Below are 43,528 nucleotides of genomic sequence, written 5' to 3' on the forward strand. Positions count from 1 at the left end.
GGCAGCGGCAGCAGCGCCGCACGGCTGACGATTCTCGACGGCGTGGACTTGCGCATTGGCGCCGGTGAGCGCGTCGCCATCGTCGGCAGCAGCGGCTCGGGCAAGACCACGCTGCTGTCGCTGCTCGCTGGCCTCGACCGTCCCAGCAGCGGCGACATCCTGCTCGACGGCCAGTCTCTGTCGGGCTTGGATGAGGACGCACGCGCGGCGTTGCGCGCCGGCCGCGTCGGCTTCGTGTTCCAGTCGTTCCAGCTGCTCGGCGGCTTCACCGCGCTGGAAAACGTGATGCTGCCGGCCGAGCTGGCCGGCTTGCCCGATGCCGCCGACCGGGCCCGCGCTGCGCTGGATCGCGTCGGCTTGGCGGCGCGTCTACACCACTATCCGCAACAGCTGTCCGGCGGCGAGCAGCAGCGCGTCGCGATCGCCCGCGCTTACAGCGGCGAGCCGCAGTTGCTGTTTGCCGACGAGCCCACTGGCAACCTCGACAGCGAAACCGGCGAGCGCATCGTCGAGTTGTTGTTCGAGCTCAACCGCGTCAGCGGTACGACGCTGGTGCTGGTCACGCACGACGCGGCACTGGCAGCGCGCTGCGACCGCGTGCTGCGGCTGCGCAGCGGGCGGATCGTCTGATGGCGCGCCCTGCATCGTCGGCGGGCGTGATGACCGCGCTGCGCTTTGCTTGGCGCCGGCTGCGGCGCGGCTGGCGCAGCGGCGAGCTGCTGATCCTGGCGCTGGCGCTGGTGGTATCGGTTGCCGCCGCGTCGGCTGTCGGCTTGTTCGGCGATCGCGTGCGCCGCGCAGTGCAGACGCAGAGCGGCGATGCAATCGGCGCCGATGCGCTGATCAGCAGCCGCGAAGCACTGCCCGCTGCGCTGCTGGAACAACTCGCAGCGCTGCCGCTGCGGCGCGCGGCCGTCAGCGAGCTGGCCAGCGTCGTGCTGTCGGGCGAGGACACGCTGCTGGTGTCGGTCAAGGCCGCCGAGTCGGGTTATCCGCTGCGCGGCGCGCTGCGCGTTGCCGACCAGCCCTACGGCACGGCCCGCGAGCGCCGCGATCGACCGCCGTCCGGCGAAGCCTGGGCCGACCTGCGCGTCTGGCAGGAGCTGCGGCTGCAACCCGGCGCGACGATCCAGCTCGGGCAGTCGAGCTTTCGCGTCAGCGGCGTGATCGAGTACGAACCCGACCGCGGCTCGGGCTTCACCGACTTGGCGCCGCGCGTGCTGATCGGCGCCGAAGACCTGCCGGCGACCGGCTTGGTCAGCGTCGGCTCGCGCGTGCAGTACACGCAGCTGCTGGCCGGCGAGCCGGGCGACCTGGCCAAGGCCGAAGCGCTCCCGCTGCCGCAGGGTGCGCGCTACTTGAAGCCCGACACCGCGCGGCCCGAAGTCGGCCGCGCGCTGAGCCGCGCCGGGCAGTTTCTCGACATCGCGGTGCTGGCGGCGATCCTGCTCGCAGCGGCGGCGGTCGCACTGTCGGCGCGCCAGCATGGGCAGGCGCAGCGCGACGAAGTGGCGCTGCTCAAATGTCTGGGCGCCAGCAGCCGCCTGATCGGCATCACGCTGCTGTTGCAACTGCTGCTGCTCGGCTTGATCGCCGGCATCGTCGGCGCGGCGATCGGCTACGCCGGCCAAGCGGTGCTGGCGGTGCTGATCGGCCAGCTGGTCGATACGCCGCTGCCGCCGCCGTCGATCCAGCCGCTGCTGACCGCTGGCGCGTTGGAGCTGATGCTGCTGCTCGGCTTTGCGCTGCCGCCGGTGCTGCAGGCGCGCAAAGTCGCGCCAATCCGCGTGTTCCAGCGCGACGACGGCAACACCGGCGGTGCGCTGATCGCCGGGGTCGCCGTCGCAGCGACCGTGGGCTTGCTGTGGTGGCAGGCGGGCGATGCGCGCCTGGCGCTGTGGGTGCTCGGCGGCACACTGGCCACCTGCGCAGTGCTGGCGCTGTTTGCGCTGCTGCTGGTGGCCGTGCTGACGCCGCTGCGCCGCGCCGGGCATACCGCGCTGCGCTTCGGCCTGGGCAATGTCGCGCGGCGGCGCGGCGCCAGCGTTGCGCAAGTGGTGGCGCTGGGTGTGGCACTGCTCGCGCTGCTGTTGCTGGCCGTGGTGCAGAACGACTTGCTCGACGCCTGGAAGCAGCGCATCCCGAAAGATGCGCCGAATCAGTTCCTGATCAACATCCAGCCGGCGCAAGTGGCGCCGCTGCAGGCGTTCTTCGCCCGCAACGGCATCGCGGCGCCGCCGACCTGGCCGATGGCGCGCGGCCGGCTGATCGCCGTCGACGGCAAGGCGGTTACGGCCGAATCATTCGACGACCCGGAGACGCGGCGCTGGATCAACCGCGAATTCAACATGTCGTGGATCGATCGCTTCGGTGACGACAACGAGCTGATCGAAGGCCGCTACTGGGCGCCGGAGTCCAAGGGCGTGCCCGAGTTGTCGGTCGACGACTACGTGGTCGAGCGGCTCAAGGTCGGCATCGGCAGCAAGCTGACGCTGGCGATCGCCGACCGCGAGGTGGAGATGACGATCACCAGCATCCGCAAGGTGAAGTGGGAAAGCTTCAAGCCCAACTTCTTTCTGGTGACGCAGCCCGGCGTGCTCGACGACGCCAGCGGCACCGTGCAGTACTTGACCGCGTTCCATTTGCCGCGCGAGCGGCGCGCCGTGCTGCGTGAGCTGATCGGCGAGTTCCCGAACGTCACGGCGATCGACATCGAAGCGACGATGAACCAGGTGCGCGGCATCGTCGACCGCATCGTCGGCGCGGTGCAGTTCCTGTTCGCGTTCGCGCTGGCCGCTGGCGCTTGCGTGCTGCTGGCCGCGATCGAGAGCACGCGTGCCGAGCGCGTTCGCGAAACCGCGCTGCTGCGCACGCTCGGCGCGCGCCGTCGCACGATCGCGCTGGGGCTGGTCACCGAATACGCGGTGCTCGGCCTGTTGGCGGGGCTGGTGGCGGCGGCCGCTGCGCAGATCACCGCGCTGGTGCTGGCGCGGCAGGTGTTCGACCTGCCGTATCAAGCGAGCCCGCTGCTGTGGCTGCTCGGTGGCGGCGGCGGTGCGCTGCTGGTGGTCGCGCTGGGCTGGTGGTCGCTGCGCCGCGTGCTCGACACGCCGCCGCGCGTGGTGCTGGCCGGTGGCCGCTGATCGCGGCCCTGGCCGTCACAGCACCGTGTAGACCATCAGGAATCCGGCCAGCACCAGGCCGGTCAGCGAGGCCAGGAACAGCAGGTCGATGATCCGGATCAGCACGTGGGCGTAGCGCCGCAGCCGCGTGCGCAGCGCCCAGACGTTCAGATACGTGCAGACCAGAAAGCCGAGCGCGCAGACCGCCAGCAGGTCGTCGACCAGCGTGGCCGCGCGCGATTCGGTTTGCACGGTGTGGAACAGCGTCACGCCGCCGATGCAGATGCCGGACAAGGTGCCGGAGATCGACAGCAGGTGCAGCAGTTCGTCGCGATCGGGATTCGGTGGCATCAGGGCATCGATGGGTGAAGCGCGGTTGGGCGCGGCGCATTGTCGACCGGCCTGACCGCTTTTTGTTCAGATCGACTAAAATCGCGGCCCCCGGGCCGTCGCGTCGATCAGCGGCAGCCGGTATCGCCCGCTCATCGAACCACCGAAGGAAGGTCCCGTCTCATGAAGAAGCCCGTCAAGGTCGCCATCACCGGCGCCGCCGGCCAGATTGCCTACTCGCTCATCTTCCGCATCGCCAGCGGTTCCATGCTGGGCCCCGATCAGCCGGTGATCCTGCAGCTGCTGGACATCCCGGACTCGCTGGAAAAGCTCAAGGGCACCGTGATGGAGATCGACGACTGCGCGTTCCCGCTGGTGTCGGGCGTGGTCGCCACCGCCGACCCGATGGAAGCCTTCGACGGCACCGACTACGCGCTGCTGGTCGGCGCGCGTCCGCGCGGCCCCGGCATGGAGCGCAAGGACCTGCTGACCGCCAATGGCGCGATCTTCGTGCCGCAGGGCAAGGCGCTCGCCGCCAAGGCCAGCCGTGACGTCAAGGTGCTGGTCGTCGGCAACCCGGCCAACACCAACGCGCTGATCGCCGCTTCGGCCGCCAAGAGCCTGGATCCGAAGCAGTTCACCGCGATGGTCCGCCTCGACCACAACCGCGCGATCAGCCAGCTCGCCACCAAGACCGGCGTCAGCGGCAACGACATCGACAAGATCATCATCTGGGGCAACCACAGCTCCACGCAGTACCCGGACATCACCAGCACCACGGTCGCTGGCAAGCCGGCCAAGAGCCTGGTCGACCAGCAGTGGATCGAGTCCGACTTCATCCCGACCGTGCAGCAGCGCGGCGCGGCGATCATCAAGGCGCGCGGCCTGTCGTCGGCAGCTTCGGCCGCGTCGGCTGCGGTTGACCACATGCGCGACTGGGCGCTGGGCACCAACGGCAAGTGGGTGTCGATGGGCATTCCGTCCGACGGCAGCTACGGCATCAAGCCGGGCGTGGTCTACGGCTACCCGGTGACCTGCAAGGACGGCAAGTACGAGATCGTGCAGGGCCTGCCGATCGACGCGTTCAGCCGCGCCCGCATGGACGCCACCGACGCCGAACTGCGCGAAGAGCGCGCGGCGATCGAAGACCTGCTGGCGTAATCGCAGGCGGCTGAAGCTGCGGCTTCGGCCGACAAGCCCAGCGTCAACCAGACCGGCAGGGGTTTCCCTGCCGGTCTTTCTTTGGCCTTCAGTGCCGCGCGGCCCGCAACGGGCGCGGTCAGCGGCGGCTGTCCGTGGCCTGCGGCGGCTGCAAGCTGCGTTGACGTTGCAGCTGCATCAGCGCCGGCCAGAACGCACTCGACGGCGTGCCGTAGTTGCGGTGCTCGCCGTTGCGCGACCGGGCGTAGCGCGGGTCGGGGCCGTCGCTGTGCAGGCCGATCAGCGACCAGCCGCCGTCGCCGTCACGGATCAGGATCGGCGAGCCCGATGCGCCGGCGGTGGAATCGCAGTCGTGCTCGATCAAGCTCACCGGCGCGGCAACGAAGCCCAGCGTGCAGGCGACATCGGCGACCGGGTTGCCGTCGCGGTAATAGCGATCGGCCGAATAGCCGGGCATCGCCAGCGCCGTGCCGCCGATCGTGGCGTAGTCGGGCACCGCGACGCGCAGCGGCGGATGGCGCTGCACGGCCAGCGGCTCGGCCAACTGCAGCAGCGCCCAGTCGTTGTGCCGCTGCTGCCGGTAGTCGGCGCTGGCAGCGCCGTGCGCGACCACGCGGTCGATACGCCGGCTGTGCGCGAACTTGTCGGCCGGCGCGATCTGGTGATCGTCGGCCGGCACGAAGCGTAAGTCGCGCAAGCTCAGCGCGCCGGGCTCGCGGCAGTCACTGCGTGTGCGGGGCCAGGCGCAATCGGCGTCGGTAGCGGCGCGCAGCGCACAGTGCGCCGGTGTCAGCAGCAGGTCGTCGGCGACGATGCTGGCGGTGCATAGCGCGCCGCTGTCGAGGTCGAGCAGCGACCCGATCGACGCCAGCGGCAGGGCCTCGCGATCGGCGGTCTGGCGGCCGTCGTCGCCGATCACGCTGGCCTGCGCCATCAATGCCAGTAGCGCCGCGCTCAGCGCCGCGACGGTGGCCAGTGGCATCATGCGAGCCTTGCTGCCGCTGTGCTGCCGTCTCGCCGAGTTCCCGCGCCCCATGTCCGTCACCTCCGTTGCCCCTGTTGCCTGTGTCGTCTACCGCTGCAGCCAGCAGCCGGAAATGTATCTGTATCTGCGACCCGACTTGCCGACGACGGACCTGCCGCCGCCGCTGCTGGCCAAGGTCGGCCGCCTGACGCCAGTGATGAATCTGGAACTGAGCCCCGATCGCCGGCTGGCGCGGGTCGATGTGCTGCGCGTGATCGAGGCGATCGGCAGCAGCGGCTACTTCCTGCAGCTGCCGCCCAACGGCGCCGTCAACGCGCGGCTGAACTTCGGCGGCGGCTAGAGCGCCGGGCTTCGCAAGCCCCGACTTATACTCCGCGCCCATGGAAATCCTGCATTTGATGCCCGGCCAGCCGCCCGTTCCGCTGGAGCGGATCGACACGCTGCCCGACGAGGGCTTGCTGTGGATCGACTTCATCCGCAGCGAATGCCACGACTGGCCGGCGATCATCGAGCCGCTGCTCGGCGTGCAGATCGATGTCGAGCATGTCGCCGACAGCCTCAACGCGCGCCATCCTCCGTTCTTCGACGGCACCGGCGATTACGACATGCTGGTGTTCGAAGGCCTGGGCCCGCGCGATGAAATCACGCCGCTGGAAACCCGCGTCGGCACGCTGTTTCTGTTCGACCGCGTGCTGGTATCGATCCGCGAGAGCGACGCGCCGAGCTATGCCACGGTCAAGCAGCGGCTGCACACCGGACGGCTGCGCTGCAGCCCGTCGTCGGTGCAGATCGCGCAATTCATCCTCGACTGCATGGTCGACCGCTGGCTGCGCTTCCGCGAAGTGCTCGACGAGCGGCTGACGCAGATGCAGGACGAGTTGCTCGACCCAGCCAACCAGAACAATGACTGGCGCCGCTTGCTCGAAGGGCGGCGCATCGTGCGCCGGCTTGAGTCGCTCAGCGAATCGCAGCACGAGGCGCTCGATGCCTGGCGGCGCGGCACGCGCTTCGAATGGTCGCAGGCCGAGGAAGTGCGGCTGCGCGACATCAGCGAGCACATCGGGCGCATTCATCAGCACGCCAGCAATCTCGAACGCGACGTCGAAGCAGCCGTCGAGTTGTACTTCGCCACGGTCAGCCACCGTACCAACCGAATCATGCGCACGCTGACGGTGATATCGGCGGTGTTCTTCCCGCTGAACTTCGTCACCAGCTTGTACGGCATGAACTTCGACCACATGCCCGAACTGCACTGGCACTACGGCTATTACGCGGTGCTGGCCACGTTGACGCTGATCGCTGGCGGCCTGCTGCTGCTGTTCAAGCGGCGCGGCTACTTCTAGCGCGTGCTGGCCGTTCTCTCATGACCGTGTTGTCGTTGCCGCGGATGTTGCGCGCCGGTCAGGCGATGCCCGATCACGTCCTCGCTTGCCTGTCGTTCGGCAACGCGGCCGCGCCACAGCTGGCCGCCGGCTATGCGCTGCCGCTGCCGCCCTGGGCGAGCGATGCTGCGTCCACGATCGAAGTCTGGCCGGCATCGGGGCCGGTGCATCGCTACGAATCGCATGGCTATGCCTGCGCTGACGATGGCCAGCATTTGTTCTTTTGGCGCATCGACGCCAGCAGCGCCGATATCGAACGCGCTGCGCACGATGCCTACCGCGACTTGCGCGCGTTGTGCGCCGACAGCGGTTATCCGCAGCTGCTGCGCATCTGGAACTACTTCGACGGCGTCACCGACGGCGACGGCGATGACGAGCGCTACCGCCGCTTCTGCGTCGGCCGGCATCGTGCGCTGGCCGAGCCGGGTTTCGAGCGGCGCTTGCCGGCCGCAACGCTGATCGGCACGCGCAAGCCAGGCTTGCAGCTGTATGGCGTGGCGTCGCGCAACGCGGGTATTCAAGTCGAAAACCCGCGCCAGACCAGCGCGTTCCGCTATCCCCGCGAGTACGGGCCGAGCAGCCCGAGCTTTTCGCGCGCGACGCGCTACGGCGACGCGCTGCTGCTGTCGGGCACCGCGGCGATCGTCGGCCACCAGACCCAGCATCCGCATCAGCTGATGCCACAGGTCGATGCGATGCTCGACAACGTGCGCACGCTGCTGTCGCATGCCGAAGGCGGGCCGTGGCACGCGCAGTCCTTGAAGCTGTACCTGCGCGATCCGGCCGAAGCGCCACAAGTCGTTGCCGCCGTGCGCGACGTGCTCGGCAATGCGGCGCCGCTGCTGGTGCTGCAGGGCGAGGTTTGCCGCCGCGATCTGTGCGTGGAGATCGAAGGCGTGTTCGAGCGCGCCGTTACGCTGCCGGTATCGGCTTAGCGACTCGCGACCGGCTGCGTGCGGATGCGCAGGGTCGCAATCGCCGCTGCGATCAGCAGCGCGCCGGCCAGATGCACCACATTGCGCGGATCGCTGGCCAGCAACCGGTGGTAGTACTGCGGCAGCGTCGCGATCTGGATCAGCATCGGAATCACGATGAACATGTTGAAGATGCCCATGTAGACGCCGGTGCGATGCGCCGGCACGCAACCGGCCAGCATCACGTACGGATTGCCCATGATGCTGGCCCACGCCAGGCCCATGCCGACCATCGGCAACAGCAGCAGCCACGGGTCGGTGATCAGCGGCAGCGCCAGCAGGCCGACGCCGGCGGCGATCAGACAGGTGGCGTGCACGGCTTTGGGCCCGTGGCGATGCGTGAAACGCACCAGCACAAACGCGCTGATGAACGCGATGAAGTTGTAGAACGCGCCGATGCGCCCGAACACCAGGCCGGCATCGCGAAACGCCTGCGAGCTGGCTTCGGTGGTGCCGTACAGCGACTGGCTCAGCGACACGACGATGTACTGCCAGAAGCAGAACAGCGCGTACCACTGGAACAGCATCATCGGCGCCATCTGCCGCATCGTCGGCGGCATCTCGCGGATCGCCGCGGCGATCTCGCGCAGCGTTGCGATCGCACCGACCGGTCGCGCGCGCATTTCGCTGATCTCGCTATCGGTCAGCGGAATCTCCGGCGTGCTGATCACGGTCCACAGGATCGATCCGATCGAGATGAACGCCCCGATGATGAACGCTGCGTACGTGATATGCGGAATGTTCGTCGCGCTGACCGCATCCTTGTTCATGCCGGCGATCACCAGCAGGCTCGGCGTCAGGTAGGCCAACGTCTGCCCCAGGCCGGTGAATGCGCTCTGCGTCAGAAAGCCTTGCGAATGCTGCGAGGCCGGCAGCTTGTCGCTGACAAACGCGCGATACGGCTCCATCGTGATGTTGTTGCCGGCGTCGAGCATCCACAGCAGGCTGGCCGCGATCCACAGCACCGGGCTGAACGGCATCGCCAGCAGGCACAAGCTGCAGATGATCGCGCCGATCATGAAGTACGGCACTCGACGGCCGTAGCGGCTGACCGTGCGATCGCTGATCGCACCGACCAGCGGCTGGATCAGCAGGCCGGTCATCGGCCCGGCCAGCCACAAGTACGGCAACGAGCCTTCGTCCGCGCCCAGGTATTTGTAGATCGGGCTCATGCTGCTTTGCTGCAAGCCGAAGCTGTACTGGATGCCGAGAAAGCCCAGATTCATGCTCAGGATCTGCCGCAGCGACAGCCGCTGCTTCGGGGGTGCGACCGGGTCGGCAATCATCGACAGTTTCTCGGCGTCAGGGCGTCGCCGCTCGCGGCGGCAGGGCCCAAGCCGCGCGCCAGGGCGTGTAGAAGTCCAGTGTCGCGGGGACAGCCCCGCGCAGTCCACAAACCGCGCTGGCGAATTCGGCCGCGCGCTGCAGCGTCAGCGATAGCGGCCAGTCGAGCGCGATGCCGGCCAGCGTGATTGCGCTGAACGCGTCGCCGGCGCCGACGGTGTCCACCAACTGCGACTGCGGCGATGCGCGCCCGGCGCTGACGCAGACACCATCGCGGTCGAAGCGGGCATAGCCTTCAGCGCCATAGGTGACGATCAGTTGCCGGGCTGCGATCCGCGACATCAGCGCGTTGACGGCCGACAGGCGCGTGCCCGATAGCGGCGGACGCATCGGCAGGTCGCCGATCACGCCGAACCAGCTACCGACACGCAGCAGTTCCTGCTCGTTGAGCTTGAGCGTGTCGGCGCGCGCACTCAAACCGGCGGCGGTGGCCACGTCGATCTGTCCGTCGCGCCAGTTCAGGTCGACGAACACACGGGCCTGCGGACAGGCGTCGATGCAGGCTTGCAGTGCGGCACGCGACGGCGCGGCGCGAGCCGCCAGCGTGCCGTGATACAGCAGCAGCCCGGGGGACTGCGATATCCCGGCGAGCGCCGTCAGCGCGTCGCTCGCATCGATGGCGTCATACGCTTGGTCGCGCAGGATTTCGAAGCGATGGCCTTGTCCGGCGACTTCGTGAACGCGCACCTGGCCGGTTGGCAGGTGATCGTCGATCTGCAAGCCGGCGCGTGGCAATGCATAGGCCTGGAAGTCGTGCTCGATCAGCGCGCCATAGCGGTCGCGCCCGATTCGCGTCAGCACGCGCGGCGACAGGCCGAGGCCGGCCAGATGACGCGCGACGTTGAACGGCGCGCCGCCGACCACGGGGCCGTCGGCGAAGTCGTCGACCAGTGCTTCACCGAAGACCAACAGCGGCAGCGCGGACCGGGTCATCACCGATGCTCAGCCGATGCGTTGCAGCCAGCGCTGCGACCAGGCGTCGAGTGTCAACGATGTCGTCGACACTGACGCGTTCGCAAGTCGGTCGTGCCAGGTCGCGCCCGCATCCAGGCCGAGTGACGACAGATCGATCTGCAGCGCTTCGCTGCTGAAGTTGGCCAGCATTACGAAGTCGCCGCCGCGTTGGTAGGCCAGCAGCGCCGGCTGTGCCGACGGCAGCAGCGTCAACGGCGCGTCGGCCGACAGCGACGCGAGGTGCCCACGCAACTGGATCATGTTTCGCAGGCGCTGATACAGCCGTCCGGCTTCGGTGTCGGGATCGTGGCGCTGCTGCAGTCGTGTCAAATCCAGCGGTGGCCGTTGCAGCCAGCGGCCGTCGATCTTTTGCGCCGCTCGCGAGTCGTCGCTGTCGTCATTGGTCATGCCCAGTTCGTCGCCCATGTACAGCAGCGGCAGGCCGCCGAGCGTCAGGGCCACGCCATGCAGCAGGTGCAAGCGGCGCTCGGCTTGTTCGCGTTCCAACGTGCTGCGGGCCCGATTGCGACCGAGCAGCGACGCCGACATGCCGTTGCTGCCGTGGATGCCATCGGCGTCGTCGGCCTGAAAGCTGGTGCCTTCGGCAAAGCTGTCAGCGTCGACACCGCTGTAGAAGCGCGCCACTTTCGATAAGCGCTGCAAGCCGCCATTGGCTTCGGCGTCGGGGCGCAGCACGTTCCAGCCGATATCGTCGTGGCAGCGGATGTACGTGATCCACGAACCCCGCGCCGGCAGCGGCGGCATGCTGGCGATCACCGACTGCAGCAGATCGGTGCGCTGCTCGGCGACCGCGGCCCAGCAAGCGGCCATCGCGCTGCTGTGATATGCCAGATCGCATTCGCGGCCGTGTGCATCGCCCGTGCCGAAGTAGGGCGCCAACTCCGGCGTCGGCACGATGGCCTCCGCTTTCAGCAGCACGCCCGGCGCCACCAGCTTGGCGACGGCACGCAGCGCTTGCAGTACCCAGTGTGCTTCAGGTTGGTTGCGGCAATCGGTACCGGGGCGCTTCCAGATGTACGGCGCCGAGTCGAGCCGGAACACATCCACGCCGCGATTGGCGAGACGCAGCATCGCTTGCGCGATCTCGGCGAACACCGCCGGGTTGGCGTAGTTCAGATCCCACTGATACGGAAAGAACGTCGTCCAGACCCAGGCATTCAAGGCCTCGACGTAGGTGAAGTTGCCCGGTGCCGTGCGCGGAAAGATCTGCACCAGCGTCTGCTCGTAGGCATCGGGCTCGGTGCGGTCGGCAAAGCAATGGAAGAACGCGCGGTGGTGGGCGTCTCCTGCCGCTGCGGCGTGCGCCCACGGGTGATCGTCGGCGACATGGTTCAGTACCAGATCCGAGCACAGGCTGATGCCGGCTGCGCGCAGGTCGGCGGTCAGCGCTTCGAGGTCTTCCATGCTGCCGAGCCGCGGTTCGATTTCATCGAAACTGGCCACGGCAAAGCCCCCGTCGCTGTCGCCTGCACGAGCCCGTAGAAACGGCAGCAAATGCAGATAACGAACACCGAGTTCACGCAAGTAATCAATGCGGCTGCGCACACCTTGCAAGTCGCCGCCGAAGCGATCGACGTAGCTGCAGTAGCCGAGCATCGTCTGATGCTGGAACCAGCCGGGGTCGGCCTCACGCGCGGCGTCGAGGGCCTGCAGTGCGGCGCTGCGTTCGCGGTGCAGCTGGCGGAGCTGATCGAGCAGCTGCGCGTACCAGGGCTCGAAGCCCGGTGTGTGGCCATAAAGCTGTCGCAGACGATGCTGCAACAGCGAGTTTTGTTCGGACAGCCGCCGATCGAACTGACGATCGGCGTTGTCGGTTTGCGTCGTGCTCATGACGTTCAAGAATCCATCCAATGGCAGTGAGCGGTGATCGCGGCGGCAACACCCCTGGCCTTGCGGCCAGGGGTGCGTCGTTTAGAACGAGTAGCGGATGCCAGCGCGAATCGTGCGGCCGTTGATCGAGCGGGCCGCACCACGGCCATCGTTCGATTCGGTGTAGCCGATCTCGTCGAGCAGGTTGTTGACACCCAGCGACAGTTCGACCGCATCGACCGGACGGTAGTTGGCGAAGCTGTTGACGACCACATAGGCCGGCAGCGTGACCGTCAGCGGGCCGGCGGTGCCGTCGTCCTTGGAGTCGGTGGTGCCGATGATGCTCAGGCCCAGCGATGCCTTGTCGAAGCTGTACGACGGCGTCAGCTGATAGATCACATCGGCTTGGCGCTTCGGCGCCTTGCCTTCGAGCGCCGGATTGTTCGACCGGGTGACTTCAGCATCGGTGTAGGTCAGGCCGCCACCGAGCGAGAAGCCGCCGATCGCATAGCCCATTTCCAGTTCGACACCTTGTGAGTCGTAGGTGTTGGCGCTCGCCTTCTGCGTGGTGACGTCGTAGTTGCTCTCGTCGGTCTTGGCCTTGAAGAAGGTCACGAACGTGCTCAACGCACCACTACGCCACTTCACGCCGGCTTCGGTCTGCTTGATCGTGTTGGTCGGCACCGGCGACGAGCCGTCGACCAAGCCGGCCGCGTTGAAGAACGTAATGCGATCGGCGTTGAACGCCACGCCATCGCTGTAGCGCGCAAACACCGCCAGATCCTGCGTGAAGCGGTAGTTGCTGCCGACCGAGTACGAGGTGTGATCCACCGAGTAGTCGATGATGCGCGCCGCGTCGAGGTCGTATTCGGTCGAGCCGGCCGGCGCCAGCAACAGCTGGTTGTAGGTGCCGGTGGCATCCTGCTGATCGCGACGGACGCTGGCGTCGACGGTGACCGCATCGCGCTGCCAGGTGACGAACGCATACGGCGAGGTCGTGTCGTACTGCGATTGCTGCGTGTTGCTGCAGCAGCCGCCGAATGCGTTGCTGCCGTTGTCGGCCGACGTCAGAACGGCGGCCTTCTTGCCCTTGGCTTCCAGCAGGTACTGGTTGAAGTTCCAGGTCACGTCGAGCGTCTGCATCGACGTATACAGGCCAACGCCGGCCGTGACTTCGCCATTGTCGGCCAGGTCGAATGCCTTCGACAGCTTCAGGTCGTTGGCGGTCAGGCTCATGTCGTCGAGCGAGGTGTTGAAGATCACCGCCGTGAAGGCCGGGCCGTTATAAGCGTCGCCGGCGTTGGGGCCGGTGGCGTACGTGGTGCTGACGTCGGCCACATCGCTGCCCGGGAACACGCCGATGAAGCGACCGGAGTTCTTGGCGATGCGGAAGTTGTTGGCCACGGTCCAGCCGCCGTCGAATTCAAACTCGGCTTGCACGCCGAACGCGTCGGACTTGGCGGTCAGGCCGTCGTTGATGTTCGACAGCACGCGGTCGTTGTTGGCGGCCAGCGTGTTGTCCTGCAGCAGGTACGGCGAATAGAACGTCGCATCGCGCGGGTCGATGCCGGGAATGCGCTGGATCTTGCCATTGCTGCTGTAGCGAACCGGCACCGGCAGCAAGGTCGGCGCTTGATCGTCCAGATGCTTGAAGCTCAGCGTGACGAAGCCGTTGTCGAAATCGCGCGTCACGTTGCCGCGGATCTGTCCGCCCTGCTCGACGTTGACGCCGGATTCGCGCGCGCCTTCGCCGGCGCGATAGAAGCCGCCGATCTCGAAGCGCGTGTTCTCACCCAGCGGGCCGCCGTAGCGCGCGTCGTAGCGCGCCTGGTCGAAGTCCACGCCGTAGCCCAGGCCGATGCTGCCGCCGGCTTCTTCGCCCTTGCGCGTGATGAAGTTGATGATGCCACCGGGGGCGTTGGTCGCCAGCGTCGACGCCGAGCCGCCACGAACCACTTCGAGGCGCTTCACCATCATGTCGGCGCGCACGAAGCTGTCGGGGGTCGCAAATGCGATGTCGCCGAACTGCAGCACCGGCAGGCCGTCTTCCTGGAACTGCACATAGCGTGCGCCGCCCGCCGAAATCGGCACGCCGCGCACCGTCAGATTCGCGTTGCTTTCACCGCCGCTCGACTCGGAGCGAATACCGGGGATCGAACGCAGCAGTTCGGCCGCGCTGGTCGACACGGTCTGTTCGAGCGCGACCGAATCCAGCGTACTGACCGACACGCTGGTCGTCATCTTGGAGCCGCCCTTGGCGGAACCGGTAACGACGATTTCGCCCAGATCCAGCGGGCTTTCGCTCGAACCTTCAGCCGCTTTGGCGGCGGGGGCCTCGTTGGGGTTCGTGGTCGCAGCGGTTTGCGCTGCAGCGCCCAAGCTGGTCAACGTCAGGCTCAGGGCGAGCGCCCACTGTGTCTTCTGAAGACGGACTGCGTTCATCGGTAATCTCCTCGCGGCCTTCTGATGAAGGTCCTGCACATTTTTCCAGGCGTATTCGACGATTGCCGTGGCTGCTGCCGCCGTCGTTGAAAGCTGCTGGGGCCTGTACCCACCAGCCATGCGGCGCAGACTGCACTAGGATGCAATCGATTGCAATACGTCCGAAGTCATTACCAGTGCGGCATCATCGTCCGCTGCACGCGCCCCTTGATGTCGGGGCGACCTTATCCTAAGGGCCCATGAAAAAGACCACGACCGGCAAGGCCGGCTCTCGCGCCAAACCAGTGGACACTCGTTCACTGCAGATGGCTGATATCGCTCGCATGGCGGGCGTGTCGGTGTCGACGGTATCGCGTGCGCTCAGCGGCAGCGCTTTGATCAGCGAAAAGACGCGCACACGCGTTGAAGATCTGGCGCGTACGCTGAACTACGCGGTGAATATCGGTGCGCAGAATCTGCGTCTAAAGCAGAACCGCACGATCGCCGTCGTGGTGCCTTACGACCGCAGCACGCGGCAGCATGTGTCCGAGCCGTTCTTCCTGAGCATGCTCGGCAGCCTGGCCGACGCGATCACCGATCGCGGCTACGACATGCTGCTGTCGCGCGTCGATGCCGATGAATTGCATGCCGTCAGCAAGTTGGTCCGCAGTGGTCGCGCCAACGGCATCATCATGATCGGCCAGTGGCGTCATCACGATCAGCTCAACGAACTGGCGGCCAACGACTTCCCGATCGTCGTCTGGGGCGCGCAGTTGCCCCGGCAGCTGTATTGCAGCGTCGGCAGCGACAATCTCGAAGGCGGCCGCTTGGCGACGCGGCACTTGATCGCCAGCGGCCGCAAGCGTCTGGTGTTCTTCGGCGATGTCGATTTTCCCGAAGCGGCAATGCGCTTTGAAGGCTTCAAGCGCGCGCATGCCGACGCGGGCCTTCGCGTGCGCAGCGAGTTGTGCATCAAGGTCGACTTCACGGCCGAGAGTGCGCGAGAAGCCACCCAGCGGCTGCTGCTGTCGGGACACTCGTTCGATGGACTTTTCGCCTGCAGCGACTTGATGGCCGTTACCGCGATCAACACGCTGGCCGAGAACGGCCACGTCGTGCCCGACGAAGTGGCCGTGGTCGGTTATGACGACATCGAGCTGTCACGCCATTTCCGCCCGGGGCTGACGACGATCCGTCAGCCGCTGGAGCAGGCCGGCATTGCACTGGTGGACTCGCTGCTGGCGGTCCTCGACGGCCGTCAGCCTCTGCCGACCGTGCTCGAACCGGTGCTGGTCGAACGCGCGACTTGCGTCGTCGGCGCCAAGCCGCCGACGGTGGCCCAGCGCGGCGCGCCGGGCGCCTGATCCGCCGGCCGCCAGGCTGGCCTCGGACGTCTGCAACCGTTACCAGAATCAACCGTCATGTTCCGTGGGTGCCGCCGACGCGGACCCGCTGTACCGCGTTGATCCAGCCATCGTAGAGCCGATCGGCGTCGGCGCGAGGCCGCTCCGGGACGAAGCGCGCGTCGGCGCGCCACAGCGCCGCGATATCGTCGAGCGACGCGTACACGCCCGCACCGAGCCCCGCCAGGTAGGCGGCACCCAACGCCGTGGTCTCGACGACCTGAGGGCGCAGCACGTCGATCTGCAGCACGTCGGCCAGGAACTGCGTCAGCCAGTCGTTGACCACCATGCCGCCATCGACGCGCAACTCAGTCGGCACGCAGGCATCGGCGGCCATCGCCTGCATCAAGTCGCGCGTCTGGTAGCAGGTCGATTCCAGCGCCGCGCGGACGATGTGGGCAATGCCCGAGTCGCGGGTCAGCCCGAAGATCGCACCGCGCGCTTCCGGGTCCCAATAGGGCGCGCCAAGGCCGGTGAAAGCCGGCACCAGATACACGCCTTGCGTGTCGTGGATCGAGCGCGCCAAGGCTTCGGTTTCGCCGGCCGCGCCGATCAGCCGCACGGCGTCGCGCAGCCATTGCACAGCCGCGCCGGCGACGAAGATCGCCCCTTCGAGTGCGTAGGTCGTCTCGCCGCCGAGTCGGTAGGCGACCGTCGACAGCAGACGCTTGCGTGAGTGCGTGAACTGCTTGCCGGTGTTGAGCACCATGAAACAGCCGGTGCCGTAGGTGCTCTTGACCATGCCCGGCTCGAAGCAGGCTTGCCCGACGACAGCGGCTTGCTGGTCGCCGGCGATACCGCGAATCGGGATCGCCGCCCCGAACAGCGCCGGCACGGTGTGGCCATAGTCGGCCGCGCAGTCGCGCACGTCGGGCAGCAGCGAGCGCGGCACGTTGAAGAAGGCCAGCAGCTCGTCATCCCACTGCTGCCGGCGGATATCGAACAGCGCCGTGCGCGACGCATTGGTGGCATCGGTGGCGTGCACCTGGCCGCCCGTGAGGTTCCACAGCAGCCACGTATCGATCGTGCCGAAGGCCAGTTCACCGCGTGCCGCGGCTGCGCGGGCGCCGTCGACGTGGTCGAGCAGCCACGCGATCTTGGTGGCCGAGAAGTAAGGGTCGAGCACCAGGCCCGTGCGTTCGGCGATCCAGCCGTCGCGATCGGCGTGCTCCCGGCAGAACGCGGCCGTGCGGCGGTCTTGCCAGACGATCGCCGGATGTATCGGCTGGCCACTGCGTCGATCCCAGATCAGCGTGGTTTCGCGCTGGTTGGTGATGCCCAGCGCCGCGATGCCGCGCGCATCGGTCGCCGCGCTGGCCAGCGCCTCGCGGACGCAGGCGACGGTGTCGTCCCAGATCCGCTGTGGATCGTGCTCGACCCAACCCGGCTGCGGGAACGACTGCGGCAGTTCGCGCGCAGCGCTGGCGAGCCGCCGGCCCAGGCGGTCGAACACGATCGCACGGGTGCTGGTGGTGCCCTGATCGATCGCCAGCAGGCAGGTGTCGCGGTCGGTGGCGTCGGCAGTGTCGCGGGTCATCGTCGGCTCTCCTGGCATGTCTCGACATTCGCTCCAGTGGCTGGAACACTGCACCGCAGGAGCGGCGCAACAGATAGCACAACACGAACGAATCGCGCCCAACGAGGCGCGGACGAATGAAATCCAGCGAATTCCAACTCACCGTCAGCAAGAACGCGATCGCCTTCGTGCGCTGCTGGCTGCCCGATGTCGACGTGCCGCGCGCGGTCGTGCAGCTGATTCACGGCATGGCCGAGCACAGCGGCCGCTACGAGCGGCTGGCGCTGGCGCTGACGTCCGCAGGCTATGCGGTGTACGCGCAGGACCTGCCGGGCCATGGCCGCACCGCGCGCGCACCCGACGAACTCGGCCACTTCTCCGAGCACGCTGGCTGGCGGCTGGCCTTGCAGTCGATGCGCTGCCTGCAGCGCGAGCTGGGTGAGTGGCATGCCGGCGCGCCGCAGTTCATGTTCGGCCACAGCATGGGCTCATTTCTGCTGCAGGATTACTTGAGCCGGCACGCCCATGACTTGCGCGGCGCCGTGTTGTCAGCCGGCACCGCCGATCCCGGCCCGCTGCGTGCGATCGGACTGGCACTCCTGAAAGCCGAAGCCCTGTGGCGCGGCGACGATGAACCCAGTGCGCTGGCCGACCATCTGACGTTTCGCAGCTACAACCGCCGCTTTGCGCCGACGCGAACCGCGTTCGACTGGCTCAGCCGCGATGCGGCCGAAGTCGACCGCTATGTCGCCGACCCGCATTGCGGGTTTCGCTGCACGACCGGCCTGTGGGTGCAGTTGCTCGAAGCGATCGGCCGGCTCGATGCGCGGCGCGCGGCGCGCGTACCCAAGCGGCTCTCGCTGCTGGCAATCGCAGGCGATGCCGATCCGGTCTGCGGCGGGCGCAAAGGTCCGTTATCGCTGCAACGCCGCTACACCGACGCCGGCCTGACCGACGTCAGCGCGCGCAGCTACCCGGCAGCGCGGCACGAGCTGCTCAACGATCAGTGTCGCGACGAGGTGACGGCCGACTTGATGGCCTGGCTCGACCAGCGCGTCGCGGCCGGCTGAGCACGGCCTCGGGGAGCGGCCGGCGACGACGCCGGCCCAAACCGCCGCGCATATAATCGCGGCCTCTTTGCTCACCCCAGGATCTCGTCTTGAGCCAGCACGCCTTTCCGCGTACCCGCCCGCGCCGCTTGCGCCGCGCCGAATTCATCCGCGGCATGGTGCGCGAAACGGCGCTGGATGCCAGCCAGCTGATCCAGCCGATCTTCATTGCCGAAGGCGAGCAGAAGGGTCAGGTCAGCTCGATGCCCGGCGTGGTCCGGCTCGATATCCCCGAGCTGATCGCCGAATGCCAGGAGCTGGCCGCACTCGGCGTCGGCTGCGTGGCCTTATTCCCGGTGTTGCCGCAATCGTTGAAGACCGAGGACGGTGCCGAAGCGCTGAACCCGGATGGGCTGGTGGTGCGCGCGATCAAGGCGGTCAAAGCCGCGGTGCCGGCGATCGGCGTGATGGTCGACATCGCGCTCGACCCTTACACCACGCACGGCCACGACGGCCTGCTCGATGCCAGCGGCTACGTCACCAACGATCTGACGCTCGAAGTGCTGCGCAAGCAGGCGCTGATGTACGCGCGTGCCGGCGCCGACATCGTGTCGCCGTCGGACATGATGGACGGCCGCGTCGGCCAGATCCGCGAGGTGCTGGAGCGCGACAGCCAGCACAACACGATCATCCTGTCCTACGCCGCCAAGTACGCATCGAGCTTCTACGGTCCGTTCCGCGATGCGGTCGGCTCGGCCGGCAATCTCGGTCGCGGCGACAAGAAGACCTATCAGATGGACCCGGCCAACACCGACGAGGCGCTGCGCGAAGTCGAGCTCGACTTGGCCGAAGGCGCCGACATCGTCATGGTCAAGCCGGGCATGCCGTATCTGGACATCATCCGCCGCGTGAAGGATCGCTTCGGCGTACCGGTGGCCGCGTATCAGGTCAGCGGTGAGTACGCGATGCTGCGCGCCGCCATCGCCAATGGCTGGCTCGACGAGAAGAAGGCGCTGATGGAAGCGCTGCTGTGTTTCCGCCGCGCCGGTGCCGACATCGTGCTGACCTATTACGCCAAGCAGGCCGCGCGTTGGCTGGCAGAAGCCCGATGAGCCGCTCGCCGTCCCGCTATGCCGTGATCGGCCAGCCGGTGGCGCACTCACTGTCGCCGCGCATTCATCCGCAGTTTGCGGCCCAGTTCGGCCTTGCGCTGCAATACGAGGCGATGGATGTCGCGCCGGCCGATCTGGCGGCGCGCATCGCGCAGCTGCACACCGACGGCTACGCCGGATTGAACGTCACGCTGCCGCATAAGGCGGCCGTCGCCGCGTTGTGCGAATCGGTCAGCGAGCGTGCGGCGCTTGCCGGTGCGGTCAATTGCCTGTCGCGCCGCGATTCCGGCTGGATCGGCGACAACACCGACGGCGAAGGGCTGGTGCGCGATCTGCTGCGACTCGGCATCGCCATCGCCGGGCGCCGCGTGCTGATCGTCGGTGCCGGCGGCGCCGCGCGCGGCATCATCGGCCCGCTGCTCGCCGCAGCGCCGAGCGAGTTGGTCGTGTCCAGCCGCAATCCGTGGAAGCCCGAAGAACTCGCCGAACGCTTCAAGGCGCAAGGCGCGCTGACACCGCGTACGCATCTGGCGCTCAAGGGTGATCGTTATGACCTGATCATCAACGCCACTTCGGCCGGCCACGAAGGCGCAATGCCGCGGCTTCCGTCGAATCTGTTGGCGGAAGGTGGTGCGTGCTACGACCTCAGCTACGGCCCAGCGCACGCACCGTTCGCCGCGTGGGCGCAGTCACAGCGCGGCGTCGCAGTCGTCGCCGACGGCTTGGGCATGCTGGTCGAACAGGCTGCCGTGTCCTTCGATATCTGGCTCGGGCATCGCCCTGACACCGACCCGGTGCTGGCGGCGCTGCGTCGCTGATCGATCGAACACTCCGGTCACCAAAAGCCCTGCAAATGCAGGGCTTTTTCATTCATGCCGCAGCAAGTCTCACTTCAGCCCCGGCTCATTGACGCACAGGCAGTCTGGCGGCAGTTGATCGAACGGCAGCGTGCCGTATCGCATCGGCAACCAAGTCAAGGAGGCTGTCATGCTGAGCTATGCCGTCATTTTTCTTGTCATCGCGCTGATCGCTGGCGCTCTGGGCTTTTTCGGTGTCGCCGGCACGGCGGCTTGGATCGCGAAAGTCTTGTTCCTCGTGTTTCTGGTGCTGTTCGTCGTGTCGCTGATCAGCGGTCGTCGTTCGGTGCCATGACCCTTGGCAGACCGCGCCGTCGCGATGGTGCGGTCTGCCACTTACGCATCGGCTTTGCCGCGGCGTGACGTTGTACGAATCACCCATGAAAAAGGATTGGATATGAACACTTCGAAACTGTCGCTCACCACCAAGACGCTGATGGCCGCTGCGATAGCGGCCTCGCTGGGGCTGACCGCCTGCAATCGCAACCCGGGACAGATGTCCGACATCGATGCGGCGAGCGCGCCGAAGGAAAGCGCAAGCCTTGGTGCCGCGATGGACGACACGGCGATCACCGCCAAGGTCAAGCAGCGCCTGGCGTCCGATGACCGTCTCAAGAGCGCGTCGATCGACGTCGAAACCAACAACGGCGTTGTCACCCTCACTGGCAGCACCCAGGACACCGATGCGCGTCGCGCCGCCGAAGATCTGGCGCGCAACGTGGCCGAAGTGCAGGGCATCGACAACCAGATCCGCGCCCCTGGCGCGATGGATGACTTGAGCGCCAAGGCCGAAGGCGCCGCTGCGCGTGTCGGCGAGACGGTGTCGGACGCGACGATCACGACCAAGGTCAAGGCCCAGTTCGCGGCCGATGACCGTGTCAAAGCCATGTCGATCAATGTCGACACTGACAACGGCGTGGTCACGCTGCGCGGCGACGTCGCCAATCGCGACGTGCATCAGCGCGCACTCGACATTGCGCGCGGCGTCGACGGCGTCAAAAGCATCGATGACGAGTTGAAGGTCGGCGAGTCGTCCTGAGTCGCCATCCGAGTTGTACCCGGTAGCACCCACCTTTATGCAGGAGATCCGCATGGACAAGCATCAGATTCAAGGCAAGGCCAAGCAGGTGATCGGCGCCGCTCGCCAGAAGACCGGTGAGCTGATCGACAACAAGGAAATGCAGGCCAAGGGCGGCGCCCAGCGCGTCGAAGGCAAGATTCAGGAGGGCTACGGCAAGACCAAGGAAGCGGTGAAGGACGGCGTGCGCAAGCTCGATCAGTAGCCGCCTGTTGTCGTAAACCAAGCCACGCCGATGCTCGTTCATCGGCGTGGCTTTACTGCTTGAGCATCCGCGTGGGCCGTGCGATCGTAATCCCCAAGGCACAAACGCCTCGTCCTGCGTTTTCGCCCATCCATCTGGAGAACTCCATGCACACCATTCAGCGTTCCATCGCGGTGTCGGCATTGATGCTGTTGCCGCTGTCGGCCGCCTGGGCCCAGGCACCCGAGTCCGGTGCTGCTGAGCCGGCGCCGATCACCGGCATCGAAGCACAGGTGCCGACCGGCGCCGAAGTGGTCATCGACAACACGCCGTTCACGATGACCGACGCCGACCGCAAGATCGCCGCTCGAGTCATCGATATTCTCGCGGCCGATGACAAGCTGCGCGGACGCATCGCCGTCTCGGTGCTCAATGGCGAAGTGCTGCTGTCGGGCAAGGTCAAATCCGTGCCGATGATTTATCGCGCCGTCGAGTTGTCGCGTCGCGTCGTCAGCGACGGCAAGGTCAACACCGACAACCTCTGGCGCGGCTGACCGCAGTATCCCAGGCCGTCGGCATCGCCCGACGGCCTGATGGCCTGCCGGACTTTTGCGGTCCGCTCTCCTACTATGCGGACCGATGACCGGCCGTTCGATCGCTCTATTGCTGCTGACCCTGCTGTTTGCCTCTGCCGCCCACGGCGGCGTGCGCGTGGAAGTCGAGGGCTTGGGCAGCGACGAACGCGACAACGTGATGGCGCGGCTGGCGATCCGTCAGCAGAGTCAGCGTGACGACCTGAACGATGCGATGGTCGAGCGTCTGCACGATCAGGCGGCCGCCGACATCCGTAGCGCGATGCAGCCTTTCGGCTGGTATTCGCCGGTATTGACTGACAGCTCGCTGGTCGGCACGGCGCCGAACTGGACGGCGCACTACCACGTCGATGCCGGTGCCTACACCGCCGTGCACACGATCGACATCCAGTTGAAGGGTGAAGGCGCCGAGCACGAGGCGTTTGCTGCCGCGCTGCGTCGCGCGACGCGACGGCTGACCGTTGGTGAGCGGCTCAAGCACGCCGATTACGAAGAGGCCAAGAAATTGCTGACGGACGCCGCGTACGCGGGCGGCTTTCTCGACGCGTATTGGGCCGTCAGCGAGTTGCGCGTCAACCCGGACACGCGCCAGGCCGACATCGTGCTGCACATGGAAACCGGGCCGCGCTATTCGTTCGGCGAAGTCACGATCGACAATGCCGACGACCAGGGCCTGAACGCGGCGTTTGTGCAGCGCTATGTCACGCTCAAAGTCGGCGAGCCGTTCGACCCGCAGAGGTTGCTGGACCAGCAGTTCGCACTCAGTGACCTGGGCTACTTCCAATCGGTCGAGATCGTGCCGCAACGCAGCTTGGCCGATGCCGAGCACCGCGTGCCGTTGGTGATTCACACCACGCCGCGCAACAAACATCGCTACGAGGCGGGCGCCGGCTACGGCACCGATACCGGCGCGCGCGTATCGGTCGGCACCGAATGGCGGCAGATCAATCAATACGGCCACAACCTCGACGGTGACGCGCGGCTGTCGCAGATCAAGAACACGATGGCCGCCAACTATCGCGTGCCACAAGGCGGCAAACCCGGCGAGAACATCAGCTTCACTGCGCTGGGCCAGACCGAGCAGCTGGCCGATGGTGACTCGATCAAATACACGCTCGGCGCCAGTCTCAACCGGCATCCGGGCGAGTGGGCGCGACGGGTCTATATGGAGTTCACGCACGAAGAGTCGGAGCTGGGCAACCAGCGGGCGACGGCCGACCTGATGACGCCCGGTGTGTCGTTCACGCGCACCGCGTCCGACGACCCGATCTTCGCGCGCAAGGGCTGGTTCCTGTTCGCTGATCTGCATGGCGCGCAGGAGGGACTGCTGTCGAACACCACATTTGTGCGCGCCTTTGTCCAGACGCGCGGCGTGTACTCGCTCGGTCGCGGCACGCGCTTGCTGGCGCGGATGGACCTCGGCGCCAACGTGCAGAAGCGTTTCAGCGATCTGCCAGCCTCGCAGCGCTTCTTCGCCGGTGGCGATCAGAGCGTGCGCGGCTATCGCTATCAGTCGATCGGCACCCGCGATCGCAACGGCGATGTGATCGGCGGCCAGTATCTGACCGTGTTCAGCGGCGAAATCGAGCAGCGGATTCGTGGCAGCTGGGGCGCGGCGGTGTTCCTCGATGCCGGTGGCGCAGACGACCGCTTCGTACCCGAGCTGTTCTTCGGTACCGGCGCGGGCGTCCGTTATCGCTCGCCGGTGGGGACATTCCAGGTCGATCTGGCGCATCCGCTGACCGGTGACGCCGAAGGTCAGCTGCTCGGCCTGCGGCTGCACATCGGCGTGAGGGTCGGCCTGTGAAGCGTCTGCTGCTGGCGCTTGCCGCACTGCTGCTGTTGCTGATCGTCGCGCTGCCGGCGGCGACCTGGTGGCTGATGGGCACCGAGCCGGGCAATGGCGTGCTGCTCGACCGGGTCGCGCCGCTGATCGGGGCCCAGCTTCGGATCGGCGAGCGTCGTGGCGACATCGCCGATGCACTCGAATGGCGCGACATCGAGTACGACGACGCCCATGCGCACGTGACGATCGCGCGCTTGGTGCTGAAGTGGCAGCCGCTGCGCCTGTGGGAGCGTCTGGTCGCCGTTGCCGAGTTGCGTGCCGACGGTCTGCATGTGGCGCTCAAGCCGCGCCAGGACCCGCCGCCGCCGAGCAACAGCCCGCCGCCGTCACGCTTGCCGGTCAACATCGAGATCGGCCTGTTGGCGCTGACCGACTTTCAGTTCACGGCGGCCGGCGCCACTCAGCCGCTGCGCGTGACGCGCGCCGAATTCGTCGGCCGCTGGATTGGCTCGCGGGTCGCCATCAAGCGTTTCGAGGCCGACTATCCAGGCGTCGGCGCGGTGTCGCTGCAGGCCGATGCCCGGCTGGGCAGTCGCGGTGTCGACATCCGCAAGCTGTCGGTGCTGGCCCCAGTGCTGGTCACGGCGCAGGGCTTCGTCGCCTACGACCAGGCCGACTCCGACCTGCAAGCCGCGTGGCGCGAGCTGCGCTGGCCGATGCCGGGCGTGCTCGGCGCGGCGCCCGACGCGCTGCCGATCGTCACCAGCAGCGAGGGCCAGCTAACGCTGAGAGGCCCGTGGCGCGATCTGCGCTTCACGCTGGCGGCCGCGCTCGGTGACCAGGGCCGGATTCAGGCCGATGGCGGATGGAATGGCGCGCTCGACGCGAAAGCCCGGTGGACCGGATTGAGCTGGCCGTTGGTCGCGGCACCCGGGCCTGACGGCAAGCCGTTGCCGCCGCTCGTACAGTCCGCGTCCGGCTCCGTGGCCGTTCAGGGCACACCGGAGGCGTACCGCTTCGATGTCGCGGCTGACGTGGCGGCCCAGCAACAGGCCGGCCGTGTCGACGTCCGCGGTGCCGGCACGCCGCGGTCGGTCGATCTGAAGGCGCTGAAGATCGCGCTCGGCCAAGGCCTGATCGAAGCCGCCGGCCCGGTCACTTGGGCGCCGCAGCCCGGGGGCGCGTTGAAGGGGCGCATCGTGCGGCTCGACCCGGCACTGGTCGCCGCGGCATGGCCGGGCGATTTGAACGGCGACTTCAGCATCGATGGCGTGCTGGCCGAGGGTCAGGCGCCGGCGCTGCATTTCGTACTCAAGCTCGCCGAATCGCGGCTGCGCAACTATCCGTTCAAGCTTGATCTGGAAGGCCGCTATGCCGATACGGCGCTCGACATCGATCGGCTCGATCTGGCCAGCGGCAGCAGCACGCTGCAGCTCAGCGGACGCGCCAGCGCACCCTACGATCTGCAGGCGCAGCTGAGCAGCCCGCAGCTCAACGAGCTGGCGCCGGGGCTCGGCGGCAGCGCCCAGGCCAAAGCCCGGTTCCGGGGGCAGCTCGACGCACCGCAGCTGGTCGCCGACGCGACGCTGACCCGTGCCAGCGTCGGCAGTACGACGCTGGCCAGCCTCAAGCTGAGCGCCGACCTGGACTGGAACGGCGCGCTCAAGCTCGATCTCACCGCACGCGACCTGATCGCCGGCCTGCATCTGCAGACGCTGAGCCTGCAGGGCAGCGGCCGTCGCGGCGCGCATGAGCTGACGCTGGCGATGACCAGCCGCGAGCTCAACGCCGACCTGAAGCTGGACGGCGGATGGAACGATGCAGCGGCGCAGTGGCAGGGCCGTATCGCGGCCAGCCAGATCAAGCCGGTGCGGTTGCCGGGCTGGGCCCTGCAGCCGGGCGCGCCGCTGAGCCTGTCGGCAGCGCAGGCCGATCTGGGTCCGGCGTGCTGGACCAGCGACCCCGGCCGCGTCTGCTTGGAAGCGCACCGGTCGCCCGATGCCGCGCGCGGCTCGGTGCAGATCGAGCAGCTCGCGTTTGCAGCGTTCAAGGCGCTGCTGCCGCCGGACATGCAGATCGACGGCGAGCTCAACGGCCGCGCGTCGGCTGAACTGAATGCGGGCGTGCTGCGCCAGGCCAGCGCCGAGCTGAGCACGACGGCCGGGCAGATCCAGCTCGGCGATCGCCGCTTCAAGTTCCTGCCCGGCTCGCTGACGGTGTCCGATGCACCCGATCAGGGCCGCGCCGCGCTGCGGCTGCCGTTGGAAGTCGGCGGCATCGAGGGCGAGGCGACGCTGGCGCCGGGGCCGGTGCTGGCCGATCGCGTGCTGGCGGGGCAGCTGCGGATCGACTTTCCCGACATCGCGTTCATTTCCGCGCTGACCAACGAGGTCAGCAGCGCCACCGGCAAGCTGGCCGGCCAGTACCGGATCGGCGGCCGCGTCGCCGCGCCCGAATTCGAAGGCGAGGCCCGGCTCACCGACGGCCGGATGAAGCTGACCCGCCCCGGCATCGAGCTGACCGACCTCACGGCGACCGTCAGTGGCTCGCCCGACGGCCGCGTGCAACTGCTGGCCCAAGCACGCTCCGGTGGCGGCACGCTGAGCGTCGACGGCCGCGTCGAGACCGGGCCGCTGGCGGTCGAGCCGGTGTCGGGCTCGCCGGCGCCGAACCAGCGCCGCCGCGCCAAGCCAGAGGACCCGATCGCCGACCTCGGCGCGGCTGTGCGGGCACCGCAGGCGGTCACGCCGGTCCAGGCGCCCGATGCGCCGGCCGGCAATGCCAACACGCCGCAGCAGAACGCGGTCGGGGTGGCCGCGTCGCCATCGACGCAGCCGCCACCACCCGAAGTGCTGCCGACCGAAAACACCGAAGGCCTGAAGCTGGTCGTGCAGGTCGACGGCGACAACTTCCAGATCGCCAACCTGCCGATGGCCCAGGTTTGGGCGTCGCCGAATCTGCGCTTCACGCTGTCGGGCCCCGAGGCCAGCCTCAAGGGTCGGCTGACGATTCCGCGCGCCGACGTGCGGCTGCAGCAGGGTGAAGACAGCGGCGTCGGCCCGTCATCTGACCAGGTGATCGTCGACGCCAGCGGGCAAGTGCCGCAGCGCAGCGAATCGTTCAGCCTGGCCACCGAGGTCAAGCTGGTGCTCGGCGACCAGGTCAAGATCGAAGGATTCGGCCTGAAAACCCGGATCGAAGGCGTCGCCACGGCCGTGGACCAGCCGGGCCGCGAGACGGTTGGCTACGGCGAGTTCCGGCTGGTCGAGGGCCGTTACAAAGCCTACGGCCAGGACCTGCAGATCGAGACCGGCAAGCTGCTGCTCAACGGCGGCCCGATCTCCAAGCCCGGCCTGGAGATTCGCGCCGTGCGCAAGCCGACCGAGGACGTCAGCGTCGGCATCTACGTGCGCGGCACGCTCGAAAAGCCGGTGCTGACACTGTATTCCGAGCCGACGATGACCCAGCAGCAACAGCTGTCGTGGCTGTTGCTCGGGCGTCCGCTGGAACAGTCGTCGTCGAGTCAGGACCGCAGCGCGTTGTCCGGCGCGGCGATGGCACTGGGCCTGGGCGGCGGTTCGTTCCTGGCGCAGGGCCTGCAAAAGGGCTTGGGCCTGGATTCGATCTCGCTCGGCTCCGATCCCGGTGAAAGCAACGAACAAGCGCGGTTGACGGTCGGCAAGTACCTGTCGCCGAAAATCTTCGTGTCGTACGGCATCGGCCTGTTCCAGCCCGGCAACGTGTTCAAGCTGCTGTACGACCTGGGCAAAGGCTTCAAGCTGTCGACCGAATCCGGCACCTTCACGGGTGGCGACTTGCTGTACCAGGTCGAAAGACGTTGACAAGCGCTGTTGTTTTGCTCAAATCCGCGCCGCGCCGGCCCGCCTATGCACAGCGTCGCCTAGTATTCTGCCGGCAGCCAGGTCAAGCGATACTTTGGTCACCGCTTTGCAACAGTGCTGTAAGTAGCTGAATAGTCGAAACTAAAAAATTTTGCTGTTGACGCCGGTAATTTGCTTGACTTGCCGCGCACCTTGGGCATCACGGTGGACAACATTTCTTTCCCCAAAGTTATCCACAAGTTTCGGGCATGAGCGGCCTGCTGGTTTCAGTGGCCGTTCCGGTGCCCTTGTACACGGCATTCGATTACCGGGTCCCGGACGGCCTCGTGCTGCACCCGGGAATGCGGGTGCGGCTGCCGTTTGGACGCCGCGAACTGACCGGGGTCGTGTTGCGGAGCGGTGTCGAGCCCGACCCAGCGGCGCCGGACGGCCATTACCGTGAGCTGCTGCAGGCGCTCGACCCGGCCCCGCTGCTGACCGACGACGCGCTGGCGCTGGCGCAGTGGATTGCCGACTACTACCGCCACCCGATCGGCGAGGTCGTCGCCGCGATGCTGCCGGTGGCCTTGCGCAGCGACGAGCCGGCGCGGATACGTCATGAGCCGGCCTATGCACTGACCGACGCCGGGCGCGCCGCGTTGGCGACGCTGCCGGCGCGGTCGCTGCGCTTGCGGGTGCTGCTGCAGCAACTGGCCGACCAGGGCGCGCTGCTGCGCGCTGCGATCGCCGCACCGGCCGCCGTGTTGCGCCGTGCGCTCGATGCGCATTGGGTCGTCGAGACGGTCGCTGCGGTCGCCGCCCCGGTGCCGGTGCCTGCCACGCAGCCGGCGCTGACCGCCGATCAAGCGGCCGCGGTTGCGGCCTTGCAGGCGGCGCCGGGCTTTGGCGTGCACCTGCTGCACGGCGTCACCGGCAGCGGCAAGACCGAGGTGTACCTGCGGGCGATCGCCGAGGCGCTGGCCGCCGGCCGACAGGTGCTGGTGCTGGTGCCCGAGATCGGCCTGACGCCGCAGCTGCTGCAGCGGGTCCGTGAACGCTTCGGGCCGGTCGCCGTGGCCGGATCGCATTCGGGGCTGTCGGATGCCGAGCGGGCGCAAGTGTGGTTGCGGGCCGCGACCGGCGAACTGGCGATCGTCGTCGGCACCCGCTCGGCCGTGCTGCTGCCGCTGCCGCGGTTGGGGCTGGTGATCGTCGACGAAGAGCACGACGTGTCCTTCAAGCAGCAGGACGGCTTGCGCTATTCGGCACGCGACGTGGCCGTGTTGCGCGCCCAGCGCGCGGGCGCGCCCGTGCTGCTGGGCTCGGCGACGCCGTCGCTGGAGACGCTGCAGCACGCGGTCAACGGCCGCTATCAATGGCTGCGCTTGCCGCGTCGTGTGCGCCAAGTGCCGCCGCCGCAGCTGCAGTTGCTCGACGTGCGAGGCCTGCATCTGCAGGACGGTTTGTCAGCGCCGTTGTCGGCGGCGATCGGCCGGCACCTGGCCGATGGCGGGCAGGTGCTGCTGTTCGTCAACCGGCGTGGCTATGCGCCAACGCTGCTGTGCCACGACTGCGGCTGGAGCGCCCAATGTCGTCACTGCGATTCAAGGATGACCTGGCATCGCGGCCGCGGCCGGCTGATCTGCCACCACTGCGGCGCCCGCCAAGCGGCGCCGCGCGCCTGCCCGCAATGCCAGTCGCGGCAGCTGCTGGCGCTGGGGCAGGGCACCGAGCGCGTCGAGGAGGCGCTGCGGGAACGCTTCCCGGGCGCACGCGTCGAACGCTTCGACTCCGACCGGCTGCGCAGCCTGCGCCAGCTCGACGCCTTGCTGCGCGACACCCGCGACGGTCTGGTGAACATCCTGGTCGGCACGCAGATGCTGGCCAAGGGCCATGACTTCGCCGGCCTGACGCTGGTCGGCATCGTTGACGCGGATCAAGCGCTGTACAGCGTCGACTTCCGCGCGCTGGAACGCATGGGTCAGCTGCTGACCCAGGTCGCCGGACGCGCCGGACGTGCCGACCGGCCCGGTGAAGTGCTGGTACAGACCCATCAGCCCGAGCATCCGGCGCTGCGCCGGCTGGTGACGCAGGGCTATGACGGGCTGGCCGAGCTGCTGCTGACCGAGCGGCAGATCGCCGGGCTGCCGCCGTATGCGTATCTGGCGATGCTGCGCGCCGAAGCCCGCGTCGAAGCCGATGCGATCGGCTTCCTTCAAGCGGCGCTGGCGCAGCTGCCAGCCGTCGATGGGGTGCAGGCGCTAGGCCCGGTGCCGGCGCCGATGGAGCGCCGCGCCGGCCGCTATCGCGCGCAGTTGCTGCTGCAGTCGCCCGACCGCAGTTCGCTGCATCGCGTGCTCAAGCCGTGGACGCTGGAACTCGACGCGATCCCCGGCGCGCGCGGAGTGCGCTGGTCGCTGGACGTGGATCCGATCGACTTGTACTGAGGCCGCGCGGCCTCAGGGATCGAACACCCCGCCGAGCACAGCAGCACGCCGCGCGCCGGTGACGCTGGGCAGGTTGCCGGCGCCGCCGTCGAGCCGCTGCAGTGCCAGCCACGCGAAGGCGGTCGCCTCGACCCAGTCCGGGTGCAGCCCGTGGGCTTCGGTCGACGTCACGAGCAACGACGCGGGTGCCAGCGCCGCCAGACGCTGCATCAAAAAGCCGTTGCGAACGCCGCCGCCGCAGACCAGCAGTTCGCGCGCGTCCGGCATCGCGCCGCGCAGCGCGTCGAGCGCGCTGCGCGCGGTCAGTTCGCACAGCGTGCGCTGGACATCGGCCGCCGGCAGCGTGTCCAGCGCCGCAAAGCGAGCCCGGACCCAGTCGAGCCGGAAGTAGCCGCGACCGGTGCTTTTCGGGGGCGCCAACGCGAAGTAGGGGTCGGCCAGCAGCGCTGCCAGCAGCGGCTCGTGAACCGTGCCGCGCGACGCCAGCGCGCCGTCGGCGTCATAGCGCGTGCCCAGATGTTGCTCGGCCCATTCGTCCATCAGGCCGTTGGCGGGGCCGCAGTCGAAGCCGCGCACCGCATTGGGGTCGGTGCCGGGCAGCAGGCTCAGATTGGCGATCCCGCCGAGGTTGAGCACCGCTCGCGGCTGCTCATCCGAAGCGAACAGTGCATGGTGCAGCACCGGCAGCAGCGGCGCGCCCTGGCCGCCGAGCGCGACGTCGGCACGACGGAAGTCGGCCACCGTCTGCAGCCCAGTACGGACCGCGATACGCGACGGATCGCCGATCTGCAGGCTGTTGCCGATGTTGACCGCGTCGTGGAACACCGTCTGCCCGTGGCTGCCGAGCGCCCGCACCTGGCTGGGGCCGACTCCGGCGAGCGCCATCAGCGCCAGCGCCGCGTCGGCAAAGGCGTCGGCGACGGCGCGGTCCAGCGCGGCATATTCGGCCAGCGTGACCGGCGTGGCTTCGTAGCCCAGCGTCAGCAGCCGGGCACGAATGTCAGCGGGATACTGGCCCGTGTGCGTGGCCAGCAAGCGTTGGAACTGGCCGTCGTCAAACTCCACCAGCACGGCGTCGATGCCGTCCTGGCTGGTGCCCGAGATCAGCCCGATGGCGCGTTCGGTCGGCATCGCGGCCGAAGCGCGTCGTCGTGACCGGGGAGGATTCAGCGCGTAACGGTCTTGGCGGTGGCCGGCTCGGCCATCGCCGCCATGCGGCCGGCGTTAACCTGGTCGAGCACTGCCGTCATCGTCTTGCTCGACAGCTTGAACTTGGCCAATTCGCTGCCCGAGATCGGGTTGGCGCGCGGCATCGCCACGGTGACCGGGTTGACGACCTTGTTGCCGATATGGAATTCGAAGTGCAGGTGCGGCGCCGTGGCCAGACCCGAGCTGCCGACGTAGCCGATCACCTGGCCCTGGCTGACGCGCTGGCCGACGCTGAGGCCCGGACGGAAGCGCGACATGTGGGCATACAGCGTTTCGTACTGCGAGCCGTGCTGCAGCACGACGACGCGACCGAAGCCGTTCTTGTTGCCGACGAACGCCACCTTGGCGTCGCCGACGGCCTTGATCGGCGTGCCGGCGCTGGCGGCATAGTCAACGCCCTTGTGGGCGCGGATCGTGTTCAGGATCGGGTGGCGGCGGCGCATGTTGAACGGCGAGCTGATCCGGCACACGTCCAGCGGGGTGCGGATGAACGCCTTGCGCAGCGACTGGCCTTCCGGCGTGTAGTAGGCGACGCGCCCGTCGGCGCCGACATGGCGGATCGCCCGGTAGGTCTTGCCCTGATTGACGAATTCGGCCGCCAGGATGTCGCCGAGGCGGATCCGCTTGTCGCCCTTGTACAGCTCGTCGTAGACCACGGCAAAGCGGTCGCCCTGGCGCAGGTCGAGTGCGAAGTCGACGTCGTAGCCGAAGATTTCGGCCAGTTCCATGACCATGCGGTCGGTCAGGCCGGCGCGGGCGCCGTCGTTGAACAGCGAGCTGGTGATCGTGCCGGCGGCCTGCGCCTGGCGGTGCTCGATTTCGGCGGTCAGCGTCACGGCTTCGAACTGGTCGTCGACGCGACGCACGTTCAACGTGCGCAGCTCGTCCAGCGCGTAAATCAACTCCTGCAACTGGTCGCCTTCGCGGCGGATCTTGATCTCTTCGCCGCTCTTGAGACGCTTGAGTTCCAGCGTGTCGCCGCCGAGCTTGAGCAGCGCCATCCATTCATCGGGAGGCAAGCCCTGGGCGTCGAAGATCGTCGACAGCGTATCGCCGCTGCGGACCTTGATGTTGGTCCATTCGCTGGCCTGCGGCACGGCCAGGGAGTCGGTCAGAGCCGACTGGATCGACTCGTCGTAACGGGCGGCGTTGTCGCCGTCGAGCAGCATCGGGGCCATTGCCGAGTCCGGCATGTGGCGGTTGGCCGAGGTTTCGCGCGACATCAGCGCGGCGATGCCGACGCCGCACAGCGCGACAATCAATACGATGCGGTGAGCCGAACGGCGGGGCGCCGGTTCGGCTGCGCTATAATCAAATTTCATTCATCGACCCGTCTAAAACGCGGTAATGCGGCGACAGCGGTCGCCTCGCATTCGGTGCTCGTGAAAGAGCTGTAATTAGTCGCAACAGGGGTTTGCGGTCTTCGTTGGACCGAATGCTCTGGTCCGTAAGAAACCACAGAATCCTGACCTGCCGCAAGAGCTTGTTCCCTACATCTCTGTAACAAACTGTCGCTGTTCCGACCCCAACGGCTCTACCGGGCCGGATTCTGAACAGACGAACGGCACAACATCGGCGCCCCCATGTCACTCGAAGAACTCGAACGCGCGACCAATGAAATCATCCCCCGGGATGAGTTCCGCGCCCGCCTGGCCAAGGCCACAGAAACCGGCACTCGCTTGAAGATCAAGGCCGGTTTTGACCCAACTGCAAAAGATCTGCACTTGGGCCACACGCTTTTGCTTAACAAATTGCGTGCCTTTCAGGAGCTCGGCCACGAGGCGATCTTTCTGATCGGGGACTTCACCGGCATGATCGGGGACCCCACCGGCAAGAACGAAACCCGCAAGCCGCTGACGCGGCAGCAGGTCGAAGAGAACGCCCAGACCTACAAGGAGCAGGTGTTCAAGATCCTGGACCCGGAGCGGACCACGATCGCGTTCAACTCCAGCTGGCTCGACACGCTGGGCACCGAGGGCATGCTCAAGCTCGCCGCCCAGCACACGGTCGCGCGGATGCTCGAGCGCGACGACTTCCAGACCCGCTACCGCGACGGCCAGCCGATTGCGATCCACGAGTTCCTGTATCCGCTGCTGCAGGGCTACGACTCGGTGGCGCTGAAGGCCGACGTCGAGCTCGGCGGCAACGACCAGAAGTTCAACCTGCTGGTGGGCCGCCACCTGCAGAGCGTCTACGGCCAGCGGCCGCAATGCATCATGACGGTGCCGATCCTGGAAGGGCTCGACGGCGTCAACAAGATGAGCAAGTCGCTGAACAACTACATCGGCCTGACCGACCCGGCCGGCGAGATGTTTGGCAAGGTCATGAGCGTCTCCGACACGCTGATGTGGCGCTGGTACGAGCTGCTGAGCTTCAAGCCGCTGGCCCAGATCGCCGCGCTGCGCGCTGCCGTCGACGGCGGCGCCAACCCGCGCGACGTCAAGATGGCGCTGGGCATCGAGATCGTCGACCGCTTCCACGGCGCCGGGTCCGGTGAAGCCGCCAAGGCCGCGTTCATCGCCCAGTTCAGCCAGGGCGCGCTGCCGGACCAGATTCCCGAAGTGACGATCGCCGTGCCGGCTACAGGGTTGGCGCTGCCGCGCGTGCTCAAGGAGGCCGGTCTGGTCGCCAGCAATGCCGACGGCGGCCGCATGGTTGAGCAGAAAGCCGTGCGTGTGAACAACGAGCGGGTCGAGGACCGGGCTCTGTTGCTGGCGCCTGGCGAGTATCTGCTGCAGGTCGGCTCGCGCCGCTACGCCCGCGCCACGCTGGTGGTCGCCGCCGCCTGACCGGGCCCGCTGGCCGGATCGCGGCGCGGGCCTTGCTAGGTTCGGCCCAGTCCCCCAGCCGGAGCGGTGTCCGATGCACATGCCGATGCTGCGGCTGGCCCGCCTGGACGAGCGCGACCGGCTGCAACAGCTGATCGCCGATTCGATTCGCACGCTCGGCGCTGCCGATTACCGCGCTGAGCAGATCGAGGCCGCGCTTCAGGGCGCGTTCGGCGTCGACACCCAGTTGCTGCGTGACGGCACCTACTTCGTCGCCGAAATCGGCGGCGAGCTCGCCGGCTGCGGCGGCTGGAGCTGGCGCCGCACGCTGTTCGGCGGCGATGCGCGCAGCGGCCGCGATGCGGCGGCGCTGGACCCTGCCGTCGACGCGGCCAAGATCCGCGCGTTCTTCATTGCCCCGGCGTTCGCCCGGCGCGGCGTCGGCCGCGCGATCCTGGCGCATTGCGAGCAGGCCGCACGCGCCGCCGGCTTTCGTCGCTGCGAGATGATGGCCACGCTGCCCGGCGTCAGGCTGTATCGCGCATCGGGTTATCAGAGCGGGGCGATGATCCATCACCCGGTCGGCGAGGGGCTGACGATCGAATTCGTGCCGATGTACAAGACGCTCGACTAGCCGGCCCGAGCGCGCCGTGCCGATCGACGGTTTAGTCGGCGGCGTCGGCCGCTGCCGCTTCGTCGCGGCCGCGCTGGCGGATCTCGGCTTCGCGCCGCGCTTCTTCGATATGCAGCATCACGTCGCCGACGTCGGCCTGGGTGTCGTCGTGCTCGAAGCAGCCGGTCAGCACCGTGTCGGGTCGTAGTTCGGCGCGCTGGTACAAGTGCCAGATTTCGTGCGCGTACTGCGTGGTCAGCAGTTCGGGCGCGACGCGGCCACAGTAAGCGGTCATATTGCCGACGTCGCGCTCCAGCATCCGGAACGCATTGTTGTTGCTCGACGCGTCGACCGCCTGCGGCAGGTCGATGATCACCGGGCCGTCGGTGCCGAGCAGCACGTTGAACTCCGACAAGTCACCGTGAATCAGGCCGGCGCACAGCATCAGCACGATCTGGCGGATCAGAAACTCATGCCATTGCCGCGCTTGCTCCGGCGTCGGCTGCACGTCGTTGAGCCGCGGTGCTGCTTCGCCGTGCTCGTCGGCGATCACTTCCATCACCAGCACGCCGTCGTAGTAGCCGTAGGGCTTGGGCACGCGCACGCCGGCTGCATCGAGTCGATACAGCGCGTCGACTTCAGCGCTCTTCCATTCTTCTTGCGACTGCTTGCGGCCGTGACGGCTGCGCTTGCCCATCGCGCGCTCGTCGCGGCTGCCGCGCGCCTTGCGGCCTTCTTGGTACTGCGCGAGATTCTGGAAGCCGCGCTGCTCGGCCTCCTTGTAGACCTTGGCGCAGCGGATGCGCCCGCCGCAGTCGACCAGGAAGACCGAGGCTTCCTTGCCGCTCTTGAGTTGCCGGACGACGCGGTCGACGATGCCGTCTTCGATCAGCGGCTGCAGCGCTTTGGGGATTTTCATTGCGGCCAGTCTAGCCGCTCGCCGGAGTGGCCGTGGCGCGAAACCTGCTGCGGCAAGCCGCTCGCAACTGCAAGGAACGCCGACACCATGAGGAGCCTGCCCAACCACCAGCTGGAAATGACCGTGCTGATGACGCCCGACATGGCCAATTTCACCGGCAATGTCCACGGCGGCACGATCCTGAAGCTGCTCGACCAGGTCGCCTACGCCTGCGCCAGCCGCTACGCCGGCGCCTACGTGGTGACGCTGTCGGTTGACCGCGTGGTGTTCCGCCAGCCGATTCACGTCGGCGAGCTGGTCACGTTCATGGCCTCGGTCAACTACACCGGCACCACGTCGATGGAAGTCGGCATCAAGGTCATCGCCGAAGACATCCGCAACAAGGTCGTGCGCCACGCCAACAGCTGCTTTTTCACGATGGTGGCCGTCGGCGACGATCGCCGGCCGACGACGGTGCCGCCGTTCCAGCCGTCCACGCCTGAAGAACAGCGGCGCTTCGCCGCGTCGCGCCGCCGCCAGGCGCTGCGCCGCCAGCTCGACGACATCGAGCGCGCCGACCTGCCCGGCGCGTCGGCCGCCACGGCCTGAAGTTCAACGGCGCCCCGGATTCATCCGGCGCAGTGCACACTAGGCGCCGTTTTCGACTGCCCCTGCCCCATGCACGCACTGACGCTGGATTCTGGACTGCTGATCGCCGTCCTCCAGATCATCCTGATCGACATCCTGCTCGGCGGCGACAACGCCGTCGTCATTGCGCTGGCCTGCCGCAAGCTGCCGCCGCAGCAACGCAACCGCGGTATCCTGTGGGGCGTGGCGGGTGCGATCGGCCTGCGCATCCTGTTGATCTTCTTTGCGGTGCAGCTGCTGGCGCTGCCGTATCTGAAACTGGTCGGCGCCGCGCTGCTGATCTACATCGGCATCAAGCTGCTGGTGCCCGACCGCGACGACGAGCCCGAGGTCGCCGCCAGCGCGCATCTGCTGACCGCGATCCGCACGATCATCGTCGCCGACGCGGTAATGAGTCTGGACAACGTGATCGCGATTGCCGGCGCCGCCGACGGCCGTATCGGGCTGGTCGCGCTCGGCATCGCGATCAGCGTCCCGATCATCGTCTGGGGCAGCAAGCTGGTGCTGGCGCTGATGGACCGCTATCCGATCGTGATCGTCATCGGTGGCGCGCTGCTCGGCTGGATCGCCGGCGGCCTGTGGATCGAAGACCCGGCGCTGCACCGCTGGGCTGCCGCATGGCCGGCCTGGTCGCACACGCTCTCATCGGTGGCCGGCGCGTTGCTGGTGATGGCCACCGGCCTGACCTTGGCGCGTCGCCAGCGCGCCGCTGCCGGGCCCGGTTGACACTGTTCGCGCGTTAACCGGTGTCGCCGTGCGCACGGTGCGCTGCCGTCGCGCCTTAGTCGTCGCTGATCATTGAATGCTGCCGGGTATCGCGCATCGTCACGTACACCAGCAGCGAGCAGCCGATGCAGGCGGTCACGTACCAGTAGAAGCCGCTTTCATGGCCAATGCTCTTGAACCACAGCGCGATGTATTCGGCCGTGCCGCCGAACACCGACACGGTCACCGCATACGGCAGACCGACGCCGAGCGCGCGAATCTCGGTTGGAAACAACTCGGCTTTGACCACGGCGTTGATCGCCGTGTAACCGCTGACGATCACCAGCGCCGATAAGATCAGCCAGAACGCAGCCATCGGCGTTTTGACTTCGCCCAGTGCGGTCAGGATCGGCACTGTCAGCAGCGTGCCCAGCACGCCGAACGTGATCAGCACCGGACGCCGGCCGATGCGATCCGACAGCGCACCGACCAGCGGCTGCAGCAGCATGAACAGAAACAGCGTCGATGCGGATATCAGCGTCGCATCGGCCTTGCTCATGCCGGCGCTGTTGACCAAGTATTTCTGCATGTAGGTCGTGTACGTGTAGAACGCCAGCGTGCCGCCCATCGTCAGCCCGACCACGGTCGCCAGCTGTCGCGGGTGCTGCAGCAGTCGCCGCATCGTGCCGGCCGCTGAGCGCTGGGCGGCGCGTTGGTAGGCGCTGGTTTCGGACATGCCGCGTCTCAGCAGCAGTGCCACCAGCGCCGCCGCCGCACCGATCACGAACGGAATCCGCCATCCCCACTGATCGAGTTGCTCGGCCGTTAGCAGCACGCGCTGCAGCAGGATCAGCACGGCCAGCGCGAGCAGCTGGCCCATGATCAGCGTCACGTACTGGAAGCTCGAATAAAAACCGCGATGCTGCGCGGTCGCCATCTCGCTGAGGTAGGTCGCCGACGTGCCGTATTCACCGCCGACCGACAGCCCTTGCAGCAGCCGCGCGAGCAACAGCAGTGCCGGCGCCGCCACGCCGATCGTCGCGTAGCTGGGTGTCAGCGCGATGATCAGCGAGCCGCCGCACATCAGATACACCGACAACAGCAGCGCCGCCTTGCGGCCACGCCGGTCGGCGTACAAGCCCATCAGCCAGCCGCCGATCGGCCGCATCAGAAAGCCGACCGCGAACACCGCCGCCGTGTTCAATAGCTGCGCCGTCAGATCGCCGCTCGGAAAGAATGCCTTGGCGAAATACAGCGAAAACGCCGAGTAGACGTACCAGTCGTACCACTCGACCAAGTTGCCCACCGATCCGCGGAAGATCGACTGCAGGCGCCATGCGGTGCCGCCGATGGGCCGCTGGGGATCGGGTGTGCTCATGCGCATGTCCTTGGCGGTAATGCCCGGAGCCTAACCGATGGACTGCGACGCACGGCTATGGATCGCGGACTTGTCGCAGCGCCCGATGTCAGCGAGATGCCTCGGCCGAAGTTGGAGCCGCGTCGGGCCCGGCCGCCAGCGCACGCGCCAGTTGCGGACGATCCAGCTCGTTCTCCCAGCGCGCGACGATGATCGTCGCCACGCCATTGCCGATCAGGTTGGTCAGCGCGCGTGCCTCGCTCATGAAGCGGTCGATGCCGAGGATCAGCGCGAGCCCGGCGACCGGTACCGACGGCACCACGGCCAGTGTTGCGGCCAGCGTGATGAAGCCGGCGCCCGTGACGCCCGACGCGCCCTTGGACGTCAGCATCGCCACGGCCAGCAACGTCAGTTCCTGGGTCAGACTCAGCTCCACGTTCAAGGCTTGGGCAACGAAGATCGCCGCCATCGTCAGGTAGATGTTGGTGCCGTCGAGATTGAACGAATAGCCGCTGGGTACGACCAGACCGACGACCGAGCGACTGCAGCCGAGCCGCTCCAGCTTGTGCATCAGCGGTACCAACGCTGATTCCGACGACGACGTCCCCAGCACCAGCAGCAACTCGTCGCGGATGTAGCGCAGGAAACGGAAGATCGAAAAGCCGCCAAGCCACGCGATCGCACCGAGCACCAGCACGACGAACAGCACGCAGGCCAGATAGAAGCTGCCCATCAGCCGCGCCAGCGGGCCGAGGCTGTCGAGACCGTACTTGCCGATCGTGAACGCCATCGCGCCGCCGGCGCCGATCGGCGCCAGCCGCATGATCATCGTCATCATCCGGAAGAACACTGTCGAGATCGCATCGAACAACGACAGCACCGGTTGCCCCTGCGCGCCCAGCGCGCTCAACGCAAAGCCGAACAGCAGTGCCACCAGCAGCACTTGCAGCAAGTCGCCGTCGCCGGTGAAGGCGTCGGTGAACGTCTTGGGAATGATGTGCAGCAGAAAGCCGACCGTGCTCTGGTCGTGCGCGGCTTGCGCGTAGCGCGCGACGGCGCCGGCATCGAGCGTCGCAGGGTCAACATTGAAGCCGGCGCCCGGCTTGAGCAGATTCACCACCAACAAGCCGATCAGCAGCGCCACACTCGATACGACTTCGAAGTACAGGATCGCCTTGACGCCGACGCGTCCGACCTTCTTCACGTCGGCGACGCCGGCGATGCCCATCACCACGGTCAGAAAAATGATCGGCGCGATCAGCATCTTGATCAGGCCGATAAAGCCGTCGCCCAGCGGCTTGAGCGCGACGCCAGTATCGGGTGCGTAATGGCCGATGGCGCCGCCGATGACGATCGCCAGCAGTACCCATAGGTACAGGCGCTTGAACGAGCCGCCATGGGGCGCGGCGTCGGCTTGCGGTGACGGACTCATGGTGTGGCTCCAGTGTTCACGGTGCCCCATGCGCTGCGCCGGCCGGTGGGTCCGTACGGCGTATGGGGTGCTGGCGATGGCGCCGATAGTGGACCGGCGCCGGCCACAGGCAAATAGCCCGCGGCGCGGCGCCCGATGATGCCGCGAGTTCGATGGGCGTGATCGGCTGGTGCTGTGAAAGCGATCGGGGCACCGTGCCGCCAGCCCGTATAATCGCCGCGCTTCGCGACCCGCCAACCCGCAAGGTCGCACCGATCGCCCCGCGTTGCGGCCCGCCGAGCCCCTGCAGGCTTCCGACCGCGCCGCGCTTGCCGTCACACGATGAGAGCCCGATGAGCCAACCAGCGTCCGTTCCCAGCAAGGTCCGCGAGAGTCTCCGCCAGGCCGCGCTCGATTATCACGAGTTCCCGACGCCCGGAAAGCTTGCGGTCAGCGCCACCAAACAGCTGACCAACCAGCACGACCTGGCGCTGGCCTATTCGCCCGGCGTTGCGGCCGCTTGTGAGGAGATCGTCAGCGATCCGGTCAATGCATTCCGCTACACCGCGCGCGGCAATCTGGTCGGCGTGATCACCAACGGTACGGCCGTGCTGGGCCTGGGTGCGATCGGCCCGCTCGCTGCCAAGCCGGTGATGGAAGGCAAGGCCGTGCTGTTCAAGAAGTTCGCCGGCATCGACGTGTTCGACATCGAAATCAACGAGCGCGATCCGGACAAGCTGGTCGAGGTCATCGCCGCGCTGGAGCCGACGTTCGGCGGCATCAATCTCGAAGACATCAAGGCGCCGGAATGCTTCGAAGTCGAGCGCAAGCTGCGCGCGCGAATGAAGATCCCGGTGTTCCATGACGATCAGCATGGCACCGCGATCATCGTCGGTGCGGCAACGCTCAATGGTCTGCAAGTGCTCGGCAAGGACATCCGCGAGATCAAGCTGGTCGTCAGCGGCGCTGGTGCCGCGGCGCTGGCCTGCGTCGATCTGCTGGTCGACCTGGGCCTGCCGATCGAGCACATCTGGCTGACCGATCTGGCCGGCGTGGTCTATCAGGGCCGCACGGAGCTGATGGACCCGGACAAGGCGCGCTTTGCACAGCCCACCGAGTTGCGCACGCTGGCCGAAGTGATTCAGGGCGCCGATATGTTCCTCGGCTTGTCGGCCGGCGGCGTGCTGAAGGCGCCGATGGTCGCGTCGATGGCCGATCGGCCGATGATCTTCGCGCTGGCCAACCCGACGCCGGAGATCCTGCCGGAAGAGGTCAAGGCCGTGCGCAGTGACGCGATCATCGCCACCGGCCGCACGGACTATCCGAATCAGGTCAACAACGTGCTGTGCTTCCCGTTCATCTTTCGTGGTGCGCTCGATGCCGGCGCCACGACGATCACGCGCGAGATGGAGATCGCCGCCGTGCGCGCGATCGCCGCGCTGGCACGGATGGAGCAGAGCGACGTCGTCGCTGCCGCTTACGCGATCGAAGGCCTGTCGTTCGGCCCGGAATACATCATCCCCAAGCCGTTTGATCCGCGCTTGATCGTGCAGATCGCGCCGGCCGTGGCGCAAGCGGCGATGGACAGCGGCGTGGCTTCACGCCCGATCACGGACTTCGAAGCCTACCGCCAGAAGCTGCAGCAGTTCGTCTATCAGAGCGGCACGTTCATGAAGCCGGTCTACGACGCGGCGCGCAAGGCCGCGCCGGAGCGCAGCCGCATCGTGTTCGCCGAAGGCGAAGAAGAGCGTGTGCTGCGCGCGGCACAGATTCTGGTCGACGAAAAGCTCGCGCGGCCGGTGCTGGTCGGCCGCCCGGCGGTGATCGAAGAGCGCATCCGCCGCTTCGGCCTGCGCTTGAAGTCCGAGCAGCTGACGATCATCAACACCGCTCACGATCCGCGCTATCGCGAATACTGGGAGGAGTATCACCAGCTGATGGCGCGCCGCGGCGTCACCGCGCAATACGCGCAACTGGAGATGCGTCGTCGCAGCACGCTGATCGCCTCGATGCTGCTGCGCAAGGGCGAGGCCGACGGCATGATCTGCGGCACGATCAGCGGCACCGCCCGGCACTTGCAGTTCATCGATCGCACGATCGGCAAAGCGGCCGGCACCAGCGTGTATGCGGCGATGAATGCACTGATTCTGCCGACGCGCCAGGTGTTCATCGTCGACACGCACGTCAACGTCGACCCAACCGCCGAGCAGCTCGCCGAAATCACGCAGATGGCCGCCGAAGCGGTGACGCGTTTCGGCCTGACGCCGAAAGTGGCGCTGCTGTCGCACAGCAACTTCGGCAGCTACGACTCGCCGTCGGCGATCAAGATGCGCCGCACGCTGGCGTTGTTGCGTGAAGCGGCACCGGATCTGGAAGTGGACGGTGAAATGCACGGCGACTGCGCGCTCGACGAAGCGCTGCGCAAGCGCATCCTGCCCGAGACCACGCTCGAAGGCCCGGCCAACCTGCTGGTGATGCCGAACATCGACGCGGCCAACATCGCCTACAACCTGCTCAAGACCGCGGCCGGCAACAACGTCGCGGTCGGACCGATCCTGCTGGGTTGCGCAGCGCCGGTGCATATCCTGACGCCGAGCACCACGGTGCGTCGCATCGTCAACATGACCGCGCTGACCGTGGCCGAAGCCAACCTCGCACGCGGCTGATACCGCGCAGCGGCGGCGCTACGGCGGGCTGGCTTTCAGCACCGCCGGGCGCTCGGGTTCGCCGATGCGCAGCTGGCTGGTGGCCAGGTAGATCTCGCGCATGAAGCACAGCAGGCCGGCAATCAGCGCCACCATCGCGCCGATGAACAGCGCGGCGATCACGCCGCCCAAGCGCACGTCGGCCACGCTGCTGACGAACAGCAGCACAACGACGCTGGCGACCATCACCGCGCAGCCGATGCACAGGCTGATTGCCCAGCTGATCAGCCGCGTCCGCCGCGCCAGATCCTTGAGCCACTGACGCAGCAGCTGCACGCGCCATTCGTCTTCGCCGGACAGCTCGGCGTCGAGCTTGCGGGCCCGGTCGACCAGCCGCGACAGCCGATTGGTCAGCACGCCCAACATGCCGCTGACGCCGGTCAGCAGGAACACCGGCGCCACCGCAAGCTGGATCACATGGGCGATCGAGCCGACCGTTGCGTCGTTGATCACCCGGGCCGCCTCGGGCTCAGCGGGCGGGTGCCGGCTGGGCGAGACGCTCGAAGATCTGCTGCAACTCCGACCGGGGCGCGCTGCCCCGGGGTGCCGACGTTGTGGGCGCTGGCGCTGGCGACGGGGGTGCGGCGGCCGGACGGAACAACAGATCGCGTACAGGGCTCGTCATCGCCAAGCTCCAAGTGAGTTGGGAGCGAGACTAGTCCCAATTAAATCAGGCTGCAAGCGCACGAATCTCATGTAACGTCGCAAGAATCTGAGACCTCGCGACCGGCAGCGGAGCAGCGGCGGCCCGGCTTTTCACCCCTCTCCCGCCGGGAGAGGGGCAGGGGTGAGGGTGTCTGAGACTGAAGCCAAGCTCGATGCTCGAACGCCCTCATCCGGCGCTACGCGCCACCTTCTCCCGGGG

The 43,528-nt window shown here is 67.3% G+C and carries 35 protein-coding genes (1 of these 35 running past the window's edge); 22 read left to right on the plus strand and 13 right to left on the minus strand.

What is annotated here, in order from left to right; translation table 11 throughout:
• Both BUB09_RS04765 and BUB09_RS04770 read left to right on the plus strand, forming a co-directional pair.
• A protein-coding gene (locus BUB09_RS04765; protein ID WP_245793134.1) for an ABC transporter ATP-binding protein crosses the window boundary here: on the plus strand, positions 1-630 show its 3' portion. Its footprint begins 87 nt before the window's first position; only the last 630 of its 717 coding nucleotides appear in the window; its start codon lies off the left edge, out of view; its stop codon occupies positions 628-630.
• Positions 630-3,143 carry an ABC transporter permease gene (locus BUB09_RS04770; RefSeq protein ID WP_072894844.1) on the plus strand — a complete coding sequence of 838 codons (2,514 nt, stop codon included), beginning with the start codon at positions 630-632 and terminating at the stop codon, positions 3,141-3,143. Before BUB09_RS04765 ends, BUB09_RS04770 begins: the two co-directional genes overlap by 1 nt.
• A gap of 15 nt (positions 3,144-3,158) precedes the next feature.
• Here BUB09_RS04770 and BUB09_RS04775 read toward each other — a convergent pair whose 3' ends face one another.
• Complete coding sequence (locus tag BUB09_RS04775) at positions 3,159-3,473, minus strand: hypothetical protein (RefSeq protein ID WP_072894847.1); 315 nt, start codon at positions 3,471-3,473, stop codon at positions 3,159-3,161.
• Positions 3,474-3,635: 162 nt separating this feature from the next.
• On the opposite strand from BUB09_RS04775, the gene BUB09_RS04780 reads away from it, so the two are divergent.
• Positions 3,636-4,613, plus strand: coding sequence for a malate dehydrogenase (locus tag BUB09_RS04780; RefSeq protein WP_072894849.1), 978 nt, complete (start codon positions 3,636-3,638; stop codon positions 4,611-4,613).
• 118 nt (positions 4,614-4,731) lie between these two features.
• Here the strand turns inward: BUB09_RS04780 and BUB09_RS04785 are convergent, their stop codons facing one another.
• Positions 4,732-5,595 carry a trypsin-like serine peptidase gene (locus BUB09_RS04785; RefSeq protein WP_072894852.1) on the minus strand — a complete coding sequence of 288 codons (864 nt, stop codon included), beginning with the start codon at positions 5,593-5,595 and terminating at the stop codon, positions 4,732-4,734.
• 52 nt (positions 5,596-5,647) lie between these two features.
• Between BUB09_RS04785 and BUB09_RS04790 the strand changes: the two genes are divergently transcribed.
• From BUB09_RS04790 to BUB09_RS04800, 3 genes are read left to right on the plus strand one after another with little or no spacing between them, the layout of a single operon-like run.
• Positions 5,648-5,938, plus strand: coding sequence for a YcgL domain-containing protein (locus BUB09_RS04790; protein ID WP_072895471.1), 291 nt, complete (start codon positions 5,648-5,650; stop codon positions 5,936-5,938).
• A gap of 40 nt (positions 5,939-5,978) precedes the next feature.
• Entirely contained in the window at positions 5,979-6,941 is a 963-nt protein-coding gene (locus BUB09_RS04795; protein WP_072894854.1) for a magnesium transporter CorA family protein, read from the plus strand.
• Positions 6,942-6,961: 20 nt separating this feature from the next.
• Complete coding sequence (locus tag BUB09_RS04800; RefSeq protein WP_072894856.1) at positions 6,962-7,915, plus strand: chorismate transformation FkbO/Hyg5 family protein; 954 nt, start codon at positions 6,962-6,964, stop codon at positions 7,913-7,915.
• Here BUB09_RS04800 and BUB09_RS04805 read toward each other — a convergent pair.
• The 4 genes from BUB09_RS04805 to BUB09_RS04820 form a co-directional block, all read right to left on the minus strand.
• Positions 7,912-9,240, minus strand: a complete 1,329-nt coding sequence (locus BUB09_RS04805) for an MFS transporter (protein ID WP_072894859.1) — start codon at positions 9,238-9,240, stop codon at positions 7,912-7,914. The two genes, BUB09_RS04800 and BUB09_RS04805, sit on opposite strands and share 4 nt — an antisense overlap.
• Positions 9,241-9,256: 16 nt before the next feature.
• Positions 9,257-10,231 (minus strand): PfkB family carbohydrate kinase, encoded by a 975-nt coding sequence (locus BUB09_RS04810; protein WP_072894862.1) that lies wholly within the window; start codon positions 10,229-10,231, stop codon positions 9,257-9,259.
• Between the two features lie 9 nt (positions 10,232-10,240).
• On the minus strand, positions 10,241-12,103 hold the full coding sequence (locus BUB09_RS04815; protein ID WP_072894865.1) for an alpha-amylase family glycosyl hydrolase: 1,863 nt from the start codon (positions 12,101-12,103) through the stop codon (positions 10,241-10,243).
• An 81-nt stretch (positions 12,104-12,184) separates the two neighbouring features.
• The gene (locus tag BUB09_RS04820; RefSeq protein ID WP_072894869.1) at positions 12,185-14,524 is read right to left on the minus strand and encodes a TonB-dependent receptor; all 2,340 of its coding nucleotides are present in this window, start codon (positions 14,522-14,524) and stop codon (positions 12,185-12,187) included.
• Between the two features lie 239 nt (positions 14,525-14,763).
• Between BUB09_RS04820 and BUB09_RS04825 the strand changes: the two genes are divergently transcribed.
• Positions 14,764-15,867 carry a LacI family DNA-binding transcriptional regulator gene (locus tag BUB09_RS04825; protein WP_072894872.1) on the plus strand — a complete coding sequence of 368 codons (1,104 nt, stop codon included), beginning with the start codon at positions 14,764-14,766 and terminating at the stop codon, positions 15,865-15,867.
• A 55-nt stretch (positions 15,868-15,922) separates the two neighbouring features.
• Here BUB09_RS04825 and glpK read toward each other — a convergent pair whose 3' ends face one another.
• A complete protein-coding gene (gene glpK / locus BUB09_RS04830) occupies positions 15,923-17,443 on the minus strand; it encodes a glycerol kinase GlpK (RefSeq protein ID WP_072894875.1) in 1,521 nt (506 codons plus the stop codon).
• A 116-nt stretch (positions 17,444-17,559) separates the two neighbouring features.
• Between glpK and BUB09_RS04835 the strand changes: the two genes are divergently transcribed.
• The 10 genes from BUB09_RS04835 to BUB09_RS04880 all read left to right on the plus strand — a co-directional run bounded on the left by BUB09_RS04835 (position 17,560) and on the right by BUB09_RS04880 (position 30,349).
• On the plus strand, positions 17,560-18,492 hold the full coding sequence (locus BUB09_RS04835) for an alpha/beta fold hydrolase (protein ID WP_072894878.1): 933 nt from the start codon (positions 17,560-17,562) through the stop codon (positions 18,490-18,492).
• An 89-nt stretch (positions 18,493-18,581) separates the two neighbouring features.
• Entirely contained in the window at positions 18,582-19,583 is a 1,002-nt protein-coding gene (hemB, locus tag BUB09_RS04840; RefSeq protein WP_072894881.1) for a porphobilinogen synthase, read from the plus strand.
• Positions 19,580-20,401, plus strand: a complete 822-nt coding sequence (gene aroE / locus BUB09_RS04845) for a shikimate dehydrogenase (protein WP_072894883.1) — start codon at positions 19,580-19,582, stop codon at positions 20,399-20,401. The genes hemB and aroE overlap by 4 nt, the downstream gene beginning before the upstream one ends.
• Positions 20,402-20,570: 169 nt before the next feature.
• Positions 20,571-20,735 (plus strand): DUF1328 domain-containing protein, encoded by a 165-nt coding sequence (locus BUB09_RS04850; protein ID WP_072895474.1) that lies wholly within the window; start codon positions 20,571-20,573, stop codon positions 20,733-20,735.
• Positions 20,736-20,837: 102 nt separating this feature from the next.
• The gene (locus BUB09_RS04855; RefSeq protein ID WP_072894885.1) at positions 20,838-21,479 is read left to right on the plus strand and encodes a BON domain-containing protein; all 642 of its coding nucleotides are present in this window, start codon (positions 20,838-20,840) and stop codon (positions 21,477-21,479) included.
• 52 nt (positions 21,480-21,531) lie between these two features.
• Complete coding sequence (locus BUB09_RS04860; RefSeq protein WP_072895476.1) at positions 21,532-21,723, plus strand: CsbD family protein; 192 nt, start codon at positions 21,532-21,534, stop codon at positions 21,721-21,723.
• Positions 21,724-21,869: 146 nt separating this feature from the next.
• On the plus strand, positions 21,870-22,256 hold the full coding sequence (locus tag BUB09_RS04865) for a BON domain-containing protein (RefSeq protein ID WP_072894887.1): 387 nt from the start codon (positions 21,870-21,872) through the stop codon (positions 22,254-22,256).
• Between the two features lie 85 nt (positions 22,257-22,341).
• Entirely contained in the window at positions 22,342-24,102 is a 1,761-nt protein-coding gene (locus tag BUB09_RS04870) for an autotransporter assembly complex protein TamA (protein ID WP_072894889.1), read from the plus strand.
• Positions 24,099-27,923: a translocation/assembly module TamB domain-containing protein gene (locus BUB09_RS04875; protein ID WP_072894892.1), complete on the plus strand. Its 3,825-nt coding sequence runs from the start codon at positions 24,099-24,101 to the stop codon at positions 27,921-27,923. The genes BUB09_RS04870 and BUB09_RS04875 overlap by 4 nt, the downstream gene beginning before the upstream one ends.
• A 248-nt stretch (positions 27,924-28,171) precedes the next feature.
• The gene (locus BUB09_RS04880) at positions 28,172-30,349 is read left to right on the plus strand and encodes a primosomal protein N' (RefSeq protein ID WP_072894895.1); all 2,178 of its coding nucleotides are present in this window, start codon (positions 28,172-28,174) and stop codon (positions 30,347-30,349) included.
• A 12-nt stretch (positions 30,350-30,361) separates the two neighbouring features.
• On the opposite strand, the gene BUB09_RS04885 is transcribed toward BUB09_RS04880, so the two are convergent.
• Both BUB09_RS04885 and BUB09_RS04890 read right to left on the minus strand, forming a co-directional pair.
• Positions 30,362-31,480, minus strand: a complete 1,119-nt coding sequence (locus tag BUB09_RS04885; protein ID WP_072894896.1) for an anhydro-N-acetylmuramic acid kinase — start codon at positions 31,478-31,480, stop codon at positions 30,362-30,364.
• Positions 31,481-31,515: 35 nt separating this feature from the next.
• A complete protein-coding gene (locus tag BUB09_RS04890; protein ID WP_245793135.1) occupies positions 31,516-32,880 on the minus strand; it encodes an OapA family protein in 1,365 nt (454 codons plus the stop codon).
• 261 nt (positions 32,881-33,141) lie between these two features.
• On the opposite strand from BUB09_RS04890, the gene tyrS reads away from it, so the two are divergent.
• Positions 33,142-34,347 (plus strand): tyrosine--tRNA ligase, encoded by a 1,206-nt coding sequence (gene tyrS, locus BUB09_RS04895; RefSeq protein WP_072894899.1) that lies wholly within the window; start codon positions 33,142-33,144, stop codon positions 34,345-34,347.
• A gap of 73 nt (positions 34,348-34,420) precedes the next feature.
• Positions 34,421-34,960, plus strand: coding sequence for a GNAT family N-acetyltransferase (locus BUB09_RS04900; protein WP_072894902.1), 540 nt, complete (start codon positions 34,421-34,423; stop codon positions 34,958-34,960).
• Between the two features lie 31 nt (positions 34,961-34,991).
• Here the strand turns inward: BUB09_RS04900 and BUB09_RS04905 are convergent, their stop codons facing one another.
• Positions 34,992-35,858: a PA4780 family RIO1-like protein kinase gene (locus BUB09_RS04905; protein ID WP_072894905.1), complete on the minus strand. Its 867-nt coding sequence runs from the start codon at positions 35,856-35,858 to the stop codon at positions 34,992-34,994.
• 87 nt (positions 35,859-35,945) lie between these two features.
• On the opposite strand from BUB09_RS04905, the gene BUB09_RS04910 reads away from it, so the two are divergent.
• Positions 35,946-36,446, plus strand: coding sequence for an acyl-CoA thioesterase (locus BUB09_RS04910; RefSeq protein WP_072894907.1), 501 nt, complete (start codon positions 35,946-35,948; stop codon positions 36,444-36,446).
• A 69-nt stretch (positions 36,447-36,515) separates the two neighbouring features.
• Positions 36,516-37,211 (plus strand): TerC family protein, encoded by a 696-nt coding sequence (locus BUB09_RS04915; RefSeq protein WP_072894910.1) that lies wholly within the window; start codon positions 36,516-36,518, stop codon positions 37,209-37,211.
• Positions 37,212-37,266: 55 nt separating this feature from the next.
• Here BUB09_RS04915 and BUB09_RS04920 read toward each other — a convergent pair whose 3' ends face one another.
• Together BUB09_RS04920 and BUB09_RS04925 are read right to left on the minus strand one after the other, a co-directional pair.
• Positions 37,267-38,574: an MFS transporter gene (locus tag BUB09_RS04920; RefSeq protein WP_072894913.1), complete on the minus strand. Its 1,308-nt coding sequence runs from the start codon at positions 38,572-38,574 to the stop codon at positions 37,267-37,269.
• A gap of 82 nt (positions 38,575-38,656) precedes the next feature.
• Positions 38,657-39,979 (minus strand): dicarboxylate/amino acid:cation symporter, encoded by a 1,323-nt coding sequence (locus BUB09_RS04925; RefSeq protein WP_072894916.1) that lies wholly within the window; start codon positions 39,977-39,979, stop codon positions 38,657-38,659.
• A gap of 332 nt (positions 39,980-40,311) precedes the next feature.
• Between BUB09_RS04925 and BUB09_RS04930 the strand changes: the two genes are divergently transcribed.
• Positions 40,312-42,624 carry an NADP-dependent malic enzyme gene (locus BUB09_RS04930; protein ID WP_072894919.1) on the plus strand — a complete coding sequence of 771 codons (2,313 nt, stop codon included), beginning with the start codon at positions 40,312-40,314 and terminating at the stop codon, positions 42,622-42,624.
• 18 nt (positions 42,625-42,642) lie between these two features.
• Here the strand turns inward: BUB09_RS04930 and BUB09_RS04935 are convergent, their stop codons facing one another.
• Positions 42,643-43,116: a DUF2721 domain-containing protein gene (locus BUB09_RS04935; RefSeq protein ID WP_072894921.1), complete on the minus strand. Its 474-nt coding sequence runs from the start codon at positions 43,114-43,116 to the stop codon at positions 42,643-42,645.
• Positions 43,117-43,528 lie beyond the last annotated feature (412 nt).

This window comes from Hydrocarboniphaga daqingensis, assembly GCF_900129825.1.
GTDB classification, from domain to species: Bacteria; Pseudomonadota; Gammaproteobacteria; order Nevskiales; family Nevskiaceae; genus Hydrocarboniphaga; species Hydrocarboniphaga daqingensis.

Excerpts from the sequence above, each read along its gene's own strand:
- BUB09_RS04770 (WP_072894844.1), top strand. The coding sequence starts at position 630 with ATGGCGCGCCCTGCATCGTCGGCGGGCGTGATGACCGCGCTGCGCTTT.
- BUB09_RS04775 (WP_072894847.1), bottom strand. The coding sequence starts at position 3,473 with ATGCCACCGAATCCCGATCGCGACGAACTGCTGCACCTGCTGTCGATC.
- BUB09_RS04780 (WP_072894849.1), top strand. The coding sequence starts at position 3,636 with ATGAAGAAGCCCGTCAAGGTCGCCATCACCGGCGCCGCCGGCCAGATT.
- BUB09_RS04785 (WP_072894852.1), bottom strand. The coding sequence starts at position 5,595 with ATGCCACTGGCCACCGTCGCGGCGCTGAGCGCGGCGCTACTGGCATTG.
- BUB09_RS04790 (WP_072895471.1), top strand. The coding sequence starts at position 5,648 with ATGTCCGTCACCTCCGTTGCCCCTGTTGCCTGTGTCGTCTACCGCTGC.
- BUB09_RS04795 (WP_072894854.1), top strand. The coding sequence starts at position 5,979 with ATGGAAATCCTGCATTTGATGCCCGGCCAGCCGCCCGTTCCGCTGGAG.
- BUB09_RS04800 (WP_072894856.1), top strand. The coding sequence starts at position 6,962 with ATGACCGTGTTGTCGTTGCCGCGGATGTTGCGCGCCGGTCAGGCGATG.
- BUB09_RS04805 (WP_072894859.1), bottom strand. The coding sequence starts at position 9,240 with ATGATTGCCGACCCGGTCGCACCCCCGAAGCAGCGGCTGTCGCTGCGG.
- BUB09_RS04810 (WP_072894862.1), bottom strand. The coding sequence starts at position 10,231 with ATGACCCGGTCCGCGCTGCCGCTGTTGGTCTTCGGTGAAGCACTGGTC.
- BUB09_RS04815 (WP_072894865.1), bottom strand. The coding sequence starts at position 12,103 with ATGAGCACGACGCAAACCGACAACGCCGATCGTCAGTTCGATCGGCGG.
- BUB09_RS04820 (WP_072894869.1), bottom strand. The coding sequence starts at position 14,524 with ATGAACGCAGTCCGTCTTCAGAAGACACAGTGGGCGCTCGCCCTGAGC.
- BUB09_RS04825 (WP_072894872.1), top strand. The coding sequence starts at position 14,764 with ATGAAAAAGACCACGACCGGCAAGGCCGGCTCTCGCGCCAAACCAGTG.
- glpK (WP_072894875.1), bottom strand. The coding sequence starts at position 17,443 with ATGACCCGCGACACTGCCGACGCCACCGACCGCGACACCTGCCTGCTG.
- BUB09_RS04835 (WP_072894878.1), top strand. The coding sequence starts at position 17,560 with ATGAAATCCAGCGAATTCCAACTCACCGTCAGCAAGAACGCGATCGCC.
- aroE (WP_072894883.1), top strand. The coding sequence starts at position 19,580 with ATGAGCCGCTCGCCGTCCCGCTATGCCGTGATCGGCCAGCCGGTGGCG.
- BUB09_RS04850 (WP_072895474.1), top strand. The coding sequence starts at position 20,571 with ATGCTGAGCTATGCCGTCATTTTTCTTGTCATCGCGCTGATCGCTGGC.
- BUB09_RS04855 (WP_072894885.1), top strand. The coding sequence starts at position 20,838 with ATGAACACTTCGAAACTGTCGCTCACCACCAAGACGCTGATGGCCGCT.
- BUB09_RS04860 (WP_072895476.1), top strand. The coding sequence starts at position 21,532 with ATGGACAAGCATCAGATTCAAGGCAAGGCCAAGCAGGTGATCGGCGCC.
- BUB09_RS04865 (WP_072894887.1), top strand. The coding sequence starts at position 21,870 with ATGCACACCATTCAGCGTTCCATCGCGGTGTCGGCATTGATGCTGTTG.
- BUB09_RS04870 (WP_072894889.1), top strand. The coding sequence starts at position 22,342 with ATGACCGGCCGTTCGATCGCTCTATTGCTGCTGACCCTGCTGTTTGCC.
- BUB09_RS04880 (WP_072894895.1), top strand. The coding sequence starts at position 28,172 with ATGAGCGGCCTGCTGGTTTCAGTGGCCGTTCCGGTGCCCTTGTACACG.
- BUB09_RS04885 (WP_072894896.1), bottom strand. The coding sequence starts at position 31,480 with ATGCCGACCGAACGCGCCATCGGGCTGATCTCGGGCACCAGCCAGGAC.
- BUB09_RS04890 (WP_245793135.1), bottom strand. The coding sequence starts at position 32,880 with ATGAAATTTGATTATAGCGCAGCCGAACCGGCGCCCCGCCGTTCGGCT.
- tyrS (WP_072894899.1), top strand. The coding sequence starts at position 33,142 with ATGTCACTCGAAGAACTCGAACGCGCGACCAATGAAATCATCCCCCGG.
- BUB09_RS04900 (WP_072894902.1), top strand. The coding sequence starts at position 34,421 with ATGCACATGCCGATGCTGCGGCTGGCCCGCCTGGACGAGCGCGACCGG.
- BUB09_RS04905 (WP_072894905.1), bottom strand. The coding sequence starts at position 35,858 with ATGAAAATCCCCAAAGCGCTGCAGCCGCTGATCGAAGACGGCATCGTC.
- BUB09_RS04910 (WP_072894907.1), top strand. The coding sequence starts at position 35,946 with ATGAGGAGCCTGCCCAACCACCAGCTGGAAATGACCGTGCTGATGACG.
- BUB09_RS04915 (WP_072894910.1), top strand. The coding sequence starts at position 36,516 with ATGCACGCACTGACGCTGGATTCTGGACTGCTGATCGCCGTCCTCCAG.
- BUB09_RS04920 (WP_072894913.1), bottom strand. The coding sequence starts at position 38,574 with ATGCGCATGAGCACACCCGATCCCCAGCGGCCCATCGGCGGCACCGCA.
- BUB09_RS04925 (WP_072894916.1), bottom strand. The coding sequence starts at position 39,979 with ATGAGTCCGTCACCGCAAGCCGACGCCGCGCCCCATGGCGGCTCGTTC.
- BUB09_RS04930 (WP_072894919.1), top strand. The coding sequence starts at position 40,312 with ATGAGCCAACCAGCGTCCGTTCCCAGCAAGGTCCGCGAGAGTCTCCGC.